Here is a 56719-nt window from a genome sequence, read left to right as displayed (position 1 = left end):
GCGGCGTGCGTGGTGGCTATACCGCGTTGGCCGGCCTGCTGGTCGGCGATCAGATCCTGATGTGGCTGGCGCTGGCCGGTGTGGCCGCACTGCTGAAGGCTAATCCGCTGGTGTTCCACGCGGTGCAGTACCTCGGCGCAGCCTACCTGGTGTGGGTCGGCATCAGCCTGCTGCGCACGCCGAAGCACGAGAGCGGCGACGCCGGCCCGATCCGCATGCAGCCGGGCCGCTACTTCCAGCAGGCGATCCTGGTCAGCCTGCTCAACCCGAAGGCGATCCTGTTCTACATGGCCTTCCTGCCGTTGTTCATCGATCCGAAGGCACACCAGGGCATCGCCACCTTCGCTGCGCTGGCCGGCATCATTCTGGTGGTCAGCATCGCCTACTGCTCGATGCTGATCGGCGTGGGCAACCTGGCCCGTCGCCGCCTGATCCAGCACCCACGGATCAGCGATGCGCTGCGCCGTGTGGCCGGCCTGTTCCTGGTGGGGTTCGGCATCCGGTTGGGGCTGAACGGATGAAACCCTGGTCGACGGCGATGGGCGCCCTGCTGCTTCTGGCCAACACGACCGCCCCGGCGGCCACCGCGCAGGACCATCGCTGCCTGAGCGGCGGTCGCAACGACAGCATCCACCTGGAATGGCGCTGGCTGGAGGACGGCCAGGCCGACGTTCGCTATGCCGGGCAGCGCGAACGCCTGCTGCTGCGCCGGGTTTCAATGGAGACCACGGTGCTGGCCGAAGACCGCCCCTACCAGTTCGACAGCGTCTGGGAAGAGCGCATCAACGGGCGCCTCAACGGCCGCTACCTGCTGAGCACGCAGGGCGCGCTGGTGCTGGACCTGAGCTACGAGCGTAGCCGCGACGGACGTCGCACCACCTTCCACGATGACGTCGAGGCCTGGCAGGAAGACGGCTGCCGCTGGCCCGGCAAGGTGGCCGAGTGAGCACCATGGACGACGACACCCTGCTGGAGCGCAGCTGGGAATATCGGGAGGAGACGCTGTACCGGCGGTTGTTCGGCGATACCGGGCCGGGGATCTATCCGATCGACATGGATCTGCTGCGCAACGTCTTCAAGCAGGACCAGATCGACCCGCGCTGGCTGCATGTCGGCGTCAATGCCTGCCCTCCGCACGGTGATCGAAGGCACTGGATCTATGTCAGCTCCGGCCTGTCCAACCCCTGGGAAGGGCGGCACGAAGATGGCGATTCGGGGTTGGGCATCGAACTGATGCTTGAGACGCAGGAAGAAGCGACCTGGGCACTGACCACCTTGCGCTGGTTCACCGCGTACCACCTGCTGCTGTGCCACTCACGCATGCCCGGCAATCCGTTGGCGCCATGGGACCGGCTGAAGCTGGGGGGGCCGGTGGATCACGCAGGGAGCATGCTGCAGGCGGCCGTCTTCGTTCCGTCACTGCATTTTCCTGGACCCCAGCAACTGCCATCGGGACGATTCGACTTCCTGCAGCTGCTGCCATTGACCCTGGACGAGCATGCGTTCGGCCGCGCCCAGGGCTTCGAAGTGCTGGTGGCCCAGTTGAGAACCCAAGGTGCGGCGCCGGTGGTCGATCCGCGGCGGGTCAGCATCGATCTGGCCCCTGCTCTCACGCTTCAAGCGCCTCCCGGCTCGCCTTGAGGGATCGAATCATTTCGAATCCTGCCGGCATTTGTGCCGATTCCGGCAGAATGCTCGGAGTACAGCCGCGCCGGTGACGCATCTGACCCTCGCATGACCCCCGTCAGTGGTAATGCTGCGCTGCGTTCGGTCACACTCGGGAACTTGTCGTTCTTAGTCACCCCTTCCGAGGCCTGCATGTCCCTGTTCCGGCGCAAGTCCCTAGATTCCGTCACCGTCCATGAAGCCGGCAGGCGCCTGATCCCGACGCTCAGCTGGCCGCACCTGATCGCGCTGGGCATCGGTGCCATCGTTGGCACCGGCATCTACACGCTGATCGGTGTCGGTGCCAACCTGGCCGGCCCGGCCGTGCTGATCTCCTTCGCCATCGCCGGTGCGGTCTGCGCCTGTGCGGCACTGTCCTACGCCGAGCTGTCGACGATGATGCCGGCCGCCGGCAGTGCCTACACCTACAGCTACAGCGCGCTGGGCGAGGTGTTCGCCTGGGTGGTGGGCTGGAGCCTGATCCTGGAGTACTCGCTGGTGGTGAGTACCGTGGCGGTGGGCTGGTCCGGCTACTTCGTCGGCTTCCTCGAATGGGTCCACACCCAGTTCGGCTGGAACGTGCACCTGCCCGCGTGGCTGGCGGCCGGTCCGCACGTGGAAGGCGGCATGATCAACCTGCCCGCGATCATCATCACCTGGCTGGTGGCCGGGATGCTGATGGCCGGCACCAAGGAAAGCGCCACCCTCAACGCCATCCTGGTGGTGTTCAAGCTGATCGCGCTGGCCATCTTCGTGGCGGTGGCCCTGCCCGCGTTCGACAGCAACAACCTGCAGCCGTTCATGCCGTACGGTTTCGCCAAGTCGATCGGCCCCGATGGCGTCGAACACGGCGTGATGGCGGCAGCGGCGATCATCTTCTTCGCGTTCTATGGCTTCGATGCGATCTCCACCGCTGCCGAGGAAACCAAGAACCCGGGCCGCGACCTGTCGATCGGCATCATCGGTTCGATGATCGGCTGCACCATCGTCTACGTGCTGGTCGCGCTCGCGGCCGTCGGTGCGATGAGCTACGCGGTGTTCGGCCATAGTGCCGAGCCGCTGGCCCTGATCATGCGCCAGCTGGGCCATCCGACCGCCGCGATGGTGATCGGCGTGATCGCGATCATCGCGCTGCCGACGGTGCTGCTGGCCTTCCTGTACGGCCAGAGCCGCATCTTCTTCGTGATGAGCCGCGATGGCCTGCTGCCGCGCAGCCTGTCCAAGGTCAACGCACGTACCGGCACGCCGGTGGCGACCACGCTGTTCACCGCGGTGGTGGTGTCGGCGCTGGCCGGCGTGGCCCGCCTGGACGAGATCGCCGCCCTGGCCAATGCCGGCACCCTGGCCGCGTTCACCGCCGTGGGCATCTGCCTGGTGGTGCTGCGCCTGCGCGAGCCGAACCGCGAACGTACCTTCCGTACGCCGCTGGCCTTCGTGGTCGGCCCGTTGGCCGCGCTGGGCTGCATCTATCTGTTCATCAGCCTGCCGCACACCACCCAGCTGTATTTCCTGTTGTGGAACCTGGCCGGCCTGGTGCTGTACTTCCTGTACAGCCGTCGCCACGCGCTGATCGCGAAATAACCGGTTCACCGGTAGTGCCGGCCGCTGGCCGGCAACTCGGATCCTGTTGATACGGGCCATGCCGGCCAGCGGCCGGCACTACCGCAGGGCGGTCAACCGCCCTGCTTTGCAGCGTAGTCCTGCGCCTGACGCATCACCCGCAGCAGGTTGCCGCCCCAGATGCCGGCAATCTGCTTCTCGGTATAGCCATTGCGCAGCAGCCACGCAGTGATCTTCGGCAGCTGGCTGACATCGGGCAGGTCACTCAGGCCACCGCCGCCATCCCAGTCCAGGCCGATGCCCACGTGTTCGGGGCCGACCACCTTGAGGATGTGCTCGAAGTGGGCGAAGAAATCGTCCAGGCTGGCATGGCGCACCGGATGCTCGTGGTCCAGCGCCTGCTCGGCCTTCAGCAGGGCAACGCCCTGCTCGATGCCCATTCCTTCCCAGCCGCCCAGCTGCTTGCTCAGCGCTTCTTCGGCCTGCTTGCGCTCGGGCGTCTTCGCGGTGTCGATCAGGTAGCCGCCATAGGCGTTCACCTGGATCACGCCACCGGCCTTGGCCAGCTTGCGCAGCCGCGCGTCATCAAGATTTCGCGGGTGGTCGTAGACCGCCTTGGCCGAGCTGTGCGACAGCACGAACGGCACCGGCATCATCGCCAGCAGGTCGTCGAACACCGCGTCGGACGCATGCGACTGGTCGATCACGATGCCCAGCTTCGCTGCTTGCCGCACCAGGTCCTTGCCCGCCGGGCTCAGGCCTTTCCACTCGGCGCCCTTCGGATCGGTGGCCGAATCGGCGAACTCGTTGTTGGCGAAGTGCACGGTGCTGAGCAGGCGCAGGCCAGCGCGGTGGTAGAACGAAAGCAGGCTCGGGTCTTCCACCAGCGGGCTGGCGTTTTCCATGCTGATGTAGACCACGCGCTTGCCGGCGGCCTTGATCCGCGCCGCGTCATCCGCCGTCAATGCCAACGCGAAGCGCTCGGGGGTGGCGGCCAGCATTTCGCGGATCTCCAGCAGCCGCTGCAGGCCATGGTCACGCTCCGCGAGGTGCGCGGCGGGGCTGCGATCGCCCTGATCGGTGTAGATCGCCCAGAAGCCGCCGTCCAACGCACCCTCGACCATGCGCGGGTAGTCCACCTGCGAAAGCGCGTTTCGGTCATGCCGCTGTTCGATGTCGAAGCCGCTGCGACCGAAGTTGGCCGGCGTATCCAGATGGCTGTCCAGGGTCACCAGGCGCTGCTGCAGGGCCTTGGCACGGGCCAGCTCCTGCGCGCTGAACTCGATGGCGTGGGCGGACAGCGGCGCGCACAGCGCAAGGGCAAGCACGACGGACAAGTGACGCAACGAAGGCATGGGCATCCACCGATGTTGGGAGACGCCGACCATAGCGCCGTGAGGGTGGCCCGGGGTAGTGCCGGACGACAGCACGCGTGCTCCATTACACTCGGCGGCAGCCGCTAACGGCACTGACGGCCCCGCGCTGCATTGCCCCTGGAACGGAACCTTGATGCCGCATCCTGTCCCTCCACCACTCCCCAGCGAACACCCGGTTGCCGCCGGGCCCTGCGTCGAACAGCTCAAGCGCGATGTGCTGCCGGTCCTGTTCGCCGGGCGCATCGACATCGGTCGCTATGGCCCGGCCGAACTGGCCAGCGCCAGTGCGGAGCCCGCTTGGCAGGACGGTAGTGCCAACGCGTTGGCCAAGGCGCTGGCTGAACTGGTCAGCCGCCTCTCCGAGCATGACCCCAATGCACTGCTGGAACGCGCTGGCTGGTGGGACCGGTTCACTGGTGCCGACATCGAGCAGCGCCTGCGTCGACGCATCGCGCTGGGGGGAAACGGTGACGTCCTGGCCGAGATCGAGCGCCAGGCGATCGCGGTGCGCGGCAGCGTCGATCGGTTGAACGCACAGCTGGAGCTGCATGACATGCAGGGCGCCCACTTGCAGATCTACATCGATGCGGGCGTGCAGTTCCTGCAGGAACTGCCCCCGGGCAGTGGTGCCAGTGACGATCCGATGGTGCTGGATCGACCGGTGGAGCGCCTGCAGCGCCGCATCGCCAACCTGACCGCGCTGCTGGCCAGCCATTCGATGAGCCGGATCCAGGTACAGCTGGCGCGCAACCACGCCATCGAACTGCTGGACCGCTACAGCGAGACGGTGCAGATCCTGCTGCCGATCTGGCGTCAGACCATCCTCGCCCTGCACAACAACGACAACGCCAGCCCGCAGATGGTCGCCCGCGCCTCGCAGGCACAGGACCAGTTGAAACAGGCCCTGCAGCAGCTGCTGCGCACTTCCGGAGAACCGGCATGATCACGTCCCGGCCCGACCCACTGAGGGTACCGGCGGAACTGCAGCCGCGGGTCGAAGCCGTTCCCGGGCTGCGCGCGCTGTATCGCCGGGGTTCGTTCGCACGCACCCTGGGTCTGGCGTGTCTGGCGGTGCTGCCGGCCACGGCGCTGCTGTCCATGATATTCCTGCAGGGGCTGACCGGCAGTCCGCCCTCGGCACACGTGCCGGCCGGCTACGGTACTGATCCCGGCACGTCTGCCATGCTGCTGCTGGCCAGCCTGATCCTCTTTGGCGGGTTGCTGTTCTGGATGGGATTCGGCCTGCGCAGGGTGCTGCTCAACCGCGGCGTACGCCACTTCACCTTCTCGTTCGTGATTGGTGGCTCGTTGCTGGTCGGCTTGCTGTTCGGCAACGGAATCGTCAGTCCCGACTTCAGCCGGGCTGACGCCGGCGATGGCACGAAGCTCGACAGCAGCCAGCTCGGCAAGCTCATCGACAGCCCGGGTTTCACGACGCTCAGCCCGCAATGGCAGGGCTACCTGCAGGCGCAGCGCTCGCTGGCAAGACCCAGCATCCCCTTGAACGACATCGGCCAGGCCATCGCCCGCGGCGAGGACATCGGTATCGCGGTGCCCGATGTCATCCGTGCGCGCTTTGAGGCCAAAGCCAAGGTCCCCTATTCGGCGCGCAGCCAAGCGTGGCTGCGTGACCATTGGCTGCGCATGGGCGCGCTGCACTTCATCGGCACAGCGATCGCCTGGTCACTGCTGCTGCTGGTCATCGCTGGCATCGGCCTGACCACCCTGGGCTATCACGTGCGCGGCCGGGCCCGGGTGATCAACGGCCTGCTGCAGCAGTTGCAGGCGCCACCGGCGCAGGCGGGCGCGCAGCCCTGAGGCGCGCGCCGCCGGTGATCAACCGGGCAGGAAATGCTGCATCAGCTGCAGCTCATCAATGGCAGCCATGTACGGTGCAAAACGCGCATCACCACCGGCGAAGGCCTGTGCCACTGCCTGTGCGCTGGCCAGGTCCTGCCAGTGGGCGATGTCGACGAAACGGTCGTCGCCGTCCATCGGCGAGAACGGCTGGTAGTCGATCAGGCCGGGAAACTGCGCAATGGCCGTGCGCAACTGCTCGCGCAGCATCGGCATGTCGGCGCGCGCGTGCGGTTTGACGGTGAACACGGCCAGTTCGAGGACGGAAGAAGCAGGGTGCATGGTGAAGCCCGTTGGTGGAGGAGCGCGCAGTCTGTGCTCCCCCTGCTGCCACCGGGGTGTCAGTGGCCGCGCAGCGTCCAGGCTCGCTGCTGGTGGCGCAGATAGGCCTCCAGGCCGACCTGCGCAGGCAGGGCCAGGCCATCCGCTTCGGCCAGGGCTTCGATCTGGTCCAGGCGGAAATCGCGGTAGTCCTGGCGAAGCCCGCACCAGCTGCCCAGCGTCCAGTGCTGGCCCCAATGGAACAGGCCCAGCGGGTACACGATGCGATCACTCGGCGCGCCCTGCAGCGTGCGATAGCGCAGATGCACGCTGCGGCCGGCGGCGATGGCGATATGCAAGGGCTGCCAGTACGGCAGCGAAACCGGCACCGCGCGCAGCGCGCGAGCGGTGCGCGGGCTGGCAGCACGCTCGGGCATCGCCGCCTGCAGCTTGTGCAGCAGCGAACGCGCCGCCGGTTGCAGGTGGCCAGCGCCACTGCACGCCAGCATTTCCACGGCCAGCTGCAGTGCCTCGGCCTCGGCCGCATCCAGGCTCAGCGGGGGCAGTTCGAAACCCGGGTCGAGCCGGTAGCCGATGCCCGCCTCGCCGTAGACCGGAATACCGGCCACGGACAGGTCATCGATGTAGCGGTAGATGCTGCGCACCGACAGGCCCAGCTCCGCCGCCAGCACGGCGGCGGTCACCGGCTGGCGTACGCGGATCAGGTTGACCAGCTGGAACAGGCGGTCGGCTTTGCGCATGGGCCTTTCCTGGCGATGCAGGCACGGCGGCCTCGGTCTTGTGGAGCCGAGCCATGCTCGGCTGATCTGATCTGGCCAAGCACCGTGCGAGTCGAGCAGGGCTCGACTCTACAGGTTGGAATCAGTCCACCACGCGGCAGAACACGGCCTTCAGGTAACGCGATTCCTGCACGTGGGCCATGAACGGATGATCCGGACCGGCACCGGCCACCTTCAGGATCTGGATCGTGCGGCCGGAGAAATAGGCCGCGCGGCGCAGCATGTCGAGGAACTGGTCCTCGGCCACCAGGCCGGTGCAGGAGAACGTGGCGAACAGGCCACCGGGCTTGACCACGCCCAGCGCCAGCTTGTTCATGTCCAGGTACTTCTTCAGCGCAGTGATCACCTGGTCACGGTCGCGGGTCATCTTCGCCGGGTCCAGGATCACCACGTCGTACTGCTCGCCGCGGTTGGCGGCGTCGCGCAGCCACGGGAAGATGTCGGACTGGATGAACTTCGGGCGCACGTTGTTCAGGCGCGAATTGCCCTTGGCAATCTGGATGACGTCTTCATCGATGTCGATGCCGACCACGTCCGAGGCGCCGCGCGCCGCCGCATACACCGCAAAACCGCCGGTGTTGCAGCACAGGTCCAGCACGCTCTTGCCTTCGACCTGCTGGCTCAGCCACTCGCGGTTCTCACGCTGGTCGGCGAAGAAACCGGTCTTGTGGGCACCGGCCGGGTCGGCGCGGAACTTGATGCCGTACTCGGTGATCACCGACGCTTCGGTGGTGGTGTTGCCGTGGAAGTCGAAGCTTTCCTGCTTCTGCACGTGCTCGTCGGCGAAACTGTGGAAGCGGCAGCCCGGGAACTGTTCGCGCAGGGCGTCGTAGATCCATTCGCGGTGGCGGAACATGCCGGCGGCGAAGAATTCGACCACCACCAGGTCGCCGTAACGATCGACCACCAGGCCGGACAGGCCGTCGCCTTCGCTGTGCACCACGCGCCAGGCGTCGGACACCGCATCGAGCTTCAGCACCTCACGGCGCAGCGACACCGCCTGGGCGATCTTGCGCGAGAACCAGCCGGCATCCACCGGCACGTTCTGGTCGGTTTCGAGGATGCGCACGGCAATGCGCGAGTGCCCGTTGTAGAACCCGCGGCCAATGAACTCGCCATCGATGCCGACCACGTCGACGATGGAACCGGGCTTGGGCCGGACGGTCGGCTTCTCGACCAGTTTCTGGAAGATCCACGGGTGGCTGGAACGCCACGCATTCTTGAGGCGGACAATCGGAAGGGGGGTATTCATCCACCTATTGTAAACCGGGCACCGGGGTCAGATCCCCGCAGGGGCTCTGACCCCGGCCGGCATGCCAACCAAGGTTGGCATCTACCAGAGCGGGGACCCCGGCCGCCCGGCATTTGACGGCAGCCCGGCCAGGCCGCAGAATCGGCGCCAGAAGGGGAGTAGCTCCCAGACGTTGTCGCCGTCATTTCGAGCCCGCAGGCTCCGGTGCAACGGCAGTTCCAGCCGACTGGAACTGCGAGCGAGACCTTCGCCGTACTGGCGAAGCTCTGTCCCTGGATCCCCCTCCCGATCCTCCGTTGCAGATCCTCGCCGTCCGGCCTGGCATTCATCTTTCCAACGGACATTCCCAATGCAGACGATCGGTAACGTGTGGTTGTGGGGCGGCTTCGCAGCGGTGGTGGTCATCGCCCTGCTGATCGACCTCGTGTTGATGCGCCATGGTGGGCCGCACAAGGTCACCTTCAAGGAGGCCCTGTGGTGGTCCATCGGCTGGGTCGCGCTGGCCCTGCTGTTCAATGCGGGCCTCTGGTACTACCTGAATGAGACCGCCGGCCAGGTGGTGGCCAACAAGGTCGGCCTCGAGTTCCTGACCGGCTATCTGGTCGAGAAGGCGCTGGCGGTCGACAACATCTTTGTCTTCCTGATGATCATGAGCTACTTCGCGGTGCCCGAGGAGCAGCGCCAGAAGGTGCTGATCATCGGCATCCTGGGCGCGATCGTGCTGCGTACGATCATGATCTTCGCCGGCAGCGTGCTGATCAGCCAGTTCCATTGGCTGCTCTACGTGTTCGGTGCCTTCCTGCTGTTCACCGGCTGGAAGATGTGGTTCGCCGCCGGCCAGGAGCCGGACCTGGAGACCAACCCGGCCCTGCGCTGGATGCGCAAGCACCTGCGCCTGCTGCCGGATTACGCGGGCAATGCGCTGAGCGTAAAGCGTGATGGCGTGCGCTGGTTCACCCCGCTGTTCGCGGTGCTGATCCTGATCGCGGTCACCGACGTGATCTTCGCAGTGGACAGCATCCCGGCGATCTTCGCGATCACCACCGACCCGTTCATCGTGCTCACTTCCAATGTGTTCGCGGTGCTGGGCCTGCGTGCGATGTTCTTCCTGCTGGCCGGCATGGCCGACCGCTTCCACCTGCTGCCGTACGGCCTGGCGCTGGTGCTGGGCTTCATCGGCATCAAGATGATGATCATCGACCTGTTCAAGATCCCGACCCCGATCTCGCTGGGCGTGGTGGCGGTGATCATCGCCGCGACCGTGGTGTTGAGCCTGAAGTACCCGCCGAAGGAAGGCGAAGGCCAGGCCTGAGCCTGACCCGCTGGATGGCGCGGCCGGTGGGATTGTCCCGCCGGCCGTTTCCACTCTCCCGCGGCGGTGGCCTTGGTTTCGCACCAACCACCGCCATTGCTGAGGTATGAACAACAACGCGCCCCTGCCCGCTGGCGACGTGCCGGCCCCCCGCAATGACCGCTCGCGCATCCTGCGGGCGTTCAATGTCAGCCTGGCCGCCGTGCTGGTGCTGGTGGCCGTGTTCGCCCTGCAGGGCACGTTCGACTGGCGACCGTGGGCAGTCGCGCCGCTGGAAGCCAAGGGCCTGCTCGGCCTGATCGGCGGCCCGATGCTGCATGCCTCGGTCGAGCACATCGCCGCCAACAGCATCGCGATCCTGATCCTCGGCACGCTGGCCGGCAGCGTCTACCCGAAAGCCACCGTGCGCGCCCTGCCCCTGCTGTGGCTGGGCTCGGGCATCGGTGCGTGGATGCTGGGCAATCCGGGCAGCGTGCACCTGGGCGCCAGCGGCGTGACCCACGGCCTGATGTTCCTGCTGGCCAGCCTGGGCCTGCTGCGCCGCGATCGCGCGGCCATCGCCACCGGCCTGATCGGCATGCTGTTCTACGGCGGCATGCTGATGACCATCCTGCCGCACGCCGATGGTGTGTCCTGGCAGTCGCACATGGGCGGCGCCTTCGCCGGCATCATCGCCGCACTGCTGTTCCGCAACGCCGACCCGCTGCCGCCGCGCCCGCGCTACAGCTGGGAAGATGAAGAGGACGAGGTCGAGCCGCTGGCCGACGACGAGCTGGAGCCGCCGTCACCGCAGCGCGTGCCGGTGCTGTGGCAGCCGCGCGAGGGCCAGGACTACGTGGTGATCCCGTTCCGCCGGCCGGACGAGCCGCGCGGCTGAAAATGCCCCGGTAGTGCCGGCCGCTGGCCGGCAACCTCATGAACCGGTAGTGGCCGACCTTGGTCGGCACTCCTCGCGTGTGCCAACCAAGGTTGGCATCTACCAGAGCCCGTCAGTTCGCCGCATTCCCCGCCTTGCCCATGCCATCCACCGCCTGCCGGCCCAGCGCCGGGTCATCGGTGAAGAACGCATCGATGCCGGTGGCCAGATAGGCGCGCATCTCGGCGACCGAACCCTCGGCATTGCGCGCGTTGTCGGCTCCCTTGCGCAGGTTGCTGGCCTGGAAGTGGTTCTCCGGGCGGAAGGTATACGGAATCACCATCAGGCCCACTGCATGTGCGTCCTGTACCAGCGTGGTCGGTGTCCCCAATGCGCCCTTGGCGTCCAGCGGAATGATCGAGCGCAGCTCCGGACCGATGCTGTCCGCATAGACGGCAATGTCCTTCAATCCGGCCGGGGTCATCATCTGCGCATAGGTCAGCGTGCCGCCGGCCTTGGCGATGTCGGCCGGCTGGGTATCGCCCTTCCACAGCAGCTGCAGCAGGCGGATGTTGCTGCCCCGCCCGATCTTGCCGCGCAGGTAGCGCAGGTTGGCGGTCTCGAACGACTGGATGGTGACCGGCCCCACGTTGGTATAGGCGTTGCCGCGCAGCGCGGTCAGGAGCTTGTCTTCCATCGGCAGGCCGATCGACTGGAAGTAGGTCGGATGCTTGATCTCCGGCACCAGGCCGATGCCGCGGTTGGCACGGCCGGCCTGCTGCACCAGGAAGGCAAGGATCTCGTCGAGGCTGGCAATGCGGAACTGGCCATCGTAGGCGGTGCTGCGCAGTTCCGGCAGGCGCTCACGTGCGTACAGCGTCTTCAGCTCGGCCAGGGTGAAGTCTTCGGTGAACCAGCCATCGACCTTCTGCCCGTCGATGACCTTGCTGGTGCGGCGGCTGGCGAATTCGGGATGCGAGGCGACATCGGTGGTGCCACTGATCTCGTTCTCGTGGCGGGCCACCATCACCCCGTCCTTGGTCATCACCAGGTCCGGTTCGATGTAGTCGGCGCCATCGGCGATGGCCTGCGCGTAGGCCGCCAGGGTGTGCTCGGGCAGCAGCGCGCTTGCCCCACGATGGCCATAGACCGACACCTTGTGTGCGGCCGGGGTGGAGGATTCAGCACTCATGGCCACCGATGGTGCCACGGCCAGCGACAACAGCAACGCACAACCCCACGACTTCACTGCGACTTCCCCAAGCGGTATGTGATGGGCGTCAGTATGCGGCGGCAATGTGACAGGCGGGGGACCCCATGGATCCGGTAGTCGCCGACCTTGGTCGGCGCTCTGCCAGCCGGCGTCCATGACCCCGGACGCCCTGTGCCAACCAAGGTTGGCACCTACCAGAGCGAAGGTTGGCACCTGCCAGAGCATGAGCCACGCGGTTGATCGATGACGGGGTCGGAGCCCCTTCGGGGATCTGGCCCCAGCCTCACTTGCCAATACAGAAACTGGAGAAGATCCTTCCCAGCAGGTCATCGGCACTCATCTGCCCGGTGATCTCACCCAGCGCATCGTGGGCCAGCCGCAGTTCCTCGGCGGCCAGCTCCAGGTGCTCATGCGCCAGCTCACCATCGGCGCGCTGCGCATGTTCCTGCGCACGTTCGATCGCATCGACGTGGCGGGTGCGCGCGGAGAACTCGCCGTCCACCTGCTCGCCTGCCCCGGCCGACGCAATCGAGCGCAGGCGCGCGTGCAGATCTTCGAGTCCGGCGCCGGTGGCGGCCGAAACGAACACGCGGTCCGGATCGTCCAGCGTCGGCAGCGCCGTCAGCAGATCCGACTTGTTGTGGATGTAGACCTTGTGCGGCACCGCCGCCACGGCATCGCCCAGCGCCGCTTCACCCGCAGCCGGATCGCGCGCATCCAGCACGATCAGCGCCAGGTCGGTACGCTCGATTTCCACGTGCGCGCGGCGCATGCCTTCGCGTTCGATGGCGTCGCCGCCGTCGCGCAGGCCCGCAGTGTCGACCAGGGTCAGTTCCAGGCCATCCAGGCGGATGGTCTCGCGCAGGGTGTCGCGGGTGGTGCCGGCGATGTCGGTGACGATGGCGCGCTCGCTGCCGGCCAGCGCGTTCAGCAATGAACTCTTGCCCGCGTTCGGCGGACCGATCAGCACCGCGTGCAGGCCGTCGCGCAGGCGACGGCCGCGTTCGGCATCCCGCCGCAGCAGAGCAAGATCGCCGCGCGCCTGTTCCAGGCCACGGCGCACCTGCGCGCCACCGAGGGTATCCAGCGGTTCGTCGGCGAAGTCGATGGCCGCTTCCACATGGATGCGCAGCAGCACCAGCTGTTCGACCACGGCCTCGATGCGGCGCGAGAACACGCCGTCCAGCGAACGGCGGGCAGCGCGCGCGGCACGGTTGTCGCCCGCGGCGATCAGGTCGGCGATGGCCTCGGCCTGGGCCAGGTCGAGCTTGCCGCTGAGGAACGCGCGTTCGCTGAACTCGCCCGGGCGCGCCTGGCGTGCACCGAGCGCGATGCAGCGCGCGACCAGTTGCTGCAGCAGCACGGGGCTGCCATGGCCCTGCAGTTCCACCACCTCTTCGCCGGTGAAGCTGTTCGGTGCCGGGAACCACAGCACGATGCCATCGTCGATGACCTCGCCATCGGCATCACGCAGGCGCGCGTAGTGCGCGTGGCGCGGACGCAATGCAGGTGCGCCCAGCGCATTGGCAATCGCTGCAGCGCGCGGGCCCGACAGGCGCAGCAGGCCGACACCGCCGGCGCCGGGCGCACTGGCGATGGCCACGATGGTGTCGGTACGGATCGCGTCGTTCATCGCTCAGAGCTTCCCCAGCTGCGCACGTGCCTGCGCCGCGCCACTGCCCTGCGGCTGCAGCGCAAGGTAGGTGGTGTAGGCCTGTTTGGCCTTGGCCTTGTCGCCCGCGTTGAAGTAGGCATCGCCCAGGTTGAGATAGGCCACCGCACGCGACGGGTCGATCTTCAGCGTGTTCTCCAGCCAGCGCGCGGCTTCGGCATAGCGCTGCTGGCGGTAGTAGACGAAACCGAGGTTGTTGGCGGCCTGGGCGAAGTCCGGGCGCAGCTTCAGCGCCTCGGTGAACTGCGCGGCCGCCTCGTCGTACTGCTTCTCGCGGTACAGCTGCAGGCCGCGGTCGTTGGCCTGCTGCGCGCGCTGGCGGTCGGATGCCGGGCCGGCGGTGGGCACCACCAGCTTGGCCTTGCCACCCTGCAGGTCGGCCACGGTCACCGGTGCCTGGCTGCCCTTGGCCTCACTGGCCGCATCCACCTTGTTGTTCAGCGCGATCGCATCGGCGGTCAGCTGGCGCGTATCGGCGTTGAGGAATTCCTGGCTGTCCGGCACCTGGAACACGAACTCGCCGCCCTGCGAACCGGGCAGGCTGCCGAAGGCCGGGGTCTGGTGCGAGACCGCCGAGACCGCCGGCGCCACGTAGGCGGCCAGTTCGGTACCGGTGATCAGGCCATCGCCGTTGAGGTCGCCCTTGCCGGCCAACGCCTGCAGCAGCACCCAGGTAAACACCGAGTGACCGTTCGGGCCGGCATCGGCCACCTGCTGGTCGGCGCCGCCGGCGGTCAGCATCTGCCGCGCGCTGCGACGCGCGTTCTCGCGCAGGAACGACGACGACGACGGGCCGCCACGGGTCAGGCCGAGGCCGCTGTAGCAGGCATCCATCACGAACATCACATGCTTGGCCTGCATGCTTTCGGCGATGTTCTGGATGTCGGTCATCGCGATCGCGTCGGTGGCGAATTCCTTCGGATCCGAATCGACCGGGATGATGTAGCCGAGGTCGCGCCCGGAGGCGAGCTGGCGGGTCGCGCCATGGCCGGCGAAGAACACGAACACGCGATCGTTCTTGCCGGTGCGGTCGTCGGCCAGGCGGTCGTGGAAAGCGGCCAGGATGTTGTTGCGGGTGGCCTGCTCGTTCTTCAGCACGATCACCTGCGAGGACGGGAAGCCGAACTGCCCGGTCAGGGTATCGGCCACCGCCTGCGCATCGTGGCTGGCGTACTCCAGCTTCGGCCATTTGGCGTAGGTGTCGATGCCGACCACGATCGCCCAGGACTTCTCGTAGCCGGTGGTGACGGTGGCGGCACTGGCCTCGCCCTTGCGCGCGCGGGCAACGGTGAACTCGCGGCCATTCCAGCCGGCGAACTGGTAGCCATCGGCGATCAGCCGGTCGAGGATCTGCGGCAGCGCCTTTACCGCACGGTCGTGGATGTCGTGGAACAGGATGATGCCGCGCTGTTCCTTGTTCACCTGGTCGAGCACGCGCTGCACGATCGACTCCGGTACCGGGTCGGCCCAGTCCATCGAGTCGATGTTCCACATGATTGACTTCAGCCCGGCCTCGTTGAGCAACTGCAGGCCTTCGGCGTTGCGCGCGCCGTACGGGAAGCGGAACAGCGGCGCGCGCTTGCTGTCGACGTCCTTCAGCAGCGTGTCGGTGTCGAGTACCTGTTGGCGCAGCGCATCCCCGGTGGTGCGCGACAGCTGGGCGTGGGTCAGGCTGTGGTTGCCGACCGCATAGCCCTCTTCCATCAGGTTGCGGCTGATCTTCGCCATCGGGCCGAGGCTGACCTTGCCGTCGGCCTCGACCTTGCCCAGGTTGCGACCTACCTCGAAGAACACGCCCGGCACGTCATAGCGCTTGAGGATGGCCACCACTTCATCGGTGTAGGCCTTGTGCGGGCCATCGTCGAAGGTCAGCACCACGGTCTTGGCCGGCAGGTCGCGGCCGAAGATCTCGCGGTCGCTGTCCTTCATCGACATCGGGTACGGCTCGATCACGCCATAGTCGCGCAGGATCGCTTCGCGGCTGTAGTCCTTGTGCAGGTGGGCGATGTAGTCGTCCCACTTCTCACGCTTCAGCTCGATGGCACGGGTGCGCTCGAAGCGGCTGAAGATGCGGGTCAGTTCCTGGTTGTAGTTGCGCTCGATCTCGTCGAGCGCCTCCAGATCCTCGCCGACGCGCTGGTGCAGCTTCACCGCCGGCAGCGACGAATCCGTGCCAATGCGCTCATGCAGATCACGCAGCACTTCGCGGAAGGCCAGGCGGTCAGCGTCGAACAGTTCCGGCGCCGACTCGATGTAGTCCAGCACGGTGCCGAGGGTGGCGAAGCGCTGCGGGCTGGTACCGCGCAGCAGGGTGTCGAACTGCGCGGCGATCGCCGAGCGTTGTTCCAGGCCATCGTGGAACAGCTGCTGTCCCACGCGCGTGGAGGTGCTGCGGTCGGCGGCCGACTGCTGGTCCTCATCGGCCAGCAGCACGATGATCCGGCGGTAGCCGTCGAGCTGCTTCTGCAGCGCAGCCAGCAGCGGTGCCGCGGCCGGATCGGCGGCGGCTGCGGCCTGCGCGCTGGGCTGGGTGACCGTGGTCGTCGGCGCCTTCGCATCCTTGTCGCCGCAGCCGGCAACAACCAGCGTCAACAACAGCGAGGGCAGGAACAGGCGGAACGACGACGCACGCGGCATGGTGGACTCGAAGGTGGGAGGAACGGTGTGCCGGCGATTCTAACGCCGCATGCGAAAAGCCCGCCTTGCGGCGGGCTTCTGCTGGGGTCAGCCGGCCAGCGGCCGGCTCTACCGATTACTTCTTTTTGACCGGGGCCGGCGCGGTGGTGGCCGGGACCGGCTCGCCGCCATGGCGCTTGGTCATCCACCACTGCTGCAGCAGGCCCAGGCCGCCGTTGACCACCCAGTACAGGACCAGGCCGGACGGCATGAAGGCCATCATGACGCCGAACACCAGCGGCATGAACTGCATCATCTTCTGCTGCATCGGGTCCATGCCCGGTGCCGGGGTCAGCTTCTGGGTGAACCACATCACTGCCATGTTGATCACCGGCAGGATGAAGTACGGGTCGCGTGCGGTCAGGTCCTGGATCCAGCCGAACCAGGGCGCCTGGCGCAGTTCGACCGATTCCACCAGCACCCAGTACAGGGCGAAGAAGATCGGCATCTGGATGAGGATCGGCAGGCAGCCGCCCATCGGATTGATCTTTTCCTTCTTGTACAGCTCCATCATCGCGGTCTGGAACTTCTGGCGGTCATCGCCATAGCGTTCCTTCAGCTGCGCGATGCGCGGCTGGAAGCGGCGCATCTTGGCACCGCTCTTGTACTGGGTCGCCGACAGCGGGTACAGCACCAGCTTCAGCAGCACCACCAGGCCGACGATCGCCCAGCCCCAGTTGCCGACCAGCTTGTGCACCTGGTTCAGCACCCAGAACAGGCCCTGGCCGATCACCGCCATCATCGAGAAGCGGCTGTAGTCGACCACGCGGTCCAGGCCCGGCACGTCTTCCTTGGCAATCAGGTTGACCAGCTTCGGGCCGACCCACAGGCGGGCTTCGGTGCTGGTGGACTGGCCCGGGGCCACGGTGAAGGCCGGGCCACGCGCTTCGATCAGGTCACGACCGGCCACCTGCGACAGCACGTAATGCGCGGTCTGGTCCTTCTGCGGGATCCAGGCGGTGAAGAAGTGGTGCTGCAGCATCGCCAGCCAGCCGCCGGTGATGTTCTGGTTCAGCGTGCCGTCGTCCAGGTAGTCCTTGAACGCACGACGCTGGTACTTCTTGTCGTTGTCGTACCAGGTGGCACCGTTGAAGCTGAACGAATCCGGGTTGGTCATGCTCCGCGACAGGATGGTCGGGGTGCGGTCCAGGGTGCGGTAGACATAGCCGTTCCACGGTGCGGCGCCGGCGTTGCTGACTTCATCCTTGAAGCGCACGGCGTACTCGTTGCGCGAGACGGTCAGCGTGCGCTTGATGGTCACGCCATTGTCGGCGGTCCACACGAACGGGATCTGCAGTTCGTTCTGGCCCTTGGCCAGCACGAAGTCGGTGGTGTCACCGACCAGCTTGAAGCCGTCGGCGCCCGGCACCGGGGTGTTCTTGTCTTCGCTGGCCCAACCACTGATCGCGCTGTACGGATGCGCGGGATCTTCGGTCAGCAGGCGAACCGGCGGGCTGCCTTCGTCCTTGGTCTGCGGGAAGTGCAGCAGCTCGGCGTCGAGCACGCGGCCGCCATCGAGCACCAGGCGCAGCACGTCGGTGGTGACGGTCACGCGCTGGCTGGCCGGGGTAGCGCTGGCCTGGGCCTGCACGGTGGCCTGGCCGGGGGCGCCCGGCACCTGGGCGCTGGGGATCGCACCCGGGGTCGCACCCGGAACGCTCTGTGCGGCGGCCGGGGCCGACGTCGTCGTCGGAGCCGGGGTCGGAGCAGCCTTTTCACGGCTCCACTCCATCCACAGCAGCACGGCCACCATCAGCCAGGCAAAAATGAGGAATACGCGGGTCTGGTTCATCAGCGGACAGGCTCGGCGGGGCCGGGACGCGATGCCGGCTCGGTCAAAGAAGGAGTTGCGATGCCATCAGGCGGCGGCATTGTGCCGTCCACGCCCGGCGCGGGCAATGCACGCAGGCGACGCAGCAGGCGCAGGAAGGCCTGGCGGATCTCGTCGTTGCTGGCGGAACGCGCAGCACTACGAGCCACGACGACAAAGTCGCCTGGCTGGATATCGGTACGTGTCTGACGCAGGATGTCGCGCAGGACGCGCTTGATCCGGTTACGCCCGACGGCGTTCGGATCAACCTTGCGGGAAACCGCCAGACCCAGCCTGGCCGGCCGGTCAGCCGGCAGCCAGTGCAGGGTCATCAGCGGATCGGACACACGGCGGGCGCCGTTGAAGACCGTTGAGTATTCGGCACGCGTGCGAACCCGCGCAGAGCGAGGGAATCGCTTGCGCGGGTCTGCAGTATTCACTGTCGAAGGGATTGCGTCTGCCGCGAGGTGCGGCATGGCAATCAGGCGCTCAGGACTTTGCGGCCCTTGGCGCGGCGACGCGACAGGATCTTGCGGCCGTCAGCGGTCTTCATACGGGCACGGAAGCCGTGGTCGCGCTTACGCTTGAGGTTGCTGGGCTGGTAGGTGCGCTTCGTGGCCATTGGGGGCCTCTCGTATGAATGGGACGGAAAGAACCGGAAATTCTAGAGAGGTACCCCGCCCCAAGTCAACCCCTGGCAGCTACGCGAATTCACTGGGCTGTGCAATAGCTGTGGATGTTTTTGTGAATAAGTAGGGGACAAGCATTCCGAAGGCAGGCGCTCGGTGGTAGTCTGAGCCATCCATTTCCCCCCTTTCCGGCCTGTGTTTGGGCGCCTTGTCGCGTCCATGCCCCGGCCACCGGACGATTATTGCTGATGGATGCTTGGTCCCGTAGTCTCGAGCGCCTCGAAGCGGAGTTCCCGCCGGAAGACGTTCATACCTGGTTGAAGCCGCTGCAGGCCGATCTGCGCGTGGACAGCCTGGTGCTGTATGCACCGAATGCCTTCATCGTCGACCAGGTCCGCGAGCTGTACCTGGCCCGGATCCGCGAACTGCTGGCGCATTTCGCCGGTTTCAGCGACGTTTTTCTTGAAATCGGCTCGCGCCCGCGCCCTGTGGAGGCGCAGAACGCGCCGGTTTCCACGCCATCGGCGCATGTATCCAGTGAACCGCAGGTGCCGTTTGCCGGCAACCTGGACAATCACTACACGTTCGCCAACTTCGTTGAAGGCCGCAGCAACCAGCTGGGCCTGGCCGCCGCCTTCCAGGCAGCGCAGAAGCCGGGCGACCGCGCGCACAACCCGCTGCTGCTGTACGGAGGCACCGGCCTGGGCAAGACCCACCTGATGTTCGCCGCCGGCAACGCCATGCGCCAGGCCAATCCCGGTGCGAAGGTGCTGTACCTGCGTTCGGAACAGTTCTTCAGCGCGATGATCCGGGCCCTGCAGGAAAAGACCATGGATCAGTTCAAGCGCCAGTTCCAGCAGGTGGACGCGCTGCTGATCGATGACATCCAGTTCTTCGCCGGCAAGGACCGCACCCAGGAAGAGTTCTTCCACACCTTCAACGCGTTGTTCGATGGCAAGCAGCAGATCATCCTGACGTGCGACCGCTATCCGCGCGAAGTCGAGGGCCTGGAAGCGCGCCTGAAATCGCGGCTTGCCTGGGGCCTGTCGGTCGCGATCGAACCGCCGGACTTCGAGACCCGCGCCGCGATCGTGCTGGCCAAGGCACGCGAGCGCGGTGCCGAGATTCCCGATGATGTTGCGTTCCTGATCGCCAAGAAGATGCGCTCCAACGTGCGCGACCTCGAAGGTGCGCTCAATACCCTGACCGCCCGCGCCAATTTCACCGGCCGCGCGATCACCACCGAATTCGCCCAGGAAACCCTGCGCGACCTGCTGCGCGCCCAGCAGCAGGCGATCAGCATTCCCAACATCCAGAAAACCGTTGCCGACTACTACGGCCTGCAGATCAAGGATCTGCTGTCGAAGCGTCGGACCCGCTCGCTGGCCCGCCCGCGCCAGGTCGCCATGGCCCTGACCAAGGAACTGACCGAGCACAGCCTGCCCGAGATCGGCGATGCCTTTGCCGGTCGCGATCACACCACGGTGCTTCATGCCTGCCGCCAGATCCGGACCCTGATGGAAACCGACGGCAAGCTCCGCGAGGACTGGGACAAGCTGATCCGGAAGCTGAGCGAATGATGTACGGATGCCGATGAGGCGTCATCGCACAAAACGGTGCAGAATCCGGTAGCAAGCGCGGGACACGTTGTGGATAAAAATGGCGTTTGAAATGGCGCCAGATCTATCCACAGCTTTCCCCACCCCCTGGGGGTCGGTAATACAGAGGGTTTCGATGCCTGAAACTCTTTTATTTACAAAGACTTAGCGTTGTTTTCCAGCGATTCTGTCTCTACCAGCACCACCAAGCTTTTGATTTATTCCACATTTTTTAAAGCATAGGGGCACGGAACCACATGCGTTTCACACTGCAGCGCGAAGCCTTTCTCAAGCCGTTGGCACAGGTCGTCAACGTGGTCGAACGCCGCCAGACCCTTCCGGTTCTGGCCAATTTCCTGGTCCAGGTGCAGAACGGCCAGCTGTCGCTGACCGGTACCGACCTGGAAGTGGAGATGGTGTCGCGGATCGCGGTTGAAGATGCCCAGGACGGCGAAACCACCATCCCCGCCCGCAAGCTGTTCGAGATCATCCGTGCTCTGCCCGACGGCAGCCGGATCACCGTCTCGCAGACCGGTGACAAGATCACCGTGCAGGCCGGCCGCAGCCGCTTCACCCTGGCCACCCTGCCCTCGAACGACTTCCCGTCGGTTGACGAAGTGGAAGCCACCGAGCGCGTGGCCATCGGCGAAGCGACCCTGAAGGAACTGATCGAGCGCACCGCGTTCGCGATGGCCCAGCAGGACGTGCGCTACTACCTCAACGGCCTGCTGTTCGATCTGCGCGGCGATGCCCTGCGTACCGTCGCCACCGACGGCCACCGCCTGGCGCTGTGTGAAACCGACCTGGCCAAGCCCAGTGGTTCCAAGCGCCAGATCATCGTGCCGCGCAAGGGCGTGACCGAACTGCAGCGGCTGCTGGAGAGCGGCGATCGCGAGATCGAGCTGGAAGTCGGCCGCAGCCACGTCCGCGTCAAGCGCGACGATGTAACCTTCACCTCGAAGCTGATCGACGGCCGTTTCCCGGACTATGAAGCGGTGATCCCGATCGGTGCCGACCGCGAAGTGAAGGTTGATCGCGAAGCACTGCGTGCCTCGCTGCAGCGCGCCGCGATCCTGTCCAACGAGAAGTATCGCGGCATCCGCGTGGAAGTCTCGCCGGGCAACCTGAAGATCAGCGCGCACAACCCGGAACAGGAAGAAGCCCAGGAAGAGATCGAAGCCGACACCACGGTCAGCGATCTGGCCATCGGCTTCAACGTGAACTACCTGCTGGACGCCCTTTCCGCCCTGCGCGACGAGGAAGTCATCATCCAGCTGCGCGACTCCAACTCGTCGGCGCTGGTGCGTGAATCCAGCAGCGAGAAGTCGCGCCACGTGGTGATGCCGCTGCGGCTCTGACCGCTGCGCTGTTCCACGTGGAACCGAACGACGCCCGGGATCTTCCCGGGCGTTTTTTTTGCTGGTTCCACGTGGAGCATCGAACGCGAACCCGTGAAATGGATCCTGCCCGAGTGGATGTCCTCGGTCACGGGATGCTTGATGTCTCCGAACGATCCTTCTGAAACCTTTGAACTGAAACAGCTGGGCAACAGGCCATGGTCAGAGGATCAAACCGCATTGTTCTGCCGCGCTTGCCGGATTCCAGGATCAAGCTTCGGTGCCCCGCTTGCCCATCAGCGAGCAGGTGGAATGGACGTCCTGCATCTTCGTTGCCGCTTCTGGAAACGCCACTGTCCACAGCTCTGGTTCGGGTCAGATCGGGCCGAGCCTAGCTTCTAAATCTGGGTATAAATCTAAAGCATGGTGGTGATGGTAGGGCCAGATCTCGTGGAAAAATGCCTTATCTCCATGATTTAAAAGGTATTTATACACCTGAAACCCCCTGTATAGAGGCCCCTCAGGCTGGGGGGGAACCTGTGGATAGTTTCAGAGCCTGGTCAAAATGGCTTTTTTATCCACAGATTGCCCATACCTTGTGTATAAGTCATACATGGCCGCTGTGGACAGCGTGAAACGGACGGCGTGAATTCCTTGAAATCTGTGGAACCGTCCAGGAGACGGCATCGCAGATTTCAAGGAATCTGCGGGCCATTTACGGCGACTGCGGAAACGTGGTGCGCACGGGGGCCGGACACAGGGCCTGGAATCGTTGAATTCTGAGGGGCCATACCCTGCCTCCCGCTGCAGATTTGAAGGATTTCCAGGGGCTTCAGACCGGTGATCGTGCCCTTCGTTGAAGCGCCACCACGTGGAACACGCGATCCGGATCTCCGCTTCGTTCCCCCCTCCGGCATGGCAGCCGCCCAGGGCCCGTCCGGCTTGACCGATGCAGTAAGCTGATGGATTCCCCGCCCCCTCTACCGCCCCGTGCGGATGGTCCTTCGCGCCCCATGCTTATCCGCCGCCTCGCCCTGCACCAACTGCGTCGCTTCAGTGCGGTGGACCTGTCGCCCCAGCCAGGATTGAACCTGCTGACCGGTGACAACGGTGCCGGCAAGACCAGTGTGCTGGAAGCCCTCCACCTGATGGCGTATGGGCGCAGCTTCCGTGGTCGGGTCCGCGATGGATTGGTGCGCCAGGGCCAGGAAGCGCTGGAGATCTTCGTGGAATGGGACGAACAGCGTGCCCATCACCCGCCCCACCGCCGCAAGGCTGGCCTGCGCCACAGTGGCCAGGACTGGAAGGGACGATTGGACGGCGAAGATGTCGCGCAGCTGGGCAATCTCTGCGCAGCGCTGGCGGTAGTGACCTTCGAGCCCGGTAGCCATGCGTTGGTCAGCGGTGGTGGTGAGCCCCGCCGCCGCTTCCTCGATTGGGGCTTGTTCCACGTGGAACCGGATTTTCTGTCCCTGTGGCGCCGCTACTCCCGGGCGCTGAAGCAGCGCAACGCCCTGCTCAAGCAAGGCGGGCCGTCGCGGATGCTCGATACCTGGGATCATGAGTTGGCCGAGGCCGGAGAACCGCTGACCAGCCGTCGGCAGCACTACCTGGAACGCCTGCAGCAGCGCACCGTGGGCCTGGCCGCGAGCCTGGCTCCGCAACTCGGTATCCAGGGATTGGAGCTGAGCCCCGGTTGGCGGCGGCATGAGCTTCCCCTGGCGGATGCCCTGCTTCTCGCCAGGGAACGTGACCGGCAGGCCGGGTATACCTCGGTCGGCCCCCACCGGGCGGACTGGAGTGTGGATTTCCACAGCATCCCGGGTCGTGATGCGTTGTCCCGCGGCCAGGCCAAGCTGACGGCATTGGCCTGCCTGCTGGCCCAGGCCGAGGACTATGCGGAACAACGCGGCGAATGGCCCGTGATCGCCTTGGATGATCTGGCCTCGGAGTTGGATCGCACCCACCAGGCGCGGGTTCTGGAGCGCCTGCTCAATGGACCGGCACAGATCTTCATCACCGCCACCGAAACGCCGGCGGCGCTGGAAGAACTGACCCACATCGCCCGGTTCCACGTGGAACATGCACAGATCGTGGCTGTGCCATAGTGGGCACACCAGGGCCGCTCGACCCCGGCTGGTATAATTCGGGTTGGAATCCTTTCATTCTCGGCGCATCGCCCCAAGCGGTGCCCGACCTGCGGAGCCTACGGCAAGCGCAATGAGCGACGAACAGAACACCCCGGCAAACAACGGCAATTACGACGCCAACAGCATTACCGCCCTGGAAGGCCTGGAGGCTGTCCGCAAGCGTCCCGGCATGTACATCGGCGACGTGCATGACGGCACCGGTCTGCACCACATGGTGTTCGAGGTCGTCGACAACTCGATCGACGAAGCGCTGGCCGGCCACGCCGACCACGTTGCAGTGACGATCCACGCCGACGGCTCGGTTTCGGTATCCGACAACGGCCGCGGTATCCCGACCGGCAAGCACGAGCAGATGAGTGCCAAGCTCGGTCGCGAAGTGTCCGCCGCCGAAGTGGTCATGACTGTCCTGCACGCAGGCGGCAAGTTCGACGACAACAGCTACAAGGTTTCCGGCGGCCTGCACGGCGTCGGCGTCAGCGTGGTCAACGCGCTGTCGCAGAAGCTGCTGGTGGACGTGTTCCAGAACGGCTCCCACTACCAGCAGGAATTCAGCAACGGCGCAGCCGTGACCGCACTGGCCAAGCTGGAAGCCACCACCAAGCGTGGCACCACCGTGCGCTTCTGGCCGTCGACCGTCGCCTTCCACGACAACGTGGAATTCCACTACGACATCCTGGCCCGCCGCCTGCGCGAACTGTCGTTCCTGAATTCCGGCGTCAAGATCGTCCTTGCCGACGAGCGTGGCGATGGCCGTCGCGATGATTTCCATTACGAAGGCGGCATCCGCAGCTTCGTGGAGCATCTGGCCCAGCTGAAGACCCCGCTGCACCCGAACGTCATCTCGGTCACCGGCGAGCACAACGGCATCGTCGTGGATGTGGCGCTGCAGTGGACCGACTCCTACCAGGAGACGATGTACTGCTTCACCAACAACATTCCGCAGAAGGACGGCGGTACCCACCTGGCCGGTTTCCGCGGTGCGCTGACTCGTGTGCTCAACAGCTACATCGAGCAGAACGGCATCGCCAAGCAGGCCAAGATCAACCTGACCGGCGACGACATGCGCGAAGGCATGATCGCGGTGCTGTCGGTGAAGGTGCCGGACCCGAGCTTCTCCAGCCAGACCAAGGAAAAGCTGGTCAGCTCCGACGTGCGTCCGGCGGTGGAAAACGCCTTCGGTGCGCGTCTGGAAGAGTTCCTGCAGGAGAACCCGAACGAAGCCAAGGCGATCGCCGGCAAGATCGTCGACGCCGCGCGTGCACGTGAAGCGGCGCGCAAGGCCCGCGACCTGACCCGCCGCAAGGGCGCGCTGGACATCGCCGGCCTGCCGGGCAAGCTGGCCGACTGCCAGGAAAAGGATCCGGCGCTGTCCGAACTGTTCATCGTCGAGGGTGACTCGGCAGGTGGCTCGGCCAAGCAGGGCCGCAACCGCAAGAACCAGGCGGTGCTGCCGCTGCGCGGCAAGATCCTCAACGTGGAACGCGCGCGTTTCGACCGCATGCTGTCTTCCGACCAGGTCGGTACGCTGATCACTGCGCTGGGCACGGGCATTGGCCGTGACGAGTACAACCCGGACAAGCTGCGTTACCACAAGATCATCATCATGACCGACGCCGACGTCGACGGCGCCCACATCCGCACCCTGCTGCTGACGTTCTTCTACCGTCAGATGCCGGAGCTGATCGAGCGCGGTTACGTCTACATCGGCCTGCCGCCGCTGTACAAGATCAAGCAGGGCAAGCAGGAGCTGTACCTGAAGGACGACCCGGCCCTGGACAGCTACCTGGCCAGCAGCGCCGTGGAAAACGCCGCACTGGTGCCCGCCACCGGCGAACCGGGCATCGAAGGCCTGGCGCTGGAGAAGCTGTTGCTGGCCTATGCTGCCGCCCTCGATTCCATCGAACGCAACGCGCACCGCTACGACCGCAACCTGCTCGAAGCGCTCGTTGATTTCGTGCCGATGGATCTGGACAGCCTGCGCAGCGCTGGCGAAGGCGAAGGCCTGGATGCACTGGCCAAGCGCCTCAACCAGGGCAGCCTGGGCAGCCCGCGCTTCAGCCTGGAGCTGCAGGAAGCCAATGACGAGCGCCCTGCAGCGGTGCTGGTGACCCGTCGCCACATGGGCGAACAGCACATCCAGGTGCTGCCGATGTCGGCCTTCGAAAGCGGTGAACTGCGCGCGATCCACCAGGCATCGAAGCTGCTGCACGGCCTGGTCCGCGAAGGCGCGACCATCTCGCGTGGCGCCAAGTCGATCGAAGTGGACAGCTTTGCCAAGGCGCAGAACTGGCTGCTCGAGGAGGCCAAGCGCGGCCGCCAGATCCAGCGATTCAAGGGTCTGGGTGAAATGAATCCGGAGCAGCTGTGGGACACCACTGTGAACCCGGAAACGCGCCGGCTGCTGCAGGTCCGCATCGAAGATGCCGTCGCCGCCGATCAGATCTTCAGCACCCTGATGGGCGATGTGGTCGAACCGCGCCGCGACTTCATCGAGGACAATGCACTGAAGGTCGCCAACCTGGATATCTGACACAATCTGGTGACGGCCGGTGCGCGGGGAGGCGCGCCGGCCTTCGACCCTTGAACGCAGGTACCTGATGTCCGCATCCGCCCCGGTTTCCGCCCCGCCCCCGATTCCACCGGCCTCGGTCGCGCCGCGTGCCGGCTCCCCGTTGGCGGGCTTCTTCATCGACCTGGGCATTGCCGCCATCACCCTGTTCGGCCTGAGCCTGGTCACCGGGCTTTTCTGGGGTTTCTACCGCGCGATCATGGTCAGCCGTGCCAATGCGGAGGCCAATGGCGGCGTGCTGTCGCCTGACGCGGTCGGCGCGGCGGTTGGCCAGCCGGGTGCCCTGGCGCAGATCCTGATGGCATTGATCGCTACCGGAGGCGCCGCACTGCTGTTGTACTTCTGGCGCCGTCCCGCCAATGCGGACGAACGCCTCGCCTCCCGCCAGGCACTGCGGCGTCCCTCGACCTGGGGCTGGACCCTGCTGGTGGCCACGCTGATCGTGCTCGGCAGCAACGGCATCGCCTTCCTGGCCAAGCAGTTCGGCATCGAGCCGGTACCGACCAACGTGGAACTGATGCAGAACGCGATCGCGCGTTTCCCGCTGTTCCTGGTGCTGTTCGCGGTGGTGCTCGCCCCGGCTTATGAAGAACTGCTGTTCCGCCGTGTGTTGTTCGGGCGCTTGTGGCAGGCAGGCCGCCCCTGGCTGGGCATCATCCTCAGCAGCCTGGCCTTCGCCCTGGTCCACGAAGTGCCCGGCCTGAGCAAGAATTCACTGCTGGGCATGGCCCAGCTGTGGCTGGTCTATGGCGGCATGGGCGCCGCGTTCTGCTGGCTCTACCAGCGCACCGGTACGCTGTGGGCGGCGATCACCGCGCATGCGCTGAACAACGCTGTCGCACTTGCAGCGATGGTGTTCCTGGGGTCAACGTAACGCCGTGTCCGCTTGACGAAAGATTAAGCCGTTACGCTACACACTGCGCACATGAACACGGGGGAGCTTCCATGAAACACCTGCTGCTGGCCCTTGTCATCACCACTCTGGTCAGCGCCTGCGCGACCACGACCTCCCCGACCGGCCGCCGGCAGATGGTGGGCGGCGTATCGCAGGCGCAGCTGGACCAGCTCGGCGCACAGGCGTTCGCCGAAACCAAGCAGAAGGAAAAGATCAGCACCGACGGGCGCCAGAACGGCTACGTGCAGTGCGTGGTCAACGCGCTGGTCGCACAGCTGCCGCCTCAGTACCGTGGCGTACGGTGGGAGACCGCGGTGTTCGTGGACAAGGAACCCAATGCCTTCGCGCTGCCCGGCGGCAAGGTCGGCGTGAACACCGGCATCTTCACCGTCGCGAAGAACCAGGACCAGCTGGCTGCCGTGATCGGCCATGAAATCGGCCACGTCATCGCCCGCCACCACGAAGAGCGCATCACCCGCCAGATGGGCGCGCAGACCGGGCTGGCCGTGCTCGGTGCACTCGCCGGCGCCGCCTACGGCGAGGGGGCGGCCAGCACCGTGAACCAGCTTGGCGGGATGGGCGCGCAGACCGCCTTCCTGCTGCCCGGCTCGCGTACCCAGGAGAGCGAGGCCGACGTGATCGGCCAGCGACTGATGGCCCAGGCCGGTTTCAACCCGGCACAGGCGGTCGATCTGTGGCAGAACATGATGGCCGCCAGTGGCGGTCGCAGCCCACAATGGCTGTCCACCCACCCCGACCCGGCCAACCGGATCCAGGAACTGCGACGCGATGCACCGGCCCTGACGCCGGTCTATCAGCAGGCGCAGGCGGCCGGGCTGCGGCCAAAGTGCGGATGAGTGCGCAGTTTCATGCTGTATTGCAGCACATAAAACGATTTCTCACGCCATCTGTTTCTGATACGTTTGGCGGCTCAGATTTTTCTGACAGTCCGACTTTGCCGCTAACCGGCGGTTCGATCGAGGTGAACGATGATTTTCCGTAACCACAAAGCTGTGCTTTCCGTCCTCGTCGCGACCGCCCTGACCGGCGCCGTGGTCACCGATGCCTTCGCGCAGTCCTCGCGCTCGTCCGAGCGTGGCAACCGCGGCGGCAAGCAGGCCAAGGCCGAGGTGCTGTACCCGAACGCGACCCGCCAGGAGCCGACGGTCAAGGCTTCGGCCAAGCTCGGCAGCAAGCTGCAGAAAATGATCGACAGCTACAACAAGGAAAAGTTCCCGGAGACCCGCACCCAGGCCGACGCGATCCTGGCCGACAGCGCCGCGAACGAGTACGACAAGTCGCTGGCTGCGCAGCTGGCCTCGCAGGCCGCGTACCAGACCGACGACACCGCTGCGGCGATCGCCTACCTGAAGCAGGTCCTGCAGTTCAACGGCCTGGACAACAACGGCCACTTCCAGTCGATGCTGATGCTGGGCCAGCTGGAGCTGCAGGAAGACAAGACCGCTGAAGGCCTGGCGACGCTCGACAAGTACTTCGCCGAGAGCAAGTCGACCAAGCCGGAAGAGCTGATCGCCAAGGGCCAGGCGCTGTACCAGCTGGAGCGCTACCAGGAAGCGATTCCGGTGCTGAAGCAGGCCATCGCCGGCTCGACCGAACCGAAGGACAACTGGAACCAGCTGCTGATGGCGGCCCTGTCCGAAGCCGGCCAGTCCGGTGAAGCGGTCAAGGAAGCCGAGGCCCTGGCCGCCAAGAACCCGAACGACAAGAAGGCCCAGCTGAACCTGGCCAGCATGTACATGCAGGCCGACCAGATGGACAAGGCGGCCGCGGTGATGGACAAGCTGCGCAGCAGCGGCCAGCTCACCGAAGAGCGCGAGTACAAGCAGCTGTACTCGATCTATGCCAACACCGAGCACAAGGAAAAGGACGTCATCGCGGTCATCAACGAAGGGTTGCAGAAGGGCATCCTGAAGCCGGATTACCAGGTTTACCTGGCGCTGGCCCAGTCCTACTACTACTCCGACCAGGTGCCGCAGGCGATCGATGCGTGGCAGAAGGCTGCCCCGCTGTCCAAGGACGGTGAGACCTACCTGAACCTGGCACGCGTCCTGCATGCCGAAGGTCGCATCCCGGAGGCCAAGCAGGCCGCCCAGCAGGCGCTGGCGAAGGGTGTGAAGAACCAGGCTGATGCCAAAAAAATCATCAACCTGAAGTAAGTAGGAATAACGCCTGAATGCCTGCTCAGTTGATGCGCAGGCGCTCAGGATTGGTATAAGCTTGGAGGTTCCTGCGGTGTCATGCACCGCTGATCAGGGATTCCGCCCCCGGCATCCCGGCCCCACTATTGAGCTCTTGGCGCATGACGGAACAACTAGTCGTTCACCGGTACGAACAACCCGATGACAAGGGGCTGAGCTGGCCTCGCATCGTCGGCATCGCGTTTGTAATTGCCCTGCATCTGGCCGCCTTCATGATGCTCCTCATTCCCGCCGTGGCTCCCAAGGCCGTTGCGGAGAAGGAGCGCAACGTCATGGTGACCATCGTCGATGCGCCGCCGCCGCCGCCCCCGCCGCCGCCGCCGCCGCCGCCGACCGATACTCCGCCGCCGCCGGTGAAGAATCTGTCGCCGCCGAAGCCGTCGCCGGTCCCGCCGCCGCCGCAGGCGCCGGTCGTGGATGTGCCGGAACCGCGTCCGAACGATATCGTCACCCCGCCGTCGCCGCCTGCGCCGCCGGCACCTGCGACCTCGATCGAGGCCAGCGTGGACATCTCGTCGAAGGCCATGAATCCGCCGCGCTACCCGCCGGCAGCCTTCCGCGCTGGTATCCAGGGCGAAGTGATCCTGATCATTGATGTCGATGCCAGCGGCAACGTCACCAATGTCACGGTGGAAAAGTCCAGCCGTAACCGCGACCTGGACCGTGCTGCGATGGAAGCAGCTCGCAAGTGGCGCTTCAACGCCGCTGAATCTGGCGGTAAGAAGGCGGCAGGTCGCGTTCGCGTCCCGGTCAACTTTGCGCTGAACTGATGCGTCCGGGTGGCCGCCTGGCCACCCCCGCTCCCGGTTCGATTGTTTAGCTTAGCTACACCCTTTATCACCACACACAACAAAGGTAAGCGTCATGCTGCAGGAAATTTTCATCGCCGCTGCTGCCGGGGGCAATCCGTCCAACGCCCTGTCGCAGATGGGCTTCGAGCACCTGATCCACGAAATGACCACCAAGCCGGGTGATTTCGCGGTTTCCTGGGTCGTGCTGCTGACCCTGATCGCCATGTCGGCCATGTCCTGGTACTGGACCGTCATCAACATCTTCCGTGCCACCCGCCTGAAGAGCGCCGCTGATCGCGTCGTCAGCCTGTTCTGGGACACCCCGAACGCGCAGGACGCCATCCGTGCGATGGAAGAACAGCCGGCTTCCGAGCCGTTCTCGAAGATCGCCCTGGACGCTGCCCAGGCTGCTGCCCACCACCAGCGCGCTGAAGGCGGTGCTTCCGGCGGCGTCGGTGAAAACCTGAGCCGTTCGGAGTTCGTCGACCGCGCCCTGCGTCAGGCCGTGACCCGCGAAAGCAACAAGCTGCAGTCGGGCATGACCCTGCTGGCCACCGTCGGCGCGACCGCTCCGTTCGTCGGTCTGCTGGGTACCGTGTGGGGCATCTACGGCGCGCTGATCAAGATCGGTGCCACCGGCTCCGCTTCGATCGACGCCGTTGCCGGCCCGGTGGGTGAAGCGCTGATCATGACCGCGATCGGTCTGTTCGTCGCGATCCCGGCCGTGTTCGCCTTCAACTTCTTCAGCAAGATCAACAGCGCGACCATCAGCAAGTTCGATACCTTCGCGCACGACCTGCACGACTTCTTCGCCACCGGCTCGCGCGTCCGCTAATTGCGGCGCGCGTCACCCTGCGACGAACGTAAGTAGTCACCAAGATCTAGACGGAGCCCGTTATGGCTTTCAGTAGTGGTAACAGCGGCGGCCCCATGGCCGACATCAACGTTACGCCCCTCGTGGACGTGATGCTGGTGCTGCTGATCATCTTCATCATCACGGCGCCCCTGATGTCCCACAAGGTCAAGGTGGATCTGCCGGAAGCCAACCTGATCCAGAAGCCGGAAGATGCTGAAAAGCGTTCCGGACCGATCACCCTGGCAGTCAAGGAAGACGGCTCGATCTACTGGAACGACGAAGAGATCAACAAGCAGACTCTCGAGTCGCGCTTGGCGACCGCCGCCCAGCAGACCCCGCAGCCGCCGCTGAACCTGCGTGGTGACCGCACCACCAAGATGCGCGTCATCAACGACCTGACCAAGGTCGCGCAGGAGCAGGGCATGCTGGACGTCGGCTTCGTCGCGACCAAAGAAAAGGGGCAATAAGCCATGGCATTCAGTAGTGGTGGTGGCAAGGGCCCCATGGCAGACATCAACGTCACGCCCCTCGTGGACGTGATGCTGGTTCTGCTGATCATCTTCATCGTGACCGCGCCGATCATGACGTACCCGATCGCCGTGGACCTGCCGCAGCGCGTGCTCAACCCACCGCCGCAGCTGGTCGAACCGCCGCCGCCGATCGAACTGAAGATCGACGCCAGCAACCAGGTCTCGTGGAACAACAGCCCGATCAATACCAGCGAGCTGCAGCAGCGGATGGAGCAGGAGGTCCAGCGTGACCCGACCAACCAGCCGGAACTGCGCATCGACGCCAGCCCGGATTCCGAGTACGACGTGATGGCCAAGGTTCTGGCCGCCGCGAAGAATGCTCAGATGAAGAAGATCGGTTTTGTGCAGCAGTAATCGCAACACCGCAATACAACAGTCATGACGCGACTGCAGACGCCCCTGGAAACAGGGGCGTCTTTTTTTGTGCCCGAGGGGTCCCATCGGGGTCAGATCCCCTTTTCTGCGGAAAAGGGATCTGACCCCAACAGGCAGCATCCGCCGCTATGATCGGCGGATGCTCGCCCTCTTCGACTCCCTGCGCCATTGGCTCGACGGCATCGCCCACCTCGGCACGATCCTGGCGGTGGCCTACCTGCTGTACCTGTTCGCGCTGGCGGGCTGGATCATGCTGCAGAAGCGCGAGCCGGTCGCCACGCTGAGTTGGATCCTGTCACTGGCGCTGCTGCCCTACCTGGGCCTCTTCATCTACTACCTGCTGGGCCCGCAGAAGGTGAAGCGGCAGCGCCTGCGCCGTGGCCGCGCGCGTTCGGGCATGGAGCATTACAGCGATGTCTGCCCGCCCGATGCCGACTGCACCGAGCTGGCGAAGATCGCCCAGGCCACGACAGGACTGGCACCGAGCAGTGCCACCGAAGTGACCTGGCTGGTGGACGGTGCGGCGACCTACGCCGCCTTGCTGGAAGCGGTCGCACAGGCGCGCGACCACGTGCATCTGGAGTACTACATCTTCAACCCGGACCACGCTGGCACTGCCCTGCGCGATGCCCTGGTCGAGCGCGCCCGCGCCGGTGTGCAGGTGCGCCTGCTGCTCGATGCCGTGGGATCGTCGGCCCTGCCCCGCCGCTTCCTGCAGCCCCTGCTGGAGGCCGGCGGGGAGGCGGTCTGGTTCCACCCGCGGCAGCTGCTGAAGCCGTTCAAGCGCCCCTGGTTGAACCTGCGCACCCACCGCAAGCTGGTGATCGTCGATGGCCGCCTGGCGTTCACCGGTGGCATCAACATCACCGACGACGAAGACGAGAGCCGCAAGTCGGACGCCTACCGCGATCTGCACATGCGTATCCGCGGCCATGTGGTGCGCAGCCTGCAACTGGTATTCGCCGAGGACTGGCTGTATGCCAGTGGCCAGGACCACTCCCGTTTCGACATCGCCCGCCTGTGGCCGGCCGACATGCCACTGCGCGCGGATGGACCGATCAGCGCCCAGGTGCTGGTGTCCGGCCCGGATTCGGGCTGGGAAACCATTCACCGCCTGCACGTGGCGGCGATCCAGGAAGCGCACGCGCGGGTGTGGCTGGTGACGCCCTATTTCGTGCCCGGCGAAGCGGCGCGGATGGCACTGACCTCGGCCGCACTGGGCGGACTGGACGTGCGCCTGCTGGTACCGAAGATGAGTGATTCCTGGTTCGTCACCCAGGCCGCACGCTCCTATTTCGACGAGCTGCTGCACGCCGGCGTGAAGATCTACGAGTACGGCCCGCGCATGCTGCATACCAAGGCGTTCATCGCCGATGACGATGTCTGCATTGTCGGCAGTGCCAACTTCGACCACCGCAGCTTCCGGCTCAACTTCGAGCTGTCGATGATGATCAGCGACCGTGACCGTGTCGCCGCGCTGGCCGAACTGCTGCAGGGCGAATTCGACCGCGCCACCCGCGTGCATGACCAGGCCGGCCGCTCGCTGTGGCTGCACCGCCTGCCGGAGGCCTTCGCGCGGCTGGCCTCGCCGCTGCTCTGACGCAGCGCTACACTGCGGCGATCATCCGGGGAGCCCGACTATGTACTGGTTGTACCTGCTGCTGGCGCTGGGCTGTTTCGCCTTCGCGCTGAAGACGCCCAGCGCCGGGCTGATGAGCCTGTGCCTGCTGGCCGCCCTCGCCTTCCTGCTGGCCTGGGTACGTGGCCGCTATGTGGCCCGCTTCGGCGACCTGCAGCGCGACCCCGCCACCCTGGTCGATGCCGAGGAACTGCGTCGCCTGCGCGAGCAGGCCCAGGCCCGGCGCAATGATGACGCCACCGACCACGATCCGTCCCCTCTTTCCAAGTAGTCCCGTTCCATGACCCAGCTCAGCGTCAACGTCAACAAGATCGCCGTCCTGCGCAATTCGCGCGGCGGCGCCGAACCGGACGTGGTGCGTGCCGCCCAGGCTTGCCTGGATGCCGGTGCGCATGGCATCACCGTGCACCCGCGACCGGACCGCCGCCACATCACCGCCGAGGACGTGCTGGCCCTGTCCACGCTGACCCGCGCCCGAGGCGTGGAGTTCAACATCGAAGGCAATCCGTTCGCGCCGCCGCGAGAGGGCTACCCCGGCCTGCTGCCGCTGTGCGCGCAGACCCGCCCGGCGCAAGCCACCCTGGTGCCTGACAGCGACGGCCAGATCACCTCCGACCACGGCTTCGACTTCGAGCGCGATGCCGAGCGCCTGCGCCCGCTGGTGGCCGACCTGAAGGCGATGGGTTGCCGGGTCAGCCTGTTCGTCGACGCGGGCAACCCGCTGCTGGAGCAGGCGGCCGAAGTGGGTGCGGACCGCATCGAGCTGTATACCGGGCCCTATGCGGAGGCGCATGCGGCTGGCGATGCCGATGCGATGCTGGCGTTGTTCGCCACTGCTGCTCGACGAGCGCAGGCTGTCGGCCTGGGCGTCAATGCTGGCCACGACCTGTCGCAGGACAACCTCCGCGAGTTCCTGGCCCACGTGCCAGAGGTACTGGAGGTGTCGATCGGCCACGCGCTGATCGGCGAAGCGCTGTACGACGGGCTGGATGCCACGGTGCGCGGGTACCTGGCGCTGCTTTGATGCATTGCAGCCGAGCCTAGGCTCGGCTCTACAAGGTCTCTGCATCAATTGTAGAGCCGAGCCCATGCTCGGCTCAGCACAGTCCTGAACCCTTCAGGCGGCCGTCGCAGCCAATGAGACAGCCTCGACGTACCCTGCCGCAATGGGTATCGCGATCAAGGGCCGAGGTTCCACGTCCCACCTTGCCGGGCGCTTTGAAAGCACCGTCAGCGAGGCGGTGGACGACGGCTGGGCGGTCGACGAGAGTGAGGAATTCCTCGCCCCGCGCCTGCGCACCGAGGTGCGTGCCGAAACCGCGCGCAGCATCATCACCCGCAACAATTCGCCGGACGTCGGCTTCAGCCAGTCGGTGAATCCGTACCGCGGCTGCGAGCATGGATGCTCGTACTGCTTTGCACGCCCCTCGCATGCCTATCTGAATCTGTCGCCGGGCCTGGATTTCGAGACCAAGCTGTTCGCCAAGACCAATGCGCCGCAACTGCTGCGCAAGGAGCTGTCGAAGCCGGGTTACGTGCCGCAGCCGATTGCGCTGGGCATCAACACCGATGCGTACCAGCCGATCGAGCGCAAGTTCAAGCTGACCCGCCAACTGATCGAAGTGATGCTGGAGACCAAGCATCCTTTCTCGCTGATCACCAAGAACGCACTGGTCGAGCGCGACATCGATCTGCTTGCACCGCTGGCCGCGGAGAACCTGGTCAGCGTGCATTTCTCGGTGACCTCGCTGGACCCGCACCTCTCCGCGAAGCTGGAGCCGCGCGCGTCAGCGCCGCATGCACGGCTGCGTGCGATGAAGCGTCTGCATGAAGCTGGCATTCCGGTGGGCGTGATGGTGGCGCCGGTGATTCCGTGGATCAACGACAGCGAGCTGGAAGCCGTGCTGGAGGCCGCACACGATGCCGGTGCCAGCACCGCAGGCTACGTGCTGCTGCGCCTGCCACTGGAAGTGGCACCGCTGTTCCGCGATTGGCTGGATACGCATCATCCCGATCGCGCCGCACACGTGATGAGCACCATCCAGCAACTGCGCGGCGGCAAGGACTACGACAGCCAGTTCGGCACCCGCATGCGTGGCCAGGGCGTATATGCCGAACTGTTGAACAACCGCTTCAAGCTGGCGCGCAAGCGGTTGGGATTCAATGCACAGAACAGCCATTGGCCGAAGCTGGATTGCAGCCGGTTCCTGAAGCCGCTGCCGCCGAAGAAGGATACGCCGCAGGGGTCGTTGTTCTGAGTCCATCAGTCGAGCATGGCAAGACTCTACATCCGAGCCCGACGTGCAGCTCGACGTCACCCCCCAAACAGCTTCTGCGCACTCTGGAACAGGATCCAGCTCGTCGCGATGAACTTGTCGCCACCCTGTGGTCGATTCCCGCGATGGGTGTGGGTGAACGCCGTCGGCGCAATCAGCAGGCTGCCGGTACGTGGCGCGATCTTGCGGCCCTGGAACAGGAACTCGGTTTCGCCTTCGTCGAAGTCGTCGTTGAGGTACAGCGTCCACAGCACGTGCCGGTGCAGGGTCTCGGCCTGCGCATCCTTCGGGTACAGCTCGCAATGCCAGTACGGGTAACCGCCCTCGCCTGCCGCGTACCACTGCAGGTTGATCGCGCCTGGGCGCAGGCAGGTGCGGGCCAGATCGGCCAGCTGCTGCGGCGGCATGTCGGGAAAGTCCTCGGCAGACAGGCGTCGCGGTTGGCCGTTGCTGTCCTGGATCTGCAACATCAGCGGCGCAATCAACGCCTGTGGATAACGGCGTAGATAAGTCAGCAGGCCGTTGAACACCGCGATCTGCAGCTGCTGGTCGACATCCTGCCAGCCGTCCAGGCCACTGATGCGCAGATCCTTGCTGTGCTTGAGTTCCGGGAACACGCCACTGCCCACCGCACCGGGCTGCAGGCCACGCGTGGCGCGCAGGCGTTCAACGATGGCCGCGCAGACCTCGCTGGGGACGGCGTTGTGGATGACTTCGATGAAATCGACCGGGCCCTGCTCGTGCATGCGTGCATTCCTTAGGCGGCAACGGCTTGATGGTGCCGTTTGCCGCCCTCGGTGTCACCCCACGGTCATGTCATCGAACTGCCATGACCGCTGTCAGGTGATAGGCCGTCAGCCCTGTGCGTCGTCGTGTGCGTGATGGTAGCGCACGGCTTCAGCCACTTCCTCGCGCGAACCGAGGAACACCGGCACGCGCTGGTGCAGCTGGTCGGGCTGGATGTCGAGGATGCGCTCGCGGCCGGTCCAGGCAGCGCCGCCGGCCTGTTCGACCAGCAGGCCCATCGGGTTGGCTTCGTACATCAGGCGCAGCTTGCCGGCCTTGGACGGATCCTTCTTGTCCCACGGGTAGATGAAGATGCCGCCGCGGGTCAGGATGCGATGCACGTCGGCGACCATGCTGGCGATCCAGCGCATGTTGAAGTTCTTGCCGCGCGCGCCTTCCTTGCCCGCCAGCAGGTCGCCGACGTACGCCTGCATCGGCGCTTCCCAGTGGCGCTGGTTGGACATGTTGATGGCGAATTCCTGGGTGGCCGCCGGAATCTGCATGTTCTCGGTGGTCAGCACGAACTCGCCCTTCTCGCGGTCCAGGGTGAAGGCGTGGGTGCCATGGCCGACGGTCAGCACCAGCTGGGTGCTGGGCCCATAGATGCAGTAACCGGCGGCGATCTGCTTGCTGCCCGGCTGCAGGAACGCGTCATCGCCCGGCAGCTCGACGTTGGTCGGGCAGCGCAGCACGGAGAAGATGGTGCCGACGGAGACGTTGACGTCGATGTTGGAGCTGCCATCGAGGGGATCGAACAGCAGCAGGAAATCACCGCGGGGATAGATGTCCGGCACCGGCTGGCTGTGGTCCATTTCCTCCGAGGCGCAGGCGGCGAGGTGGCCGCCCCAGGCGTTGGCCTCGAGCAGGATCTCGTTGCTGATGACGTCCAGCTTCTTCTGCGCTTCACCCTGCACGTTGCCGGTACCGGCGTCGCCGAGCACGCCACCGAGGGCGCCCTTGCTGACGGCGATGGAGATGCTGGTGCAGGCGCGGGCGACGACCGCGATCAGCTGGCGCAGGTCGGCATTGATGCGGCCGGCGTGCTGTTCCTGGATCAGGAAGCGGGTCAACGAAGTACGGGACATGAGCGGGCAGGTCTCGGCAGCGGGAAAACGCCTATTGTCGCCCGTATGGCGGGGCCGTGCGTGATCGCGGGAAGGCGTAATCGTTTCCAGATGCGTTGCGCTGTAGAAACGGGGCACTCTGCTTCTGTAGAGCCGAGCCCGCGCTCGGCTGCGCTTCGTCCGTCATACCGCGCAAGCCGAGCGTAGGCTTGGCTCTACAGCAACCCTGGGTGCAACCGTGACCAAAGAACAAAGGCGCCTTTCGGCGCCTTTGTCTTCAAGCCACTTGAGCGTTGCTTCAGCCCTTGGCGACGGTGGCCACGGCCTTGGCGACGTACTCGAGGTTGTTCTGGTTCAGCGCGGCCACGCAGATGCGGCCGGTGCCGACGGCGTAGATGCCGAACTCGTCGCGCAGGCGTTCGACCTGCTCACGGCTCAGGCCGGAGTAGGAGAACATGCCGGCCTGTTCGTTGATGAAGCCGAACTGCGGGGCACCGGCAGCGGCCAGCTTCTCCACCAGGCCCTGGCGCAGGGCGTGGATGCGCTCGCGCATCTCGGTCAGCTCCTGCTCCCACATCGCGCGCAGTTCCGGGTTGGTCAGCACGCCGGCCACCAGCGCGGCACCGTGGGTGGACGGGCTGGAGTAGATGGTGCGGATCACGCGCTTGACCTGCGACTGCACGGCCTTGGCGTCAGCGGCGGTCGGCGCCACCATCGACAGCGCACCCACGCGCTCGCCATACAGCGAGAACGACTTGGAGTACGAGTTGGCGACGATGAAGCTGTCGATGCCGGCTTCGGCGATGATGCGCACGGCGGCGCCGTCCTGCTCGATGCCCTTGTCGAAGCCCTGGTAGGCCATGTCGATGAAGGGGAACAGCTGCTTCTCCTTCAGCAGCTGCGCGACCTGCTTCCACTGGGTGACCGTGAGGTCGGCGCCGGTGGGGTTATGGCAGCAGGCGTGCAGCAGCACCACGGTGCCGGCGTCCAGCTTGCCCAGGTCGGCCAGCAGGCCGTCGAAGTTGACGCCATGGGTGGTCGGGTCGAAGTAGGTGTAGTCCACCACCTCGAAGCCGGCCGCGCTGAACACGGCGCGGTGGTTTTCCCAGCTGGGGTTGCTCAGCGCAACGGTGGCGTGCGGCAGCAGCTTCTTCAGCACGTCGGCGCCGACACGCAGCGCACCGCTGCCACCGACGGTCTGTGCGGTGGTGACGCGGCCGGCGGCCAGCAGCGGCGAGTCCTTGCCGAACACCAGCTCGCGCGTGGCCTGCGTATACGCCGGCAGGCCATCGATCGGCAGGTAGCCGCGCGGTTTGGCTTCAGCGGCGAGCTGCTGCTCGATCTGCTTGACGGCGCGCAGCAGCGGAATGCGGCCGCTCTCGTCGTAGTAGATGCCCACACCCAGGTTGACCTTGGTCGGGCGGCTGTCGGCGTTGTATGCCTCGGTCAGGCCCAGGATCGGGTCGCCTGGGACCAGTTCCACGTTTGCAAAGAAGGACACGGCGGTACTCGTTCGGTAGACGGAAAGGGGGAGGAATTGCGCCACGCGGCTTACGGCTTTGGGGCCGGAAACAGCCCATCGTAACAAAGCCTGCCGGGGCTGGCCGCCGCCATCGTCATCTGCCGCCCCGTACCATGGCGTGCGTTGCCGCCCGATCCATCAACCTGAATCATGAATCCTGCCGCACGCCGCCGTTGCCTGCCGTTGTCCGCTCTGCTGCTGTCGCCATTGGCGGCCATGGCCGAGCCTGCGCCCACCGCCCTGCCCGCCGTGCAGGTGCAGGCTGCACGGGTGCCGGGCATCGGCCCGTTCGCGCTGCCGGCCAGCCAGGACACGGTCTGGATCGACGCCAGCCGTGCCGGCACCGGCGCACAGCTGTCCGAGGCGCTGGCCGGCGTACCGGGACTACTGGCGCGCGACCGGCAGAACTTCGCACAGGACACCCAGCTGTCGATCCGTGGCTTCGGTGCGCGCTCCACCTTCGGGGTGCGCGGGGTGCGGGTGTTGATCGACGGGGTGCCGGCGACCATGCCCGATGGCCAGGGCCAGCTGTCGCACGCCAGCCTGTTGGGCGCCGAACGCATCGAGGTGCTGCGCGGGCCGTTCTCGGCGCTGTACGGCAATTCCTCCGGTGGCGTGCTGCAGGTGTGGAGCGGACAGGGCCAGGCCGGCGACCCGTGGCGGCTGCGCCTTAATGCCGGCGCCGACAACACGCTCAGTGTCGGTGCGCAACTGAAGGGTGCAGGCCACGGGCTGGACTACAACATCGCCGCCAACCACTTCCGCACCGATGGCTGGCGCGACCACAGCCGTGCGCGCCGCGAATCGCTCAATGCGCGCATCGGTGGTGATCTGGGCGGTGGGCGGTTGGAGCTGCTGCTCAATGCGCTGGATGCCCCCGATGCGCAGGACCCGCTGGGCCTGAGCCGCGCCCAGGTGGCGGCGGATCCGCGCCAGGCCACCGCCGTGGCGCACCAGTACAACACCCGCAAATCGGTGCGCCAGCAGCAGGCCGGTCTGCGCTGGACCCGGGAAACCGGCGCGCAGCGCTGGCAGCTGATGGGCTATGCCGGCCAGCGCACGGTGACGCAATACCTGCCGATTCCGCCGACCGCCCAGGCCAACCCGCTGCATGCCGGCGGGGTGATCGATCTGGAGGGCGGCTATGGTGGACTGGACGCGCGCTGGGGCTGGCACGGCGACCTCGCCGGCCGACCGTTGGACCTGGTGGCCGGGCTCAGCGCAGACCGCCAGCGCCAGCACCGCACCGGCTACGAGAACTTCATCGGCAGCGCCCTCGGCGTGCGCGGGCGCCTGCGCCGCGACCAGATCGACACGGTGCAGAACGTGGACCAGTTCGCCCAGGCCTGGTGGCAATGGAGCCCGCGCTGGTCGTTGCTGGCTGGGCTGCGCCACAGCGCCGTGCGATTCGAATCGAATGACCGCTACATCACCGATCGCAACCCGGACGACAGCGGCCGCCGCCGCTACCAGGCGACTACGCCGGTGGCAGGCGTCAGCTTCGAGGCCAACCCGCAGTGGCGGCTGCACGCCGCCGTGGGCCGGGGTTTCGAGACCCCTACTTTCAACGAGCTGGGGTATCGCGCCGATGGCCTGGCCGGTCTGGCGCTGGATCTGGCCGCTGCACGCAGCCGCAATCTGGAGGTAGGCAGCAAGTGGCACGCACAGGATGGAACCCAGCTTGATATCAGCCTGTTCCGCGCAGATACCGACGATGAGCTGGCAGTTGCCAGCAATTCTGGTGGGCGCAGCACCTATCGCAACATCGGCCGCACCCGCCGCCAGGGTGTGGAACTGCAGTACCGACAGCCGCTGGCCGAGCAGCTGGAGCTGCAGCTGGCGTGGACCTGGCTGCAGGCGGAGGTGCGTTCGCCGTACCTGACCTCGAACACCCTGGTTGCTGCCGGCAGCCGCCTTCCCGGGGTACCGCGTCAGCAGGCCTTCGCCAGGCTGCAGTGGTCCCCCGCCGACTGGCAGTGGGCGCTGGAGGCCTCGGCCAGTAGCGATACCATGGTCAACGACGTGGCGACCGAACGTGCGCCCGGCTTCGCCCTACTGCATCTGGAAGCCGGCCGTCGCTGGACGCTGCCGGGTGGCGAACTGCGCGCCTTCGCACGGTTGGAGAACGTGCTGGACCAGGCCTACATCGGCTCGGTGATCGTCAATGACGGCAATGGCCGCTTCTACGAGCCGGGACCGGGACGGCGGGCCAACGTCGGCCTGCAATGGTCGTGGCGCTGAAGGGGTAGTGCCAGCCGCTGGCCGGCATCGCGCCGTGCAGGACGTCAGGAAGTTGCCGGCCAGCGGCCGGCACTACCCGTAAATCGGGGGCCCTGGCCAGAATCGCGCCGTGCAGGACGTCAGGAGGTTGCCGGCCAGCGGCCGGCACTACCCGTCAGTAGGGGGCCTTGGCCGGCACGAACGGCGAGGTCGGGTCGCTGGCCGGGAACGTCTCCTCCAGCGCCTCGTCCTGGTTGTCGCTGGCGCGCTGCTTGCGTTCACGCCGCTTGAGCGGGCTTTCCTGGCCGCCACGATGGCGGTCACCGCCGTCCTTGCGGTCCTGGGCGGCCTGTTCAGCCACATGCTTCACCGGCAGGTGGTCGTCACCGTGCTCGGCGTCGAAGAACGGTGCGCCGGTGCCGCGGTAGTCGGCGTTGTCGGCATCGCGCTTGCCGCGCTGCTCGCCGGGAATGGGCGGATGGTTCGCGCGCAGCGGGTCGCGGGAGGTCTCTCGGCTCATGGTCTGGCTACCTGCGCTCGGGGCTCCCACTACACCGCCCTGCAGGTAAAGCCGCCGCGAACCTGGCGTCATGAACATCTCGCTCACCCGCTGGTAACGCCACCGCGCGTATTCCTGCCCACCCGCCCCCGCTGCAGGAGCCGGCCATGCCCCGTCTTGAACGACCCGCACCGTCCGTGTTCAACGCCCTGCTCGATCCGCTCGGCCAGCGCACCGCGCAGCGCCGCACGCGCCGCCATGAGGATCCGCAGGCGGTGGCGCAGGACTACCTGCAGTACATGCTCAGCGACTACGAAGAGCGTCGCGGGCAGAACCACCGCAACTGGCGTGACCTGTGCCCGGTGTATGCCTTCGCGCTGACCACGCACGCCGCTGACTGGCCGCGTGGCGACGCTGCCGATACCTGCGAGGAACTGGCCGAGCACTGGGAACAGATGCGTGGGCAGTCGCGGCTGAGCTGGTCGCAGGCGCGGCCGGTGGTGGAAGACGCCTGGCGCGCGCTGGACCATATTCCGGCGGCGGCGGTGAGGCCGTTGCTGCAGTAACGCTGGGGTTCTGCGTACACGCTCAGGTGTGTCGTAGTTGCCGGCCAGCGGCCGGCAACTACCGGACGGCGACGCCTGCAAGCGCCGCCCTTGCATCGATCAGAAGTCCGCGCGGATGCCGAAGGTAACGCGGCGCCCGGAGAACTCGTACTGGGTCGGGAACGCCTTGTCGATCGTATAGCCGCTGGTCTTTTCATCCAGCAGGTTGATCGCTTCCAGGTTCAGCTTCCAGGTGTCGTTCAGACGGAAGCCGAGCGATGCATCCAGCTGGCCATACGCATCGCGGTAGACCGGGTACATGTTGAGGTGGATGTACTCGACGTACTTGTCCTTGTAGTTGTACGAGGCGCGCGCGCTGAAGCGGTCGTTCTCGTAGTACAGGGTGAAGTTGTACGCCTTTTCGGCCAGCCCCTCCGGCGGTGTCGGGATCGAGAGATCCGATGCGCCGGTCAGCGAGTTGTCCAGCTGCGTGTAGTTGGCATTGATGCCCCACCCTTCCAGCGCCGGGTGCAGCATCGACAGCGGCAGCTGCGCGACCAGTTCCACGCCGCTGACCTTGTACGAACCATCGGCATTGACCGGCTGGTACACCTCGAAGTCGTAGTAGCCATCCAGTGAACCGTTGGCGTTGAGCTTCTCGACGTTCGGCACGATGCCGGTCAGCGACTGCCGCACCACGCCATCGATCTTCTTGGAAAAGTAGGACGCCGCCAGCAGGCCACCGTTCTGCAGGTACTTCTCCAGGCCGACTTCCCACTGCTTCGCCGTGGTCGGCCTCAGCGCCGGATTGCCATCCATGAAGCGGAAGCTGCTCCAGCTGACCGTGCGCCGGTAGGCGATGTCGGTCAGCGACGGACGCATCAGCGTTTCCGACGCCGCACCGCGCAAGACCAGGCCCTCGGCAATCTCGGCGGTCATGTTGAAGCTGGGCAGCAGCTTGCTGTAATCGCCGCTGCTGGAGATCGGCGTGGCGGTGAAGCCGCTGCTGCCATCGGGCTTCTGCACCGGATGGAAACCGGAGGAGTCGACGTCGGTATCGATCGACCGCACGCCGAGATTGGCGTACACCGGTACGTGGCCGATGTCGAAGTAGAAATCAGCCATGGCATACAGCGCCAGCGTCTTCTCCTTGACCTCGTAATACTGGCCCGGGTCCAGGGGTGTCGCATAACCGGGATAGCGGAAGGTGGCGCGTGCGTAGGCATTGGAGATCTGCTGCCAGTCCAGACCGCTCGGGCGGTAGGCACCACCCGGTGCCAGCTGGTTGATCCACATCGGATTGCTGTCCGCCAGCGTGCGCTTGTTCACCCACGCTGCACTGCCGGCAGAAGGGCCCTGGATCTTGCCGCTGCCGAACTCGCGCTGCTTGGTCTTGTCGGTGTAGCGCGCACCGAACTGCACTGCGCTCAATGCCGGGAAGAACGCCAGATTCATCTGCCTGCGCAGGTCGAGCTGTGCGGCGTACTTGTCGTCCTTCACCTTCTCCACTTCGGTTTCGTACGCCTCGAACAGGTACTTGTCTGCGGCGTTGTACATGTCGAAACCGCCGGTGCTGCTCGGCACCGTTTCACCGCCGTTGCTGGTCCAGCGCGTACGCGATGGCGCATAGGCGACGTGCTTGAGGTTGGCGTAGTCCGAATCCCTGCGTGCACCGGAGTAGCCGACCAGCGCATCGATGTCCCAGCCGCCCACTTTCCAGTCCAGCTTGCTGCTGAACTGGCGATAGTCGGTGTTGGCGTTGCGGTCCTTGCTGAGGATCTCGTGCTGGGTGGCGGTGTAGGCCACGTCCTTGAGCACGGTGATGCCATGGTCGCCCAGCGTGGTGCGGTCGTAGTCGTAGATGCGGTCCAGCGTGCTGCGGCTGGACGCCGAGTAGGCCGCCGCATCGTATTCGTCCTCATGGGTGTCGTAGCCGCCGAGCATCGCGTCGAAACTCAGCGAGAACGTTTCGCTGGGCTTGAACTGCAGCGATGCAGTCGCGCCCCACTGGTCCTGCTCGTTGAGATAGACACGATCACCGACCTTGTCCTGGAAGATGATGCGGCTGGTCTCGTCCTTGTCCATGCGGTTCTTCACCACGATGCCGGCATCACGCGCCAGCACGGCCGCGGCCTGCGACGAACGCGAGCCAGCCGCTTCGAGGAAGCGGCCCATCGGGCGGAAGTTGATGCCGGAATTGGAATCGGTGCGGTTGCTGCGCTTGGCCTTGGAGAACGACACCAGGCCGCCCCAGTTGCCCCAGGTATCGCTGGCCAGGAACGAGATCTTCGGGTCGACCTTGCCGTTGATCGAGTTGTGCGAGGCCTCGGCCGAGGCGCTGAACTTCGGCTCGGCGTAGTCGAACGGCTTGGCGGTTTCGATGTAGACCGAACCGGCGATGCCACCCTCTTCGTCCGCAGCGGTGGGCGACTTCTGCACCGTGACGGTCTGCACGACATCGGAGGCGAAGATGTCGAACTGCACATCACGCCCGCCGCTGCCCGAGGCGGTGGCCAGGTTGTTGATCGAGACCAGGGTGAACTCGCTGGGCAGGCCGCGCACGCTGACCTTGCTGCCCAGCCCCTTGTTGCGTTCGATGGTGACGCCGGGCATGCGCTGCAGCGCCTCGGCCAGGTTCTGTTCGGGGAAATCGGCGACATCGGTGGCGACGATCGAATCGGAGAAGCCGATGTTGGCGCGCTTCAGATCGACCGCGCGCTCCAGGCTCTTCGCGTAGCTGCCACTGACGGTCACGGTGTCCAGCTGCTGCAGCTGTTCACGGGTATCGCCGTCGGCCTCTTCGGCTTCGGCCATGGCATCGACCGGCAGCACGGCCAGGCCGCCGATCAGCACGGCGTGCACGGCACGGGACAAACGCTTCGCATGAGGGGCTGCAGCGGCAGCCTCCCGGATCTGGTGACGCATCGGATGGATTCCCCGGTTCCCTGTGGTGACGTGCGTCGCGCCTGCCGGATAACCGTGCAGCAGGCCCCTGCGTCGCGTTGCCGACGTTCGGCGCGCACCGAGCCTAGGGAGGAATTATTAAGCCTGTGTTGCGCTGCGCGAGGCGCGGCGTCCGAACCACCAGCCGGCCAGCAGCTGCAGCGGCAGTGACGCCAGCAGCGAAATGACGAACCACAGCGGGAAATCCGCGCCTGCGGTCCACATCGCGTAGCCGCAGCCGAGCGTGATCAGTGACCAGATCGAGAACCCATGCGAACGCGGCCAGCACGGTGCGTAGTAGGTGGCGAAGGAAATGCCGGCGATGCCGCCCAGCACACTGAAGGCCAGGTCCCACCCCAGCTGCACGCTGTTGTCGCCCGGCGACAGGCCCAGCAGCGGTGGCAGCCAGCTGGCGACGCTGCTGACCAGCGCAAGCGACAGCACGCCGCCGATCAGGGCGACGATGGACAGGAACAGGGTCTTGAGCAGGCCGGGCATGCGCGCATTGTACGGCTGCGCGAAGTGCCTGGGGTTGCCGGCCAGCGGTCGGCACCGTCCAGGGATAGGCATGGCCGCCGCGTCCGTGGGAGAGGGGAACGGAGCGACGGCGGCCATGCACAGGCGGTCAGGCGGCGAAGTCGAGCACCACGCGGCCTTCAATGGTGCCCGCGTGCATGCGCGCGAACACGTCGTTGATGTTTTCCAGGCGGTCGGTGCTGACCGTGGCCGCGACCTTGCCTTCGGCGGCGAACTGCAGCGACTCCTGCAGGTCCAGCCGGGTGCCGACGATCGAGCCGCGCACGGTGATGCCGTTGAGCACCATGCCGAAGATGTCCAGCGGGAAGTTGCCCGGCGGCAGGCCATTGAGCGAGACCGTGCCGCCACGGCGCACCATGCCCAGTGCCTGCTCGAACGCCTTCGGCGACACCGCAGTGACCAGCACACCGTGCGCGCCGCCGATTTCCTTCTTCAGGAATGCGGCCGGGTCGGTGGTGCGCGCGTTGACGGTGATCTGCGCGCCGAGCTGCCGGGCCAACGCCAGCTTGTTGTCGTCCACGTCCACCGCGGCTACGTTCAGGCCCATCGCGCGTGCGTACTGCACGGCCATGTGGCCGAGGCCACCGATGCCGGAAATCACCACCCAGTCACCGGGTCTGGTGTCGGTGACCTTCAGGCCCTTGTAGACGGTCACGCCGGCGCACAGCACCGGCGCGATCTCGACGAAGCCTACTTCCTTCGGAAGCAGGCCGACATAGTTGGCATCGGCCAGTGCGTACTCGGCGAAGCCGCCGTTGACCGAGTAGCCAGTGTTGCGCTGTGTCTCGCACAGCGTTTCCCAGCCACCCAGGCAGTGTTCGCAATGGCCACAGGCCGAGTACAACCAGGGGATGCCGACCCTGTCGCCTTCCTTGACGTGCCCTACCCCGCCTCCCACGGCCACGACGTGCCCCACGCCCTCGTGGCCGGGGATGAACGGCGGGTTCGGTTTCACCGGCCAGTCGCCCTCGGCGGCGTGCAGGTCGGTGTGGCAGACGCCACAGGCCTCGATCTTGACCAGCACCTCGCCCGCCCCCGGGCGCGGTACCGAGACTTCCTCGATCACCAGTGGCTTGCCGAACTCACGCACGACAGCGGCCTTCATGGTTGAATTCATGTTCGGATCTCCGTAGTGCGCTTGCCCACAGAATGACGCCGGCACGAGGCCGGCGCTTTGATCACGATCAAACCTTTGACGATTCGTGCAGCAGGTTCAGCTGGCCAGCACTGACGCCTCGCGGGCCAGGCGCTCGATCGCATCCCAGTCGCGGGTCTGCAGCAGCGCCGGGGTGGTCAGCCACGAGCCGCCCACGCACAGCACGTTGGGCAGGTGCAGGAACTGCGGCGCAGTCTGCGCGCTGATGCCGCCGGTCGGGCAGAAGCGCACATCGGCGAACGGGCCGTGCCAGGCCGCCAGCAGCGCAGCGCCACCGGCCTGCACCGCCGGGAAGAACTTGAAGGTGTCGTGGCCGTGCTCCAGGCCCAGGATCAGGTCCGAGGCGGTGGCGGCACCGGGCAGGTACGGCAGGTCGGCATCGCGTGCGGCGGCATACAGCGCCGGTGTCGCACCCGGGGATACGGCGAAACGCGCACCGGCCTGCTTCGCTGCCTGCATCTGCGCGGCATTGAGTACCGTGCCGGCGCCGATCACGGCATCGGGCACGGCCTCGACCATCGCCTTGATCGCATCCAGCGCCTGCGGCGTGCGCAGTGTCACTTCGATCACCGGCAGGCCACCGCGGAACAGCGCCTGGGCCACTTCGACCGCTTCATTCACATCTTCGGGGGTGTACACCGGAATCACCGGTGCCAGCTTCAACAGCGCGCGCAGGCGCGGATCAGCGCTGGACATCGTCTTGCTCCTTGCCCGACCGGGCATCGCGGATCGCCGCCGGGTCCGGCAGCGCAGCGGCGCATGATGCCACGTGGCTCACGACGGTGCTGGTGGTGCCCCGCCCTGCCCCCGGCTCAGGCCGGGTCGGCCTGCAATGCCTGGATGCGGCGCTGGTACCAGTCGCCACCGAGCGGATCGAACACCGCCGAGCGCTCCATCTGTGCCTCGTACACGTGTACCGAGATCGCCAGTGCTTCGTCGCTGGCGTTGCGCAGGGTGTGGTACTCGTGCGGCGGAATCAGGCTGCCGGCACTGCCGCAGCCCCCGCGCAGCACGGCGTGGCGGCGGAAACGCCAGCGCTCGCCGGCGCACTCCAGCAGTTCATAGCGGGTGATCTCCAGCTCGCCTGACCACACTCCCTCCACACACCACATGGCATCGTGGTCGTGCAGCGGCGTGCCCTGCCCTGGGCCCCAGCTCATGGCAATCACGCTGTAGCCGTGTTCGCGGCTGTGGTACAGCGGGCGTCGCGCGTAATGATCACTGACCGGACGGTGCACGCACTCGGGCAATTCGATGCGGCTGTCCGCGATGGCTTCCTGCAGCGCCAGCTGCAGGTCGGCGGTGATGCGTTCGGCATCACCGGAGGTCATCGCCGCGTCGACTGCGGCGATCAACCGGTCGCGGCCACGGAACGCCGGAAACGGAGAGGTCTGCAGGTCCATGCCCCGACTGTAGCGGAGCCTGGTTAAGGGAATGTTGGCGTTCGCGCGCGTCGCGTCCGCATTCAGGGTGAACACGCGCGGAAGAACGGTTCAGATGCACATCCAGTAGAGCGATCACAATGGAACCTCACGCAGCCGGGCCGGTCGAACACGACACGATCCACATCCGCTGCGACATTCCGCAACTTCGCGCCCACCGGGCCCAAGGCTAGACTTCTCCGACTTACCTGGTTCTATACATGTCAGTGCGAATTATTAGCGATGCCGCGTTGCCGGCATCGAAGGGCAAGGCTGCCACGATCAACGACATCGCACGACTGTCGGGAGTTTCCAAGAAAACGGTTTCAAGAATCATCAACAACTCGCCGCTGGTGCGCAAAGACACCCGCGACAAGGTCGAGGCGTTGATGCGCGAGGTCGGTTACGTGCCCGACCCGCTGGCGCGCGGCCTCGCGTTCCGCCGCTCCTTCCTGATCGGCCTGGTGTATGACGACCCGGGCGCCCAATGCATCGTCGATCTGCAGCATGGCGCGCTGGAAGCGCTGCGCGGCACCGGCTATGAGCTGGTGGTGCATCCCTGCGACAGCCAGTCTCCGGACTGTGCGCACGGTGTGCGGCGCTTCGTGCAGCAGCAGAAGCTGCACGGCGTGATCCTTGGCCCGCGTGCCTCCGAGTCGGCCGCGTTGACGGAGATGCTCGACGGCATCGAATGCCGCTACGTCCGCATCAACGCGCATGTGTCGGATGACGAGGCACAGGCGGTGGTCACCCACGATCGCGACGGTGCAGCCGCGGCAGCGGGCTACCTGCTCTCGCTCGGCCACCGCGATATCGCGGTGATTGCCGGTCCGGGCGATCGCCGTACCGCACGCGAGCGCACTCATGGCTTCCTCGACCGGCTGGCCCAGGTGGGCCTGACCCTGCCGGGTGAGCGCGTGCTGGAAGCGGGCGATACGTTCGAGTCGGGCGTGCATGCCGCCGAACGGCTGCTGATGGGCGGACAACGGCCCAGTGCGATCTTTGCCGGCAACGACGAAATGGCCGCCGGCGTGTACCAGGTGGCGTTGCGTGCGGGTATCGCGGTGCCGCAGCAGCTGTCGATCGTCAGCTACGACGACAGCCCGCTGGCGTCGCGGCTGTGGCCGCCGCTGACCTCGGTGCGTCGCCATGTGTCCGACATCGGCCGCGTGGCGGCGGCGATGCTGGTGCAGGCCGACGTGCCGGATGCGCCGACCGCAACCAGCGTGCATCCGCAATTGATGGTGCGCGGTTCCTGCCGGGCCGTGGACGCCTGATCGCCCTGCCCTCGCCTGCGCTGCCGTGACGGTGCAGGCAGGCAGCAACGAAAACGGCGCATCCAGGTGCGCCGTTTTCTTTTCAGTGCGAAGTGCTGTGCGCCGTGGGCTTACACGTCGCCGCCGTCGGCCCAGCCTTCGCCGGTGCCCTTCTGGAACACGCGGTCATCGCCCTGCACATCGCCTGCCGGCAGATGCGCCTGGTCAGACAGTGCCGCGTAGATCGGGGTGAAGTCCGGTGACGTCGCCTGCATCAGCTGTTCGAAGCTGTCGATGACGAAGTAGGTCTTCTGGAAGGTGTCGATGCGGTACTTCGTGCGCATGATCCGCTGCAGGTCGAAACCGATGCGGTTGGGCGCGGCCGATTCCAGCGAGTACAGCGATTCGCCCTTCGACGACACGATGCCGGCACCGTAGATGCGCAGGCCGTCGGGTGTATCGATCAGGCCGAACTCCACCGTGTACCAGTACAGGCGGGTCAGGTTCTGCAGGGCGTCCGGGCCGATCGCGTGGGCTTTGACGCCGCCACGGCCGTACGCCTCCATGTAGTCGGCGAACACCGGGTTCATCAGCAGCGGCACATGGCCGAACAGATCGTGGAACAGGTCCGGTTCGGCGATGTAGTCGATCTGGTCCGGGCGACGGATCCACCAGGTCACCGGGAATCGGCGATTGGCCAGGTGGTCGAAGAAATCCAGTTCCGGCAGCAGGCCTTCGACGCCGACCAGGGTCCAGCCGGTGGCCGCGCCCAGTACTTCGTTGAGCTGGTCGAAGCGCGGAATCATGTGCGCGTTCATGCCCATCTCGTCCTGTGCATCCAGGAATTCCTGGCAGGCGCGGCCGACCAGCAGTTCGCGCTGGCGCTGGTACAGCGTGCTCCAGGTGGCGTGGTCGTCGGCGCTGTAGGTGTCCCACGGCTGCTCGACGAGCGCGGTGGTATACACCGGCACGTAGCCCTTGTCGGTCTGCTGGTGTTCGACGCGGCGGGGCTGGGCGAGGTCCATGGGGCACTCCTTGACGGGATACCCACGATGCTAGGGCAGGGCGCGCGCAACAGGGTTGCAAAAGTTGCGCCGATTGGCCTTGTTGGCGCAATATCCTTGCGTACTCACCATGTTGCGGGGCAACAATGGCCGGAGAAGTCCAGTTCGATCGCACGGATATACGTCTGCTGGCTGAAATCCAGCGGGATGGGCGCGCCACCAACGCCGAGCTGGCGACACGGGTGAACCTCTCACCCTCGGCCTGCCTGCGCCGCCTGCAGCGGCTGGAAAGCGAGGGCGTGATCGTCGGCTATGGCGCGCGGCTGGAACCGCGCCAGCTGCGCCTGGGCCTGCAGGCCTTCGTGCGCGTGCAGCTGGAAAAGCACGACCAGGCCGCCATCGGCCACTTCGTGGACAGCGTGCAGGGCTGGGATGAAGTGGTGGCCTGCCATGCACTGACCGGCGACATGGACTACCTGCTGCACGTCTACGTGCGCGACCTGGAGCACTTCTCGCACTTCCTGCTGGACCGGCTGCTCAATGCCGGCGGCGTGGCCGATGCCAATTCCAGCTTCGTGCTGCGCACGGTGAAGGGCTTCCAGGCATTGCCGCTTTCGCAGCTGGAATGAACGCGCCGCCGCGATTTGACGGCGCCGGGCGGGTAGCCGAGCATCTCCGCCCTGCGCGCGTCGCAGCGTTCCTTTCCGGTTCCACGCATGTCCGAACTCCAGCACCCGCTGCCCACCACCACGTTCCTGCCGCTGCAGCGCAAGTCGCTGGCGCGCTACGTCGCCCATGGCACGCCACCGCAGACCGCAGTGGAGCAGGCCGGGCTGATGGCCGCGCAGCTGTGCCGGACGCGCCTGCATCCAGCGGCCGAGATCGAGCGCCTGCTGCATGATGCCTGCGCGTTGTTTGCCGGCAACGAAGGCGCGGCTGCACAACTGGCTGGCCCCGGTGGCGGTGGCCAGCCGGAACTGGATGCCTGGCTGACCGCATTGGCTGCCCACGGCGTGCTGCTGGCACCGGCGGAGATCCTGCAGGACGTCATCGCGCAGTCGCCACGGGAGTACCCGGGCCTGGCCCTGCAGCAGGCCTGCCAGGAAACCCTGGTCGAACATGAGATCCGCTTTCCCGCCACCTTTTCCAGTGACGACGACGAGGCCACGCAGGATGACGTCGCCGCCGCGGATGCGCGGTCGGTCGAGCACCATGGCCTGTATACCTCCGAGCAGGCCCGCGTGCTGCGCGCCATCGCCGCCAACCCCGATGAGCTGATCGACCTCGATGGCTATGCCGGCACCGGCAAGGGCCACCTGGTGCTGGCGCTGATGGAGGCGCGGCCGGGCCGCTACACCTACGTGGCGCCTTCGCGTGGGCAGGTGGAAGCCTTCCGCGCCCGCGTGCCGGCCAGCACTGCGGTGCGCCTGCTGACCCAGATCGAGTTCGCCAACCGCGTGGCGCAGCACGCTGCGCGCAGCGGCCAGACCGGTGGCTTCGTTGCCAGCTACCGGCGCAGCACCCGTACTCCGCGCGAGATTGCCGGCCGCATCGGCCTGCAGGACATCGGTGGGCGCAGCCCGGAGCAGGTGCTGCTGACCGCGTTCGAGGCCATCAACCGTTGGTGCGCATCGTCGGCACCGGGCCTGGCGTTCCAGCATTTCGACCGATCGGTGCCTGCCGCGATGCTCGATGTGTCGCCGTACATGGCGGCCGCCGAGCACGTCTGGCGCTGCATGTTCGACGCCGAGCTGCAGCGGGGCACGCTGCTGAGCCTCAGCCCGGCGCACATCGGCAAGTGGTTGGCGCTGCGCGGCGTCACCCCCCCGCAGGACATGGGCATGCTGCTGGTGGACGAGGCGCATGACCTGAGCCCGTCGTGGAAGCAGTTGCTGGCCGGCCATGCGCCTGGCGTGGTCAGCCTGGGTGATCCGCACCAGTGCCTGACCGGTACGGTGCCGCGCTGGGCCGCGTCGAAGGTGCTGGAAATGCACCAGTCGGTGCGCCAGGGCAACCAGGTCGAGGGCCTGGTCAACCAGACCCTGGCACTGGATGGACTGGGCCAGGAAAGTGGGCCGTTCGTCGGTGCCACCGACCGCGCCACCGGTGTGCTGCATTACCGCGACTGGGCGCAGGTGCCGAGCGAGGGCCTGCGCATCCATGGCAGCGTCGCCGATCTGGCCCTGGATGCGGCACAGCTGCACGCGCTCGGGCTGCGGCCCTACCTGCATCCGGCATCGCTGCGTGCGCTGCGCGGCGTGCTGCAACGGCCACTGGATGCGTGGCGCCGGCGCCGCGACAGCGCATCGGACCAGGAATGGAAGCGCTTCCTGGCCACGCAGGCCGACGAAGGGCACGGCGCGCTGGTTGAACTGTTCGGGTCCGCCGATCGGGTGCAGTCACTGCTGCAGGCGCTCGATGACCAGGACACGCCCGCTGAAGGGCGGGTGGCGCTGTGCCTGGCCGAGCACGCGAAGAACCTGCAGTTCGACGTGGTCTCGCTGTCGCCCGGTTGCTTCAGTGCGGGGCAGGGCGGGCGCATCTGGCACAACCCGGTGCGCGCGGTCTATCTGGCGCTGACCCGTGCGCGACGCCAGCTGCATGTGCCGGCCGATGGCATGGAACAGCTGCAGCACACGGCGACACTGCAGGAGCAGGCCCGCCAGATGCGCAGGCGCGAGCGGCAGCAGGCCAGCGGTTACCGGCCCGCGCGCTAGCACGCGCGTCGCTGTCTGGCAGCGACACGCTGGCTCAGGTCAGCACTTGTCTTTGCGGCCCATCAGCTTGCCCAGGCGCGAGGCTTCCTCGCACTTCGGCGCGGCCACCGGTGCCGGTGCGGCCGCCGCGGCACGTGCGCGCTGCAGCTGCTGGATTTTCGCGCGGATCTGCGGCATCGCCGCCATCGCGGCCTTTTCGCCTTCCAGGATTGCGGTGCCACGCTGGCTGAAATCGGCGGCGCCGATGTCCAGTACCTTCGGGCGGATGACGATGTCGGCGCGCGCCAGTTCCTGCTCGCCCAAGCGCTGGCCCATGATCGAGATGGACTGGTTGACGATGCCCAGCATGTCGGTCGGCGCCTTGCCGCTGGCCTTGCTGGAGATGTCCACGGCGATCACGAAGTCGGCGCCAAGCTGGCGTGCGGCATCCACCGGCACCGGGCTCACCACGCCGCCATCGATGTAGTTGCGACCGCCGATCTTCACCGGTTCGAACACACCGGGAATGCTGCTGGACGCGCGCACCGCTTGGCCGACGTTGCCGCGCACGAAGATCGCACGCTCGCCGGTCTCCAGCTGGGTGGCGACGGCGGCGAACGGCTTCTTCAGGCGCTCGGCAGGACGGTTGGCAACCTGCTCGTTGACGTAGTCCTGCAGCTTCTGGCCCTGCACCAGGCCGCCGGAGAACAGGCGCACGTCGCGGATGCTGGCTTCATCCAGCGCGACCGCCTTGCTCTGCATCTGGAACGCGTCCATGCCGCTGGCATACAGCGCACCCACCACGCTGCCGGCGCTGGTGCCGGACACCACGGCCGGCTCGAAGCCATTGGCCTCCAGCATCTTGATCACGCCGATGTGGGCGAAGCCCTTGGCCGCGCCGCCACCGAGGGCGATGCCGATCTTGACGGGCTTGGCCTGCGGCACCACGGTGGGTGCCGGCGGCGGCGTGGGACGGACCGGATCGCCACCGCAGCCGGCCAGCAGGCCGATCAGGGCGACGGACAGCAGCATGCGGGGGCGGAACAGGCTCATCGGCAGTGCGCTCGCGGCGCCGGATTCAGGAAAGGGCGCCAGCATACCGAAGCCGTGGCAGGGCGGGCAGGGTGGGAAGCATCGCCCATTCATAAAGGTAGTGCCGGCCGCTGGCCGGCAATCATTGGGAAACTGGCAACGGTCCACGGGGCTGCCGGCCAGCGGCCGGCACTACCGGGATGCTCGCCAAGGTCCATGGGGCTGCCGGCCAGCGGCCGGCACGACCGGAGGCGGTCAGAACCGGTTGTCGCCGTCCAGCATCCGGCCCAGGCCGCCCAGCACCGAGCCTTCGCCGCGGTTCTGGCCGCCGCCCTGCGGCGCGGCCATCCACATCCGGCCGGCCAGGCGCGAGAACGGCAGCGACTGCAGCCAGACCTTGCCCGGACCGGTGAGCGTGGCCAGGAACACGCCTTCGCCACCGAACAGCATGCTCTTGATGCCGGTGACCCGGCGTACGTCCATGTCCACGGTCGGGTGGTAGGCCACCACACAGCCGGTATCCACATCCAGCCGCTCGCCGGCCGCCAGCTCGCGCTCCACCACGCAACCGCCGGCATGGATGAACACCCAGCCGTCGCCTTCCAGCTTCTGCATGATGAAGCCTTCGCCGCCGAACAGGCCGGTCATGATCTTGCGCTGGAACTGCACGCCGATCTGCACGCCGCGCGCGCCGGCCAGGAAACTGTCCTTCTGGCAGATCAGGCGGCCGCCGTGCTGGTCCAGCTTCATTGCCAGTACGGTGCCGGGGTAGGGCGCGGCGAAGGCGACCTTGCCCTTGCCATGGCCGCTCTGGGTGTAGACGGTGGCGAACAGGCTCTCGCCGGTCAGCACGCGCTTGCCGGCGGCCATCACCTTGCCCATGAAGCCGCCCTGGTCGCCGTTGGCAGCGCCGAACACGGTGTCCATCTGCACCGTGGCGTCCTTGAACATCAGCGCCCCCGCCTCGGCGATGGCGCTTTCGCCGGGGTCGAGCTCGATCTCCACGAACTGCATTTCATGGCCGACGATGCGGAATTCGATGTCGTCGGCGCGGCCGCTGGCGGCGGCGGGGACTGGCGGCGGGATGTTGGGCATGCCCGGGGCCGCTGACTGCAGTTCGGGCACCTCGGCAATCGACGTCCACCCGCTCATGCCCTGGCACCAGGCCAGGGCGCGCGGGTTGGCCTGCGCATAGCGGCGCGCGGCCTCGTCATCGAGGGGGCCGACGCGGTCGGCCTGGGCGGAGGCATGGAAGTACCACTGGGTCATTGCGACGGCTCCGCGGGGCTGGAAAACCCGAGTCTAGCGAGTGCACCGGGCGACGGGAGGCGCGGCCATGAACGGCCGGCATTTGCGGGGCAGGTGCTGTATTGCAACAATTATCTGGTAGCGCCGTTTTACCACCCCTCCAAACACAGCCTACCGCCATGTCCCCGACCCGCACTTCCCGTGGCCGATTTCCGGTCGCGCGCCCCCTCGTTGCCGCTCTTTCCGCCCTGCTGCCGCTGGTAGCAGCCGCCCAGGAAACCCCCGCTGCCAAGGATCCGGTTGCCCTCGACACCCTGCAGGTGACTGCGCAGCGCCGCGTCGAGAACGCCAAGGACGTGCCGGTCGCGGTCACCGCGATCCAGGGCGAGAAACTGGATGTGCTTGGCTCGGCAGGCGACGACATCCGCTTCCTGGCCGCACGCGTGCCCAGCCTCAACATCGAGTCGTCCTACGGTCGTGCCTTCCCGCGCTTCTACATCCGCGGCCTGGGCAACACCGACTTCGACCTCAATGCCTCGCAGCCGGTGTCGCTGGTGTACGACGACGTGGTGCAGGAAAGCCCGCTGCTGAAGGGCTTCCCGCTGTTCGACCTGGC

The 56719-nt window shown here is 66.2% G+C and carries 51 protein-coding genes (2 of these 51 cut by a window edge); 29 read left to right on the top strand and 22 right to left on the bottom strand.

Annotation, left to right across the window (positions count from 1 at the left end; genetic code table 11):
* The 4 genes from leuE to VPH47_RS21075 all read left to right on the top strand — a co-directional run.
* Positions 1 to 521 carry the 3' portion of a leucine efflux protein LeuE gene (gene leuE / locus VPH47_RS21090; RefSeq protein WP_049420930.1) on the top strand. The gene continues 109 nt to the left of window position 1, outside the view, so 521 of the gene's 630 nt are visible here — the last part of the coding sequence; its start codon lies off the left edge, out of view; the stop codon is at positions 519 to 521.
* On the top strand, positions 518 to 946 hold the full coding sequence (locus VPH47_RS21085; protein WP_368851744.1) for a hypothetical protein: 429 nt from the start codon (positions 518 to 520) through the stop codon (positions 944 to 946). Before leuE ends, VPH47_RS21085 begins: the two co-directional genes overlap by 4 nt.
* Positions 947 to 951: 5 nt before the next feature.
* The gene (locus tag VPH47_RS21080; protein ID WP_368851762.1) at positions 952 to 1641 is read left to right on the top strand and encodes a suppressor of fused domain protein; all 690 of its coding nucleotides are present in this window, start codon (positions 952 to 954) and stop codon (positions 1639 to 1641) included.
* A 177-nt stretch (positions 1642 to 1818) separates the two neighbouring features.
* The gene (locus VPH47_RS21075) at positions 1819 to 3246 is read left to right on the top strand and encodes an amino acid permease (RefSeq protein WP_153856632.1); all 1428 of its coding nucleotides are present in this window, start codon (positions 1819 to 1821) and stop codon (positions 3244 to 3246) included.
* 92 nt (positions 3247 to 3338) lie between these two features.
* On the opposite strand, the gene VPH47_RS21070 is transcribed toward VPH47_RS21075, so the two are convergent.
* Positions 3339 to 4580 (bottom strand): dipeptidase, encoded by a 1242-nt coding sequence (locus tag VPH47_RS21070; protein WP_368851743.1) that lies wholly within the window; start codon positions 4578 to 4580, stop codon positions 3339 to 3341.
* Between the two features lie 154 nt (positions 4581 to 4734).
* On the opposite strand from VPH47_RS21070, the gene VPH47_RS21065 reads away from it, so the two are divergent.
* Together VPH47_RS21065 and VPH47_RS21060 are read left to right on the top strand one after the other, a co-directional pair.
* A complete protein-coding gene (locus VPH47_RS21065; protein ID WP_368851742.1) occupies positions 4735 to 5544 on the top strand; it encodes a protein klaA in 810 nt (269 codons plus the stop codon).
* Positions 5541 to 6419 carry a hypothetical protein gene (locus VPH47_RS21060; protein ID WP_368851741.1) on the top strand — a complete coding sequence of 293 codons (879 nt, stop codon included), beginning with the start codon at positions 5541 to 5543 and terminating at the stop codon, positions 6417 to 6419. The genes VPH47_RS21065 and VPH47_RS21060 overlap by 4 nt, the downstream gene beginning before the upstream one ends.
* Positions 6420 to 6437: 18 nt before the next feature.
* On the opposite strand, the gene VPH47_RS21055 is transcribed toward VPH47_RS21060, so the two are convergent.
* The 3 genes from VPH47_RS21055 to VPH47_RS21045 form a co-directional block, all read right to left on the bottom strand.
* Positions 6438 to 6740 carry an antibiotic biosynthesis monooxygenase gene (locus tag VPH47_RS21055; RefSeq protein WP_100435649.1) on the bottom strand — a complete coding sequence of 101 codons (303 nt, stop codon included), beginning with the start codon at positions 6738 to 6740 and terminating at the stop codon, positions 6438 to 6440.
* A gap of 59 nt (positions 6741 to 6799) precedes the next feature.
* Entirely contained in the window at positions 6800 to 7480 is a 681-nt protein-coding gene (locus VPH47_RS21050; protein WP_153856637.1) for a YafY family protein, read from the bottom strand.
* A 121-nt stretch (positions 7481 to 7601) separates the two neighbouring features.
* Complete coding sequence (locus VPH47_RS21045) at positions 7602 to 8771, bottom strand: class I SAM-dependent rRNA methyltransferase (RefSeq protein WP_164161470.1); 1170 nt, start codon at positions 8769 to 8771, stop codon at positions 7602 to 7604.
* Between the two features lie 349 nt (positions 8772 to 9120).
* Here VPH47_RS21045 and VPH47_RS21040 point away from each other — a divergent pair, with 349 nt between their 5' ends.
* On the top strand, positions 9121 to 10083 hold the full coding sequence (locus VPH47_RS21040) for a TerC family protein (RefSeq protein WP_368851740.1): 963 nt from the start codon (positions 9121 to 9123) through the stop codon (positions 10081 to 10083).
* A gap of 106 nt (positions 10084 to 10189) precedes the next feature.
* Positions 10190 to 10960 carry a rhomboid family intramembrane serine protease gene (locus tag VPH47_RS21035; protein WP_188486872.1) on the top strand — a complete coding sequence of 257 codons (771 nt, stop codon included), beginning with the start codon at positions 10190 to 10192 and terminating at the stop codon, positions 10958 to 10960.
* A 112-nt stretch (positions 10961 to 11072) separates the two neighbouring features.
* Here the strand turns inward: VPH47_RS21035 and VPH47_RS21030 are convergent, their stop codons facing one another.
* From VPH47_RS21030 to rpmH, 6 genes are all read right to left on the bottom strand, one after another.
* Complete coding sequence (locus tag VPH47_RS21030) at positions 11073 to 12188, bottom strand: glycerophosphodiester phosphodiesterase (RefSeq protein ID WP_368851739.1); 1116 nt, start codon at positions 12186 to 12188, stop codon at positions 11073 to 11075.
* Positions 12189 to 12435: 247 nt separating this feature from the next.
* Positions 12436 to 13785 (bottom strand): tRNA uridine-5-carboxymethylaminomethyl(34) synthesis GTPase MnmE, encoded by a 1350-nt coding sequence (mnmE, locus tag VPH47_RS21025; protein ID WP_368851738.1) that lies wholly within the window; start codon positions 13783 to 13785, stop codon positions 12436 to 12438.
* 3 nt (positions 13786 to 13788) lie between these two features.
* On the bottom strand, positions 13789 to 16461 hold the full coding sequence (locus tag VPH47_RS21020) for a polysaccharide deacetylase family protein (protein ID WP_368851737.1): 2673 nt from the start codon (positions 16459 to 16461) through the stop codon (positions 13789 to 13791).
* A 115-nt stretch (positions 16462 to 16576) separates the two neighbouring features.
* Positions 16577 to 18292: a membrane protein insertase YidC gene (gene yidC / locus VPH47_RS21015; RefSeq protein WP_368851736.1), complete on the bottom strand. Its 1716-nt coding sequence runs from the start codon at positions 18290 to 18292 to the stop codon at positions 16577 to 16579.
* Positions 18292 to 18786, bottom strand: coding sequence for a ribonuclease P protein component (gene rnpA, locus VPH47_RS21010; RefSeq protein ID WP_014039039.1), 495 nt, complete (start codon positions 18784 to 18786; stop codon positions 18292 to 18294). Before rnpA ends, yidC begins: the two co-directional genes overlap by 1 nt.
* 5 nt (positions 18787 to 18791) lie before the next feature.
* Positions 18792 to 18932 carry a 50S ribosomal protein L34 gene (rpmH, locus tag VPH47_RS21005; RefSeq protein WP_005411729.1) on the bottom strand — a complete coding sequence of 47 codons (141 nt, stop codon included), beginning with the start codon at positions 18930 to 18932 and terminating at the stop codon, positions 18792 to 18794.
* Positions 18933 to 19187: 255 nt separating this feature from the next.
* Here rpmH and dnaA point away from each other — a divergent pair, with 255 nt between their 5' ends.
* From dnaA to VPH47_RS20930, 15 genes are all read left to right on the top strand, one after another.
* On the top strand, positions 19188 to 20519 hold the full coding sequence (gene dnaA / locus VPH47_RS21000) for a chromosomal replication initiator protein DnaA (protein WP_005411730.1): 1332 nt from the start codon (positions 19188 to 19190) through the stop codon (positions 20517 to 20519).
* Between the two features lie 275 nt (positions 20520 to 20794).
* On the top strand, positions 20795 to 21895 hold the full coding sequence (gene dnaN / locus VPH47_RS20995) for a DNA polymerase III subunit beta (RefSeq protein ID WP_005411731.1): 1101 nt from the start codon (positions 20795 to 20797) through the stop codon (positions 21893 to 21895).
* 992 nt (positions 21896 to 22887) lie between these two features.
* A complete protein-coding gene (gene recF, locus VPH47_RS20990; protein ID WP_110710621.1) occupies positions 22888 to 23982 on the top strand; it encodes a DNA replication/repair protein RecF in 1095 nt (364 codons plus the stop codon).
* A gap of 112 nt (positions 23983 to 24094) precedes the next feature.
* Complete coding sequence (gene gyrB / locus VPH47_RS20985; protein ID WP_368851735.1) at positions 24095 to 26554, top strand: DNA topoisomerase (ATP-hydrolyzing) subunit B; 2460 nt, start codon at positions 24095 to 24097, stop codon at positions 26552 to 26554.
* Between the two features lie 67 nt (positions 26555 to 26621).
* Positions 26622 to 27467 carry a CPBP family intramembrane glutamic endopeptidase gene (locus VPH47_RS20980; RefSeq protein WP_197611641.1) on the top strand — a complete coding sequence of 282 codons (846 nt, stop codon included), beginning with the start codon at positions 26622 to 26624 and terminating at the stop codon, positions 27465 to 27467.
* Between the two features lie 71 nt (positions 27468 to 27538).
* Positions 27539 to 28345 carry a M48 family metallopeptidase gene (locus VPH47_RS20975; RefSeq protein WP_153856645.1) on the top strand — a complete coding sequence of 269 codons (807 nt, stop codon included), beginning with the start codon at positions 27539 to 27541 and terminating at the stop codon, positions 28343 to 28345.
* 132 nt (positions 28346 to 28477) lie between these two features.
* Entirely contained in the window at positions 28478 to 29665 is a 1188-nt protein-coding gene (locus VPH47_RS20970) for a lipopolysaccharide assembly protein LapB (RefSeq protein WP_049447424.1), read from the top strand.
* Positions 29666 to 29919: 254 nt separating this feature from the next.
* Positions 29920 to 30477 carry an energy transducer TonB gene (locus tag VPH47_RS20965; RefSeq protein ID WP_176433112.1) on the top strand — a complete coding sequence of 186 codons (558 nt, stop codon included), beginning with the start codon at positions 29920 to 29922 and terminating at the stop codon, positions 30475 to 30477.
* Positions 30478 to 30571: 94 nt separating this feature from the next.
* Positions 30572 to 31333 carry a TonB-system energizer ExbB gene (gene exbB / locus VPH47_RS20960; RefSeq protein WP_153856646.1) on the top strand — a complete coding sequence of 254 codons (762 nt, stop codon included), beginning with the start codon at positions 30572 to 30574 and terminating at the stop codon, positions 31331 to 31333.
* A gap of 62 nt (positions 31334 to 31395) precedes the next feature.
* Entirely contained in the window at positions 31396 to 31821 is a 426-nt protein-coding gene (locus tag VPH47_RS20955) for a biopolymer transporter ExbD (RefSeq protein ID WP_005411739.1), read from the top strand.
* Between the two features lie 3 nt (positions 31822 to 31824).
* Entirely contained in the window at positions 31825 to 32238 is a 414-nt protein-coding gene (locus VPH47_RS20950; protein ID WP_005411740.1) for a biopolymer transporter ExbD, read from the top strand.
* A gap of 160 nt (positions 32239 to 32398) precedes the next feature.
* Positions 32399 to 33859 (top strand): cardiolipin synthase, encoded by a 1461-nt coding sequence (gene cls / locus VPH47_RS20945; protein WP_368851734.1) that lies wholly within the window; start codon positions 32399 to 32401, stop codon positions 33857 to 33859.
* Between the two features lie 40 nt (positions 33860 to 33899).
* A complete protein-coding gene (locus tag VPH47_RS20940; RefSeq protein ID WP_153856648.1) occupies positions 33900 to 34169 on the top strand; it encodes a hypothetical protein in 270 nt (89 codons plus the stop codon).
* A gap of 9 nt (positions 34170 to 34178) precedes the next feature.
* Positions 34179 to 34922: a pyridoxine 5'-phosphate synthase gene (locus tag VPH47_RS20935; RefSeq protein ID WP_368851733.1), complete on the top strand. Its 744-nt coding sequence runs from the start codon at positions 34179 to 34181 to the stop codon at positions 34920 to 34922.
* 142 nt (positions 34923 to 35064) lie between these two features.
* On the top strand, positions 35065 to 36156 hold the full coding sequence (locus VPH47_RS20930; RefSeq protein WP_368851732.1) for a PA0069 family radical SAM protein: 1092 nt from the start codon (positions 35065 to 35067) through the stop codon (positions 36154 to 36156).
* Positions 36157 to 36212: 56 nt separating this feature from the next.
* Here the strand turns inward: VPH47_RS20930 and VPH47_RS20925 are convergent, their stop codons facing one another.
* The 3 genes from VPH47_RS20925 to VPH47_RS20915 form a co-directional block, all read right to left on the bottom strand.
* Positions 36213 to 36920 carry a 2OG-Fe(II) oxygenase gene (locus VPH47_RS20925; RefSeq protein WP_019337497.1) on the bottom strand — a complete coding sequence of 236 codons (708 nt, stop codon included), beginning with the start codon at positions 36918 to 36920 and terminating at the stop codon, positions 36213 to 36215.
* A 108-nt stretch (positions 36921 to 37028) separates the two neighbouring features.
* Entirely contained in the window at positions 37029 to 38045 is a 1017-nt protein-coding gene (locus VPH47_RS20920) for a class 1 fructose-bisphosphatase (protein WP_014035428.1), read from the bottom strand.
* 277 nt (positions 38046 to 38322) lie between these two features.
* Entirely contained in the window at positions 38323 to 39525 is a 1203-nt protein-coding gene (locus tag VPH47_RS20915) for an amino acid aminotransferase (protein ID WP_088022996.1), read from the bottom strand.
* Positions 39526 to 39696: 171 nt separating this feature from the next.
* Here VPH47_RS20915 and VPH47_RS20910 point away from each other — a divergent pair, with 171 nt between their 5' ends.
* Positions 39697 to 41787 carry a TonB-dependent receptor family protein gene (locus tag VPH47_RS20910; protein ID WP_368851731.1) on the top strand — a complete coding sequence of 697 codons (2091 nt, stop codon included), beginning with the start codon at positions 39697 to 39699 and terminating at the stop codon, positions 41785 to 41787.
* 154 nt (positions 41788 to 41941) lie between these two features.
* Here the strand turns inward: VPH47_RS20910 and VPH47_RS20905 are convergent, their stop codons facing one another.
* Positions 41942 to 42286: a hypothetical protein gene (locus tag VPH47_RS20905; protein WP_368851729.1), complete on the bottom strand. Its 345-nt coding sequence runs from the start codon at positions 42284 to 42286 to the stop codon at positions 41942 to 41944.
* A gap of 146 nt (positions 42287 to 42432) precedes the next feature.
* On the opposite strand from VPH47_RS20905, the gene VPH47_RS20900 reads away from it, so the two are divergent.
* Positions 42433 to 42831 carry a hypothetical protein gene (locus VPH47_RS20900; protein ID WP_032954739.1) on the top strand — a complete coding sequence of 133 codons (399 nt, stop codon included), beginning with the start codon at positions 42433 to 42435 and terminating at the stop codon, positions 42829 to 42831.
* 99 nt (positions 42832 to 42930) lie between these two features.
* On the opposite strand, the gene VPH47_RS20895 is transcribed toward VPH47_RS20900, so the two are convergent.
* The 5 genes from VPH47_RS20895 to VPH47_RS20875 all read right to left on the bottom strand — a co-directional run bounded on the left by VPH47_RS20895 (position 42931) and on the right by VPH47_RS20875 (position 48849).
* The gene (locus VPH47_RS20895) at positions 42931 to 45684 is read right to left on the bottom strand and encodes a TonB-dependent receptor (protein WP_368851728.1); all 2754 of its coding nucleotides are present in this window, start codon (positions 45682 to 45684) and stop codon (positions 42931 to 42933) included.
* A 168-nt stretch (positions 45685 to 45852) separates the two neighbouring features.
* Positions 45853 to 46251: a hypothetical protein gene (locus tag VPH47_RS20890; RefSeq protein WP_368851761.1), complete on the bottom strand. Its 399-nt coding sequence runs from the start codon at positions 46249 to 46251 to the stop codon at positions 45853 to 45855.
* A 127-nt stretch (positions 46252 to 46378) separates the two neighbouring features.
* Positions 46379 to 47407, bottom strand: a complete 1029-nt coding sequence (gene adhP / locus VPH47_RS20885) for an alcohol dehydrogenase AdhP (protein ID WP_368851727.1) — start codon at positions 47405 to 47407, stop codon at positions 46379 to 46381.
* 96 nt (positions 47408 to 47503) lie between these two features.
* On the bottom strand, positions 47504 to 48142 hold the full coding sequence (gene eda / locus VPH47_RS20880; protein WP_057501592.1) for a bifunctional 4-hydroxy-2-oxoglutarate aldolase/2-dehydro-3-deoxy-phosphogluconate aldolase: 639 nt from the start codon (positions 48140 to 48142) through the stop codon (positions 47504 to 47506).
* Positions 48143 to 48258: 116 nt separating this feature from the next.
* On the bottom strand, positions 48259 to 48849 hold the full coding sequence (locus VPH47_RS20875) for a cysteine dioxygenase family protein (protein ID WP_088023016.1): 591 nt from the start codon (positions 48847 to 48849) through the stop codon (positions 48259 to 48261).
* Between the two features lie 239 nt (positions 48850 to 49088).
* Here VPH47_RS20875 and VPH47_RS20870 point away from each other — a divergent pair, with 239 nt between their 5' ends.
* Positions 49089 to 50144 carry a LacI family DNA-binding transcriptional regulator gene (locus VPH47_RS20870; protein WP_110710637.1) on the top strand — a complete coding sequence of 352 codons (1056 nt, stop codon included), beginning with the start codon at positions 49089 to 49091 and terminating at the stop codon, positions 50142 to 50144.
* A gap of 110 nt (positions 50145 to 50254) precedes the next feature.
* On the opposite strand, the gene phhA is transcribed toward VPH47_RS20870, so the two are convergent.
* Complete coding sequence (phhA, locus tag VPH47_RS20865) at positions 50255 to 51148, bottom strand: phenylalanine 4-monooxygenase (protein WP_110710638.1); 894 nt, start codon at positions 51146 to 51148, stop codon at positions 50255 to 50257.
* A 125-nt stretch (positions 51149 to 51273) separates the two neighbouring features.
* On the opposite strand from phhA, the gene VPH47_RS20860 reads away from it, so the two are divergent.
* Together VPH47_RS20860 and VPH47_RS20855 are read left to right on the top strand one after the other, a co-directional pair.
* Positions 51274 to 51756: an Lrp/AsnC family transcriptional regulator gene (locus VPH47_RS20860; protein WP_004153377.1), complete on the top strand. Its 483-nt coding sequence runs from the start codon at positions 51274 to 51276 to the stop codon at positions 51754 to 51756.
* 87 nt (positions 51757 to 51843) lie between these two features.
* Complete coding sequence (locus tag VPH47_RS20855; protein WP_368851726.1) at positions 51844 to 53844, top strand: hypothetical protein; 2001 nt, start codon at positions 51844 to 51846, stop codon at positions 53842 to 53844.
* 39 nt (positions 53845 to 53883) lie between these two features.
* On the opposite strand, the gene VPH47_RS20850 is transcribed toward VPH47_RS20855, so the two are convergent.
* Entirely contained in the window at positions 53884 to 54876 is a 993-nt protein-coding gene (locus VPH47_RS20850) for a patatin-like phospholipase family protein (RefSeq protein ID WP_019337382.1), read from the bottom strand.
* A gap of 234 nt (positions 54877 to 55110) precedes the next feature.
* Entirely contained in the window at positions 55111 to 56124 is a 1014-nt protein-coding gene (locus tag VPH47_RS20845) for a TIGR00266 family protein (RefSeq protein WP_368851725.1), read from the bottom strand.
* Positions 56125 to 56282: 158 nt separating this feature from the next.
* On the opposite strand from VPH47_RS20845, the gene VPH47_RS20840 reads away from it, so the two are divergent.
* A protein-coding gene (locus VPH47_RS20840; protein WP_368851724.1) for a TonB-dependent receptor crosses the window boundary here: on the top strand, positions 56283 to 56719 show its beginning. 1834 nt of this gene lie beyond the right edge of the window; only the first 437 of its 2271 coding nucleotides appear in the window; the start codon lies at positions 56283 to 56285; its stop codon lies off the right edge, out of view.

The organism is Stenotrophomonas sp. WED208, from assembly GCF_040984485.1.
Lineage (GTDB): Bacteria > Pseudomonadota > Gammaproteobacteria > Xanthomonadales > Xanthomonadaceae > Stenotrophomonas > Stenotrophomonas riyadhensis.
Note: the sequence above shows the minus strand (reverse complement) of the source record. Positions and strands in the feature narration are given on the sequence as shown.

Excerpts from the sequence above, each read along its gene's own strand:
- VPH47_RS21085 (WP_368851744.1), top strand. The coding sequence starts at position 518 with ATGAAACCCTGGTCGACGGCGATGGGCGCCCTGCTGCTTCTGGCCAAC.
- VPH47_RS21080 (WP_368851762.1), top strand. The coding sequence starts at position 952 with ATGGACGACGACACCCTGCTGGAGCGCAGCTGGGAATATCGGGAGGAG.
- VPH47_RS21075 (WP_153856632.1), top strand. The coding sequence starts at position 1,819 with ATGTCCCTGTTCCGGCGCAAGTCCCTAGATTCCGTCACCGTCCATGAA.
- VPH47_RS21070 (WP_368851743.1), bottom strand. The coding sequence starts at position 4,580 with ATGCCTTCGTTGCGTCACTTGTCCGTCGTGCTTGCCCTTGCGCTGTGC.
- VPH47_RS21065 (WP_368851742.1), top strand. The coding sequence starts at position 4,735 with ATGCCGCATCCTGTCCCTCCACCACTCCCCAGCGAACACCCGGTTGCC.
- VPH47_RS21060 (WP_368851741.1), top strand. The coding sequence starts at position 5,541 with ATGATCACGTCCCGGCCCGACCCACTGAGGGTACCGGCGGAACTGCAG.
- VPH47_RS21055 (WP_100435649.1), bottom strand. The coding sequence starts at position 6,740 with ATGCACCCTGCTTCTTCCGTCCTCGAACTGGCCGTGTTCACCGTCAAA.
- VPH47_RS21050 (WP_153856637.1), bottom strand. The coding sequence starts at position 7,480 with ATGCGCAAAGCCGACCGCCTGTTCCAGCTGGTCAACCTGATCCGCGTA.
- VPH47_RS21045 (WP_164161470.1), bottom strand. The coding sequence starts at position 8,771 with ATGAATACCCCCCTTCCGATTGTCCGCCTCAAGAATGCGTGGCGTTCC.
- VPH47_RS21040 (WP_368851740.1), top strand. The coding sequence starts at position 9,121 with ATGCAGACGATCGGTAACGTGTGGTTGTGGGGCGGCTTCGCAGCGGTG.
- VPH47_RS21035 (WP_188486872.1), top strand. The coding sequence starts at position 10,190 with ATGAACAACAACGCGCCCCTGCCCGCTGGCGACGTGCCGGCCCCCCGC.
- mnmE (WP_368851738.1), bottom strand. The coding sequence starts at position 13,785 with ATGAACGACGCGATCCGTACCGACACCATCGTGGCCATCGCCAGTGCG.
- VPH47_RS21020 (WP_368851737.1), bottom strand. The coding sequence starts at position 16,461 with ATGCCGCGTGCGTCGTCGTTCCGCCTGTTCCTGCCCTCGCTGTTGTTG.
- yidC (WP_368851736.1), bottom strand. The coding sequence starts at position 18,292 with ATGAACCAGACCCGCGTATTCCTCATTTTTGCCTGGCTGATGGTGGCC.
- rnpA (WP_014039039.1), bottom strand. The coding sequence starts at position 18,786 with ATGCCGCACCTCGCGGCAGACGCAATCCCTTCGACAGTGAATACTGCA.
- rpmH (WP_005411729.1), bottom strand. The coding sequence starts at position 18,932 with ATGGCCACGAAGCGCACCTACCAGCCCAGCAACCTCAAGCGTAAGCGC.
- dnaA (WP_005411730.1), top strand. The coding sequence starts at position 19,188 with ATGGATGCTTGGTCCCGTAGTCTCGAGCGCCTCGAAGCGGAGTTCCCG.
- dnaN (WP_005411731.1), top strand. The coding sequence starts at position 20,795 with ATGCGTTTCACACTGCAGCGCGAAGCCTTTCTCAAGCCGTTGGCACAG.
- recF (WP_110710621.1), top strand. The coding sequence starts at position 22,888 with ATGCTTATCCGCCGCCTCGCCCTGCACCAACTGCGTCGCTTCAGTGCG.
- gyrB (WP_368851735.1), top strand. The coding sequence starts at position 24,095 with ATGAGCGACGAACAGAACACCCCGGCAAACAACGGCAATTACGACGCC.
- VPH47_RS20980 (WP_197611641.1), top strand. The coding sequence starts at position 26,622 with ATGTCCGCATCCGCCCCGGTTTCCGCCCCGCCCCCGATTCCACCGGCC.
- VPH47_RS20975 (WP_153856645.1), top strand. The coding sequence starts at position 27,539 with ATGAAACACCTGCTGCTGGCCCTTGTCATCACCACTCTGGTCAGCGCC.
- VPH47_RS20970 (WP_049447424.1), top strand. The coding sequence starts at position 28,478 with ATGATTTTCCGTAACCACAAAGCTGTGCTTTCCGTCCTCGTCGCGACC.
- VPH47_RS20965 (WP_176433112.1), top strand. The coding sequence starts at position 29,920 with ATGATGCTCCTCATTCCCGCCGTGGCTCCCAAGGCCGTTGCGGAGAAG.
- exbB (WP_153856646.1), top strand. The coding sequence starts at position 30,572 with ATGCTGCAGGAAATTTTCATCGCCGCTGCTGCCGGGGGCAATCCGTCC.
- VPH47_RS20955 (WP_005411739.1), top strand. The coding sequence starts at position 31,396 with ATGGCTTTCAGTAGTGGTAACAGCGGCGGCCCCATGGCCGACATCAAC.
- VPH47_RS20950 (WP_005411740.1), top strand. The coding sequence starts at position 31,825 with ATGGCATTCAGTAGTGGTGGTGGCAAGGGCCCCATGGCAGACATCAAC.
- cls (WP_368851734.1), top strand. The coding sequence starts at position 32,399 with ATGCTCGCCCTCTTCGACTCCCTGCGCCATTGGCTCGACGGCATCGCC.
- VPH47_RS20940 (WP_153856648.1), top strand. The coding sequence starts at position 33,900 with ATGTACTGGTTGTACCTGCTGCTGGCGCTGGGCTGTTTCGCCTTCGCG.
- VPH47_RS20935 (WP_368851733.1), top strand. The coding sequence starts at position 34,179 with ATGACCCAGCTCAGCGTCAACGTCAACAAGATCGCCGTCCTGCGCAAT.
- VPH47_RS20930 (WP_368851732.1), top strand. The coding sequence starts at position 35,065 with ATGGGTATCGCGATCAAGGGCCGAGGTTCCACGTCCCACCTTGCCGGG.
- VPH47_RS20925 (WP_019337497.1), bottom strand. The coding sequence starts at position 36,920 with ATGCACGAGCAGGGCCCGGTCGATTTCATCGAAGTCATCCACAACGCC.
- VPH47_RS20920 (WP_014035428.1), bottom strand. The coding sequence starts at position 38,045 with ATGTCCCGTACTTCGTTGACCCGCTTCCTGATCCAGGAACAGCACGCC.
- VPH47_RS20910 (WP_368851731.1), top strand. The coding sequence starts at position 39,697 with ATGAATCCTGCCGCACGCCGCCGTTGCCTGCCGTTGTCCGCTCTGCTG.
- VPH47_RS20905 (WP_368851729.1), bottom strand. The coding sequence starts at position 42,286 with ATGAGCCGAGAGACCTCCCGCGACCCGCTGCGCGCGAACCATCCGCCC.
- VPH47_RS20900 (WP_032954739.1), top strand. The coding sequence starts at position 42,433 with ATGCCCCGTCTTGAACGACCCGCACCGTCCGTGTTCAACGCCCTGCTC.
- VPH47_RS20890 (WP_368851761.1), bottom strand. The coding sequence starts at position 46,251 with ATGCCCGGCCTGCTCAAGACCCTGTTCCTGTCCATCGTCGCCCTGATC.
- adhP (WP_368851727.1), bottom strand. The coding sequence starts at position 47,407 with ATGAATTCAACCATGAAGGCCGCTGTCGTGCGTGAGTTCGGCAAGCCA.
- eda (WP_057501592.1), bottom strand. The coding sequence starts at position 48,142 with ATGTCCAGCGCTGATCCGCGCCTGCGCGCGCTGTTGAAGCTGGCACCG.
- VPH47_RS20875 (WP_088023016.1), bottom strand. The coding sequence starts at position 48,849 with ATGGACCTGCAGACCTCTCCGTTTCCGGCGTTCCGTGGCCGCGACCGG.
- VPH47_RS20870 (WP_110710637.1), top strand. The coding sequence starts at position 49,089 with ATGTCAGTGCGAATTATTAGCGATGCCGCGTTGCCGGCATCGAAGGGC.
- phhA (WP_110710638.1), bottom strand. The coding sequence starts at position 51,148 with ATGGACCTCGCCCAGCCCCGCCGCGTCGAACACCAGCAGACCGACAAG.
- VPH47_RS20860 (WP_004153377.1), top strand. The coding sequence starts at position 51,274 with ATGGCCGGAGAAGTCCAGTTCGATCGCACGGATATACGTCTGCTGGCT.
- VPH47_RS20855 (WP_368851726.1), top strand. The coding sequence starts at position 51,844 with ATGTCCGAACTCCAGCACCCGCTGCCCACCACCACGTTCCTGCCGCTG.
- VPH47_RS20850 (WP_019337382.1), bottom strand. The coding sequence starts at position 54,876 with ATGAGCCTGTTCCGCCCCCGCATGCTGCTGTCCGTCGCCCTGATCGGC.
- VPH47_RS20845 (WP_368851725.1), bottom strand. The coding sequence starts at position 56,124 with ATGACCCAGTGGTACTTCCATGCCTCCGCCCAGGCCGACCGCGTCGGC.